The organism is Acetobacterium paludosum (assembly GCF_008086595.1).
In the GTDB taxonomy this organism is placed as follows: domain Bacteria; phylum Bacillota; class Clostridia; order Eubacteriales; family Eubacteriaceae; genus Acetobacterium; species Acetobacterium paludosum.
The window spans coordinates 173,015-230,685 of the sequence record NZ_RXYA01000003.1 but is presented as its reverse complement, the minus strand read 5'-3'; the positions used below and the strand labels follow the sequence as shown (position 1 = coordinate 230,685).

At 37.6% G+C, this 57,671-nt stretch carries 47 protein-coding genes, 2 tRNA genes and 2 pseudogenes (2 of these 51 running past the window's edge); 31 read left to right on the top strand and 20 right to left on the bottom strand.

From position 1 onward, the window contains the following. Window positions 1-74 carry the end of a 1-propanol dehydrogenase PduQ gene (locus FZC41_RS04645; RefSeq protein WP_148566223.1) on the top strand. It extends 1,066 nt beyond the left edge of the window, so 74 of the gene's 1,140 nt are visible here — the last part of the coding sequence; the start codon falls outside the window, past its left edge; the stop codon is at window positions 72-74. 112 nt (window positions 75-186) lie between these two features. Here FZC41_RS04645 and FZC41_RS04640 read toward each other — a convergent pair whose 3' ends face one another. Further along, entirely contained in the window at window positions 187-1,047 is an 861-nt protein-coding gene (locus tag FZC41_RS04640) for a LysR family transcriptional regulator (protein WP_148566222.1), read from the bottom strand. A gap of 124 nt (window positions 1,048-1,171) precedes the next feature. On the opposite strand from FZC41_RS04640, the gene FZC41_RS04635 reads away from it, so the two are divergent. The 3 genes from FZC41_RS04635 (at window position 1,172) to FZC41_RS04625 (ending at window position 3,076) form a co-directional block, all read left to right on the top strand. After that, window positions 1,172-1,942 (top strand): methyltransferase domain-containing protein, encoded by a 771-nt coding sequence (locus FZC41_RS04635; RefSeq protein ID WP_148566221.1) that lies wholly within the window; start codon window positions 1,172-1,174, stop codon window positions 1,940-1,942. A 106-nt stretch (window positions 1,943-2,048) separates the two neighbouring features. Further along, the gene (locus tag FZC41_RS04630; protein ID WP_205737058.1) at window positions 2,049-2,528 is read left to right on the top strand and encodes a permease; all 480 of its coding nucleotides are present in this window, start codon (window positions 2,049-2,051) and stop codon (window positions 2,526-2,528) included. Continuing rightward, window positions 2,528-3,076: a permease gene (locus tag FZC41_RS04625; protein ID WP_148566220.1), complete on the top strand. Its 549-nt coding sequence runs from the start codon at window positions 2,528-2,530 to the stop codon at window positions 3,074-3,076. The genes FZC41_RS04630 and FZC41_RS04625 overlap by 1 nt, the downstream gene beginning before the upstream one ends. Window positions 3,077-3,168: 92 nt before the next feature. On the opposite strand, the gene FZC41_RS04620 is transcribed toward FZC41_RS04625, so the two are convergent. From FZC41_RS04620 to FZC41_RS17225, 4 genes are all read right to left on the bottom strand, one after another. Beyond that, window positions 3,169-3,492, bottom strand: coding sequence for a hypothetical protein (locus FZC41_RS04620; protein WP_148566219.1), 324 nt, complete (start codon window positions 3,490-3,492; stop codon window positions 3,169-3,171). A gap of 106 nt (window positions 3,493-3,598) precedes the next feature. After that, entirely contained in the window at window positions 3,599-5,668 is a 2,070-nt protein-coding gene (locus FZC41_RS04615; RefSeq protein WP_148566218.1) for a YhgE/Pip family protein, read from the bottom strand. 102 nt (window positions 5,669-5,770) lie between these two features. After that, a complete protein-coding gene (locus FZC41_RS04610; protein WP_148566217.1) occupies window positions 5,771-6,346 on the bottom strand; it encodes a hypothetical protein in 576 nt (191 codons plus the stop codon). Beyond that, the gene (locus FZC41_RS17225; protein ID WP_170253847.1) at window positions 6,343-6,483 is read right to left on the bottom strand and encodes a hypothetical protein; all 141 of its coding nucleotides are present in this window, start codon (window positions 6,481-6,483) and stop codon (window positions 6,343-6,345) included. The genes FZC41_RS04610 and FZC41_RS17225 overlap by 4 nt, the downstream gene beginning before the upstream one ends. 154 nt (window positions 6,484-6,637) lie before the next feature. Between FZC41_RS17225 and FZC41_RS04605 the strand changes: the two genes are divergently transcribed. The 6 genes from FZC41_RS04605 to amrA all read left to right on the top strand — a co-directional run bounded on the left by FZC41_RS04605 (window position 6,638) and on the right by amrA (window position 14,312). Beyond that, a complete protein-coding gene (locus FZC41_RS04605; protein ID WP_148566216.1) occupies window positions 6,638-7,189 on the top strand; it encodes a DUF1836 domain-containing protein in 552 nt (183 codons plus the stop codon). A 125-nt stretch (window positions 7,190-7,314) separates the two neighbouring features. After that, on the top strand, window positions 7,315-9,471 hold the full coding sequence (locus tag FZC41_RS04600; protein WP_148566215.1) for an ATP-dependent helicase: 2,157 nt from the start codon (window positions 7,315-7,317) through the stop codon (window positions 9,469-9,471). 352 nt (window positions 9,472-9,823) lie between these two features. Beyond that, entirely contained in the window at window positions 9,824-11,062 is a 1,239-nt protein-coding gene (locus FZC41_RS04595; protein WP_148566214.1) for a phenylacetate--CoA ligase family protein, read from the top strand. A 123-nt stretch (window positions 11,063-11,185) separates the two neighbouring features. Continuing rightward, window positions 11,186-11,380, top strand: coding sequence for a DUF6440 family protein (locus FZC41_RS04590; RefSeq protein WP_148566213.1), 195 nt, complete (start codon window positions 11,186-11,188; stop codon window positions 11,378-11,380). 188 nt (window positions 11,381-11,568) lie between these two features. Beyond that, window positions 11,569-12,858 carry a phosphopyruvate hydratase gene (eno, locus tag FZC41_RS04585; protein WP_148566212.1) on the top strand — a complete coding sequence of 430 codons (1,290 nt, stop codon included), beginning with the start codon at window positions 11,569-11,571 and terminating at the stop codon, window positions 12,856-12,858. 17 nt (window positions 12,859-12,875) lie between these two features. Continuing rightward, complete coding sequence (amrA, locus tag FZC41_RS04580) at window positions 12,876-14,312, top strand: AmmeMemoRadiSam system protein A (RefSeq protein WP_243136651.1); 1,437 nt, start codon at window positions 12,876-12,878, stop codon at window positions 14,310-14,312. A gap of 2 nt (window positions 14,313-14,314) precedes the next feature. On the opposite strand, the gene mutY is transcribed toward amrA, so the two are convergent. After that, the gene (gene mutY / locus FZC41_RS04575) at window positions 14,315-15,433 is read right to left on the bottom strand and encodes an A/G-specific adenine glycosylase (RefSeq protein WP_148566211.1); all 1,119 of its coding nucleotides are present in this window, start codon (window positions 15,431-15,433) and stop codon (window positions 14,315-14,317) included. 309 nt (window positions 15,434-15,742) lie between these two features. Here mutY and FZC41_RS04570 point away from each other — a divergent pair, with 309 nt between their 5' ends. The 6 genes from FZC41_RS04570 (at window position 15,743) to FZC41_RS04545 (ending at window position 23,513) form a co-directional block, all read left to right on the top strand. Next, window positions 15,743-16,825 (top strand): 3D domain-containing protein, encoded by a 1,083-nt coding sequence (locus FZC41_RS04570; protein WP_148566210.1) that lies wholly within the window; start codon window positions 15,743-15,745, stop codon window positions 16,823-16,825. Between the two features lie 205 nt (window positions 16,826-17,030). Next, window positions 17,031-18,092: a branched-chain amino acid aminotransferase gene (locus FZC41_RS04565; RefSeq protein WP_148566209.1), complete on the top strand. Its 1,062-nt coding sequence runs from the start codon at window positions 17,031-17,033 to the stop codon at window positions 18,090-18,092. Window positions 18,093-18,186: 94 nt separating this feature from the next. Continuing rightward, window positions 18,187-18,275: transfer RNA gene (locus FZC41_RS04560), tRNA-Ser, on the top strand. A gap of 45 nt (window positions 18,276-18,320) precedes the next feature. Further along, window positions 18,321-18,412: transfer RNA gene (locus tag FZC41_RS04555), tRNA-Ser, on the top strand. 246 nt (window positions 18,413-18,658) lie between these two features. After that, window positions 18,659-20,545 carry a site-specific DNA-methyltransferase gene (locus tag FZC41_RS04550; protein ID WP_148566208.1) on the top strand — a complete coding sequence of 629 codons (1,887 nt, stop codon included), beginning with the start codon at window positions 18,659-18,661 and terminating at the stop codon, window positions 20,543-20,545. A gap of 1 nt (window position 20,546) precedes the next feature. After that, window positions 20,547-23,513, top strand: a complete 2,967-nt coding sequence (locus FZC41_RS04545; RefSeq protein ID WP_148566207.1) for a type III restriction-modification system endonuclease — start codon at window positions 20,547-20,549, stop codon at window positions 23,511-23,513. A gap of 348 nt (window positions 23,514-23,861) precedes the next feature. On the opposite strand, the gene FZC41_RS04540 is transcribed toward FZC41_RS04545, so the two are convergent. The 3 genes from FZC41_RS04540 to FZC41_RS04530 all read right to left on the bottom strand — a co-directional run bounded on the left by FZC41_RS04540 (window position 23,862) and on the right by FZC41_RS04530 (window position 27,759). After that, window positions 23,862-24,464: a DUF4365 domain-containing protein gene (locus FZC41_RS04540; protein WP_170253846.1), complete on the bottom strand. Its 603-nt coding sequence runs from the start codon at window positions 24,462-24,464 to the stop codon at window positions 23,862-23,864. A 309-nt stretch (window positions 24,465-24,773) separates the two neighbouring features. Further along, window positions 24,774-26,624 (bottom strand): ATP-binding protein, encoded by a 1,851-nt coding sequence (locus FZC41_RS04535; RefSeq protein ID WP_148566205.1) that lies wholly within the window; start codon window positions 26,622-26,624, stop codon window positions 24,774-24,776. After that, on the bottom strand, window positions 26,617-27,759 hold the full coding sequence (locus tag FZC41_RS04530; protein ID WP_205737057.1) for an SIR2 family protein: 1,143 nt from the start codon (window positions 27,757-27,759) through the stop codon (window positions 26,617-26,619). Before FZC41_RS04530 ends, FZC41_RS04535 begins: the two co-directional genes overlap by 8 nt. A gap of 850 nt (window positions 27,760-28,609) precedes the next feature. Between FZC41_RS04530 and FZC41_RS04525 the strand changes: the two genes are divergently transcribed. Further along, window positions 28,610-29,077, top strand: coding sequence for a hypothetical protein (locus FZC41_RS04525; protein WP_148566203.1), 468 nt, complete (start codon window positions 28,610-28,612; stop codon window positions 29,075-29,077). Window positions 29,078-29,173: 96 nt separating this feature from the next. Here the strand turns inward: FZC41_RS04525 and FZC41_RS04520 are convergent, their stop codons facing one another. Beyond that, window positions 29,174-29,422 carry a hypothetical protein gene (locus FZC41_RS04520; protein WP_148566202.1) on the bottom strand — a complete coding sequence of 83 codons (249 nt, stop codon included), beginning with the start codon at window positions 29,420-29,422 and terminating at the stop codon, window positions 29,174-29,176. 57 nt (window positions 29,423-29,479) lie between these two features. Then, a pseudogene (locus FZC41_RS04515) lies at window positions 29,480-30,909 on the bottom strand (IS3 family transposase). A gap of 451 nt (window positions 30,910-31,360) precedes the next feature. Between FZC41_RS04515 and FZC41_RS04510 the strand changes: the two are divergent. Both FZC41_RS04510 and FZC41_RS04505 read left to right on the top strand, forming a co-directional pair. Beyond that, window positions 31,361-31,525, top strand: coding sequence for a YjzC family protein (locus tag FZC41_RS04510; protein ID WP_148566201.1), 165 nt, complete (start codon window positions 31,361-31,363; stop codon window positions 31,523-31,525). Between the two features lie 443 nt (window positions 31,526-31,968). Beyond that, the gene (locus FZC41_RS04505) at window positions 31,969-33,159 is read left to right on the top strand and encodes a DUF4365 domain-containing protein (RefSeq protein ID WP_148566200.1); all 1,191 of its coding nucleotides are present in this window, start codon (window positions 31,969-31,971) and stop codon (window positions 33,157-33,159) included. Here FZC41_RS04505 and istB read toward each other — a convergent pair. Both istB and istA read right to left on the bottom strand, forming a co-directional pair. After that, window positions 33,156-33,890, bottom strand: a complete 735-nt coding sequence (gene istB / locus FZC41_RS04500; RefSeq protein WP_148566199.1) for an IS21-like element helper ATPase IstB — start codon at window positions 33,888-33,890, stop codon at window positions 33,156-33,158. The genes FZC41_RS04505 and istB overlap by 4 nt on opposite strands. Further along, window positions 33,887-35,383 carry an IS21 family transposase gene (istA, locus tag FZC41_RS04495; RefSeq protein ID WP_148566198.1) on the bottom strand — a complete coding sequence of 499 codons (1,497 nt, stop codon included), beginning with the start codon at window positions 35,381-35,383 and terminating at the stop codon, window positions 33,887-33,889. The genes istB and istA overlap by 4 nt, the downstream gene beginning before the upstream one ends. 670 nt (window positions 35,384-36,053) lie before the next feature. On the opposite strand from istA, the gene FZC41_RS04490 reads away from it, so the two are divergent. Further along, window positions 36,054-38,573, top strand: a complete 2,520-nt coding sequence (locus FZC41_RS04490; protein ID WP_148566197.1) for a tetratricopeptide repeat protein — start codon at window positions 36,054-36,056, stop codon at window positions 38,571-38,573. A 327-nt stretch (window positions 38,574-38,900) separates the two neighbouring features. On the opposite strand, the gene FZC41_RS04485 is transcribed toward FZC41_RS04490, so the two are convergent. Together FZC41_RS04485 and FZC41_RS04480 are read right to left on the bottom strand one after the other, a co-directional pair. Then, window positions 38,901-39,914: a KamA family radical SAM protein gene (locus FZC41_RS04485; protein ID WP_148566196.1), complete on the bottom strand. Its 1,014-nt coding sequence runs from the start codon at window positions 39,912-39,914 to the stop codon at window positions 38,901-38,903. A gap of 89 nt (window positions 39,915-40,003) precedes the next feature. Further along, window positions 40,004-40,927, bottom strand: a complete 924-nt coding sequence (locus FZC41_RS04480) for a tyrosine-type recombinase/integrase (protein WP_148566195.1) — start codon at window positions 40,925-40,927, stop codon at window positions 40,004-40,006. 394 nt (window positions 40,928-41,321) lie between these two features. On the opposite strand from FZC41_RS04480, the gene FZC41_RS04475 reads away from it, so the two are divergent. Both FZC41_RS04475 and FZC41_RS04470 read left to right on the top strand, forming a co-directional pair. Beyond that, entirely contained in the window at window positions 41,322-41,783 is a 462-nt protein-coding gene (locus FZC41_RS04475; RefSeq protein ID WP_148566194.1) for an RNA polymerase sigma factor sigma-70 region 4 domain-containing protein, read from the top strand. Between the two features lie 209 nt (window positions 41,784-41,992). Next, window positions 41,993-44,137: a glycoside hydrolase domain-containing protein gene (locus tag FZC41_RS04470; RefSeq protein WP_148566193.1), complete on the top strand. Its 2,145-nt coding sequence runs from the start codon at window positions 41,993-41,995 to the stop codon at window positions 44,135-44,137. 87 nt (window positions 44,138-44,224) lie between these two features. Here FZC41_RS04470 and FZC41_RS04465 read toward each other — a convergent pair whose 3' ends face one another. Then, on the bottom strand, window positions 44,225-44,851 hold the full coding sequence (locus tag FZC41_RS04465; protein WP_148566192.1) for a hypothetical protein: 627 nt from the start codon (window positions 44,849-44,851) through the stop codon (window positions 44,225-44,227). A 501-nt stretch (window positions 44,852-45,352) separates the two neighbouring features. Here FZC41_RS04465 and FZC41_RS04460 point away from each other — a divergent pair. Continuing rightward, window positions 45,353-46,249 (top strand): DUF5655 domain-containing protein, encoded by an 897-nt coding sequence (locus tag FZC41_RS04460; protein ID WP_148566191.1) that lies wholly within the window; start codon window positions 45,353-45,355, stop codon window positions 46,247-46,249. 211 nt (window positions 46,250-46,460) lie between these two features. Here the strand turns inward: FZC41_RS04460 and FZC41_RS17865 are convergent. After that, window positions 46,461-46,725 (bottom strand): annotated as a pseudogene (locus FZC41_RS17865) (hypothetical protein); the annotation flags it as partial. Between the two features lie 527 nt (window positions 46,726-47,252). Here FZC41_RS17865 and FZC41_RS04455 point away from each other — a divergent pair. Next, on the top strand, window positions 47,253-48,104 hold the full coding sequence (locus tag FZC41_RS04455) for an alpha/beta hydrolase family protein (protein WP_148566190.1): 852 nt from the start codon (window positions 47,253-47,255) through the stop codon (window positions 48,102-48,104). Window positions 48,105-48,259: 155 nt separating this feature from the next. On the opposite strand, the gene FZC41_RS04450 is transcribed toward FZC41_RS04455, so the two are convergent. Further along, window positions 48,260-48,886, bottom strand: a complete 627-nt coding sequence (locus FZC41_RS04450) for a hypothetical protein (protein ID WP_148566189.1) — start codon at window positions 48,884-48,886, stop codon at window positions 48,260-48,262. 668 nt (window positions 48,887-49,554) lie between these two features. Here FZC41_RS04450 and FZC41_RS04440 point away from each other — a divergent pair. From FZC41_RS04440 to FZC41_RS04430, 3 genes are read left to right on the top strand one after another with little or no spacing between them, the layout of a single operon-like run. After that, entirely contained in the window at window positions 49,555-50,004 is a 450-nt protein-coding gene (locus tag FZC41_RS04440) for a MarR family winged helix-turn-helix transcriptional regulator (RefSeq protein WP_148566188.1), read from the top strand. A gap of 44 nt (window positions 50,005-50,048) precedes the next feature. Further along, window positions 50,049-50,582, top strand: coding sequence for a flavodoxin family protein (locus tag FZC41_RS04435; RefSeq protein ID WP_148566187.1), 534 nt, complete (start codon window positions 50,049-50,051; stop codon window positions 50,580-50,582). Next, window positions 50,579-51,232 (top strand): hypothetical protein, encoded by a 654-nt coding sequence (locus tag FZC41_RS04430; protein WP_148566186.1) that lies wholly within the window; start codon window positions 50,579-50,581, stop codon window positions 51,230-51,232. Before FZC41_RS04435 ends, FZC41_RS04430 begins: the two co-directional genes overlap by 4 nt. On the opposite strand, the gene FZC41_RS04425 is transcribed toward FZC41_RS04430, so the two are convergent. Together FZC41_RS04425 and FZC41_RS04420 are read right to left on the bottom strand one after the other, a co-directional pair. After that, a complete protein-coding gene (locus FZC41_RS04425; protein ID WP_148566185.1) occupies window positions 51,222-51,902 on the bottom strand; it encodes a TetR/AcrR family transcriptional regulator in 681 nt (226 codons plus the stop codon). The genes FZC41_RS04430 and FZC41_RS04425 overlap by 11 nt on opposite strands. Window positions 51,903-52,227: 325 nt before the next feature. Then, window positions 52,228-53,667, bottom strand: a complete 1,440-nt coding sequence (locus FZC41_RS04420) for a trimethylamine methyltransferase family protein (RefSeq protein ID WP_148566184.1) — start codon at window positions 53,665-53,667, stop codon at window positions 52,228-52,230. A 228-nt stretch (window positions 53,668-53,895) separates the two neighbouring features. On the opposite strand from FZC41_RS04420, the gene FZC41_RS04415 reads away from it, so the two are divergent. The 4 genes from FZC41_RS04415 to FZC41_RS04400 form a co-directional block, all read left to right on the top strand. Further along, window positions 53,896-55,332, top strand: coding sequence for a trimethylamine methyltransferase family protein (locus FZC41_RS04415; protein WP_148566183.1), 1,437 nt, complete (start codon window positions 53,896-53,898; stop codon window positions 55,330-55,332). A gap of 21 nt (window positions 55,333-55,353) precedes the next feature. Next, window positions 55,354-56,613 carry an MFS transporter gene (locus FZC41_RS04410; RefSeq protein WP_148566182.1) on the top strand — a complete coding sequence of 420 codons (1,260 nt, stop codon included), beginning with the start codon at window positions 55,354-55,356 and terminating at the stop codon, window positions 56,611-56,613. Between the two features lie 200 nt (window positions 56,614-56,813). Continuing rightward, a complete protein-coding gene (locus FZC41_RS04405; RefSeq protein ID WP_148566181.1) occupies window positions 56,814-57,443 on the top strand; it encodes a cobalamin B12-binding domain-containing protein in 630 nt (209 codons plus the stop codon). 135 nt (window positions 57,444-57,578) lie between these two features. Next, window positions 57,579-57,671 carry the 5' end (the start) of a methyltetrahydrofolate cobalamin methyltransferase gene (locus tag FZC41_RS04400; RefSeq protein ID WP_148566180.1) on the top strand. 711 nt of this gene lie beyond the right edge of the window, so only the first 93 of its 804 coding nucleotides appear in the window; it begins with the start codon at window positions 57,579-57,581; its stop codon lies off the right edge, out of view.

The following is a 57,671-nucleotide window of genomic DNA, read 5'->3' as shown; positions in this document are numbered from 1 at the left end:
CGTCAACGAATCCCGTGGAAGTGACCCGAGCAAGTCTACAGATGGTTATGGATCAGACCTATTACGGATTTTAAATAGAACCTTTAAGGCAGCATTAAATTTTAATAGTAAATGTTTTGTCCTTAAGCTCAGCCTCAGTGTGTCTTGCACTGAGGCTGAATTTGGTTAACGAAAGAGGAAGACAATTTATGATGCCACTAAAGGAATGATATGCTGCAAGACAAAATCATCTTCATTTTTATAAGTGTAGTAGCTTTTTATCGTTGGTGTTTCAAAATCCCGTAGGGGAATCGAGATCAGGGAGCCATCCTCAAGGTATGATGAAATTAAACTCCTTGGCAGGAAGCTGTATCCGAGCCCATCCAGTAAATAAGGAATTAATTTGCTGCTGTTATCAATTTCAAAAGCAAATTGATAATGGGGCGGAAACAATTCACGGATGAATTGCCCCACTTTTTGAAGCGCAAAATTACAGAATAAGTAGTCCAGAGAAGGTAAATCATCCTGATAAATACCGCTTGCAAATTCACTGTTATTTTTGGCGGTAACCAGAAGCAATTCATCTTCTTTGAATGGTATGCAAACATAGCCTTCCTTATTAAAAGGAATATAAGTAAAAGCGATGTCGATTAAGCTATCCTGAAGAAAGGCGAGCAGATCAAAAGAATGATTAATCACAACTTTTATTAAAACATTTAGATCATTGGCTTGGACCGACCGAATGATTGGGAATAAGCAGCTTTCATAAATGGAATTAGTCGCTCCGAAGCGAACAAGCCGCCGCGTAAAATCCGGTGAATTGATCTGCTGAATGGCCGTTTCTTCAAGCTCGACGAGTCGCTTAGCGTAACTTAGAAACAATTCTCCTTCCAAAGTTAGGGTAACCTTTTTTTTGTTTCTTGATAACAGCTGTTTTCCGACCGTTTTCTCCAGCTCATTGATGCGATTTGTGACCGTAGACTGGGCGACAAAAAGAAGCTTTGCGGTTTGGGTGAAATTTTTAGTTGACGATAATTGGATAAAAGTTTTTAATAGTTGTGAATCCATAAGCAACTCCTATAATCATAAAATCGAATTATTTGGATCGATATAATTCATTTCACAAATTATATATTATCTTGTATAATAAATCAACGCATGAAAAAAGAAAAATTATCAGGAGGGTGATATAATGGAAGACTGGAATGTGAAACTGTATAGTCAATTTGAAAAAGAACGGGCACAACCTTCAATTGATTTGGTAAACAGAATCGGGGAAGGCTCTTTTAAGAGAATAATCGATATTGGCTGCGGATCGGGAATGAGCACAATCCCATTAAGAAATCGCTTTATAAAAGCCGAAATAGTCGGAGCTGATGCCTCAACATCGATGTTAAATAAAGCCAGAGAAACGATGAATGATGTGACCTGGATACAAAGAGATTGCAGCAGACCGTTAACGGATTTAGGAAAATTCGATTTAGTTTTTTCAAATGCGGCCCTTCAGTGGTTTGAAAACCAGGGAAACGTGATTAAAAATTTAAGCGATATTCTTTTGTCGGAGGGTTTGCTGGCGATCCAAATACCCTATTTTTCGGCAATGACCATAAAAAACTGCATTGCAGAAACAGTCAAGACTTATGACGCTGACATTTTTATCGGAATTGAAAAAGAGCTGTTTAAATCTTATCCACCGGAATTTTATTATGATGAACTGACAAAACATTTTTCAAAGATTGAATTATGGCAGACAAATTATTTTCATATTATGAATAAGCATGAAGAAATTTTAGAATTTTGTAAAAGCACGGGGTTAAGACCTTATGCAGAAAGATTTGAAGGACCCGAAAAGATTATGTTTTTTCAACGGGTACTTAACGAAATTAAGAAGCAATATCCGGCGCAGGAAAACGGTAAAGTTTTATTTGAGTTTAAGCGCATCTTTTTTATGGCTAAAAAGTAATTAGATAAATTCAACTAAGCGTGTTCATTAAGATCGCTTGCAATTTCAGCGGCTGATTTAGTACCGGGCTTTCATCAAGCAGAGGGAAAGAAGTGGGGGTAAAAGGATGACAATGACGATTGTTTTTTATGGGGTGGCAGCGGCTGGCTTAATTCTTTCTTTGGCAAAAAGCAAAGAAAAAACAAAGCTGGCATTAAAGAAAGCCTGGAAAGCTTTCGAAAATATAATGCCCCAATTTTTAGGGATTATTCTTTTAATCGGGCTGTTGTTGAGTGTCCTCTCAGCGGAGCAGATTTCTAGTTTGATTGGGAAAGACTCTGGTTGGATTGGCGTTATCATTGCTTCCATTATCGGCTCCATTACCTTAATACCCGGTTTTGTGGCATTTCCATTGGCGGCGGCATTGTTGGAAAATGGCGCCGGCTATATGCAAATCGGCGCTTTTGTATCGACATTGATGATGGTGGGAATTGTAACCATGCCGATGGAAATTCTTTATTTTGGTAAAAAAGCAACATTCTTAAGAAATGGGATGGGCTTTGTCTTTTCAATTCTCGTTGCGATTGTCATGGGGGTGTTACTATAATGAATAAGAAAAAAATGGAAATGCTGAAGCGATATCGGTTCTTGCTCGTTATGCTGGTGGGCACCCTGATGATTTTAGTCGTTAATCCGACGTTGGGGAGGCACGTTTACGGGCTGGCCTGGGACAATATTTTAGGAATGTTAGGCGTGCTGCCCCCAATATTTATTTTAATCGGATTATTGGATGTTTGGGTGAAAAAAGAAACCATGGTGAAATATATGGGCAAAGATTCCGGAATAGTGGGGATATTATTGGGCTTTTTTCTTGGATCGGCGGCAGCCGGACCGCTCTATGGCGCTTTTCCCGTAGCAGGAGTCTTTCTCAACAAAGGCAGTCGACTTTCCAATGTATTGATTATTGTCGGCGCCTGGGCTTCTATGAAAATACCATTGCTATTATTTGAAGTATCGGCGATGGGATTCAAATTCACGCTGATTCGTTTCGTGATGGATATTTTTGGGGTGTTAATTATTGCTTACAGCATTGAAAAAATACTTACCGATGAGGATGAACGTCAAATTTACGAGTTGGCTAAGAAGATGAACTAAAATAATTGTAAAATAAAAGCTCCCATTCATTTGTGAAGGGAGCTTTTTTGAATAGTTGTTTTTTAAGTTATGCTTATTTCGCATGAATAAAGTTACAACATTGAAGCAAATAAAGTAACGCCGACAATAATAGCAATCAATATTAAAACAAAAGCGACAATATTTAAAATTATTAGAACTAAGCCAATTGTTTTTCCCGTTTTTGCTTTTTTGTTGCTGGGATCTGCTTCAAGTTCCTTTTTCCCATTGATAAAAGCTAAAATGGCAAATACTAAACCAGCAATACCGACAATTGAAGATAACCAGCTGAGATTGATAAAATTAGAACTGATTATAGAAATTAAAATGTTGGCAGCAATGCAAATCAGCGAAATCATTCCAAAAGAATAACCCTTCATTCCAAATTCAAAATTCATGATACCCCCCTTTCCATACCCACCGATTAAAATTAAATAGGTACGATTTCTTTTCCTTTGTTATAGTTTTTTACCCGTTGTTATTATAAATAAACAGATAATTTTTTTAAAATAATTGATCCGATTCCAACTTATTTTTAACCATAATCGTTTTTTTAGCAGCTTTTCTTTTTTTGAAAACTGACAATAGAATCGTGCTCGTAAAGAATACCACGAAAAAGATGATCAAAATAATGAAGCTGTTCCAGAATTCATTGGTAATGACCCCGCTGATTGAATCTTTAAACACTTTAACAGAGTAGGTCATCGGCATAAAAGGATACAGCACGTTGAAAAATTTTGGCAATGTTTCCATCGGGAAGGTTCCGCCGCAGGAGGTTAACTGCAGAATCAGCAGCAGCAGGGCCGCCAGCTTGCCGAGATCACCCATATGGACAATGCAGAACTGAACAATTGCGAAGAAGGTCATGGATACCAGGCAGGCTGAGATGAAGTACAGTCCCTGATGACCGATTTCCAGTCCCAATGCATATTTTATGATGATCTCCAGCAGGACGGCCTGGGTAAGCGCAATCAGTAAATAAAGAAAGCTTCGAACTACTTTTCGGGAACTGTCCCGGGATAAGATGTTGAATTTCTTGTCGGCATCAAAATAGATGCCGAAGAAGATGATTAAGGCGCCAACCCAGAGGGACAGCGACATAAAATAGGGCGTGAAGTAAGCGCCGTAATTGGGGATCGGATTGATCACATCACTTTCAACCGTCACCGGGGCACTGACGAACGTCCCCAGGCCATTTAATTTTGATGCATCGGCATTGGCCGTATCAATGGAGGTGATCACACCATTCTGGGCGGTAGTGATGCCGCTGTTAAGGGTGGTCTGGCCATTTGCCAAAGTGGCGGCACCGTTGGCCAGAGTGGTGGTTCCATCGGCCAGGGTGGTCGCGCCGTCGGCCAGGGCGGTGGCGCCATTGGCCACGGTGCTCACGCCATTGGCCAGGGTGGCGGCACCGGATGAAATGCTGTCAGCCGCCGTATTCAGCTGACCGGAAGCGGCACTGACGGTTGCAATTCCGCTGTCGATCTGGCTGGTACCGGCGGATAAACCGGTCGCACCCTGAGCAATTGATTCGGCAGCCCCGTTTAACTGAACCCCGGCACTCTGTAATTCCTGAATCTGCTCGGCATTATCGCTGGAAGACATTTTCTGTATGAACGCCGCAAATTGTGGGTCCTGCATCAGCTCAGGATGCTCCTGAACAAAGTAAGAAATAAAAGCGGAGGTCTGACTCACACTGCCAATCAGCGAGTCGACACCAGCCGTATAGGCCTGAATTCCGTCGTCCAGCTGGTTCGTTCCCGCTGCCAGTGTCTGGGCTCCGGTATTCAACTGGGCCGAACCGCTTTTAAGGGTGCTGAGGCCGGTATTGAAATCAGAGAATTTCGAAGCAAACTGCGCGGTTCCGGACTGCAGGGTCTGGGATCCGTCGGCCAGGGTCTGGGTTCCATCCGCCAGCGTCTGGGTGCCGTCCGCCAGGGTCTGAGAGCCGGACGCCACGGTCTGAGTTCCGGATGCCAAGGTCTGGGACCCGTCCACCAACTGGGACGATCCATCCGCCAGCTGCGTCAGCCCATCATTCAGAGTGCCCAATTGTCCGGGAACTTCGGCCACCTGATCCGTTAAATGATTGACAATTTCCGCAGCGATATTTTCTCTGAGACCGGTTTCCATTTGCAGGACGGCCCGGCTTAAAATCTGGCTGGCCAGATAGTTTCTCTTTTCATTGGCCGAGAACGTAATGGTTGCCGTCTGTTTGGTTTTATCGGCAGCCGAAGCGATATCGCTGGAAAAATTACTGGGAATACTGATCATCGCATAGTATTTTGTTCCCGCCGTATTGATGGTGGCATCTGTTTCATTGGTGACAATAAAATCAAATGAACCGTCGTCCTTTAATTTGTCAACAAATTCATTCCCCAGATTTCGTTGTTCATTATTGATGAGGGCCCCTGAATCATTGTTGACAACCGCAATGGGTAAACCTTCAAGTTTTGAATAAGGATCCCAAAAGGCACTGAGATAAAAATAACTATACATAAGAGGTATAATAATAACCCCGATAATGACAGCGATCCGTTGAATATTTCGTTTAGTCATATTTTTTTTGTTCATAAATGACTCCTTTTATTTTGCTTTATGCAGCATCATTTTCATTTTATTGTGGCAGACTATTAATTTTAAAATAGTGAATTGTTTTTCTGGATTAAGCGGCGTTTAAAGAATAATGATAATCGCTAAAAGGGTGCAAAGAAGAGAAACCGCAGCTCCTAATAAAAGCTCTTTCAATGTATGGCGGCCAATTTTCATTCTGGCCCAAAATACGATTGGTAATAACAGCAGAAAAAGCCAGCTGAAATTTCCCAAGAAATAAATGCAAACAACAACTGGTCCCATCACACCACAGGCATGACCGCTCGCTTTTATTTTCAAAATTTTATTGACAAAGGTCAAAATCAATCCGGAAAGAAAATAACTGATATAGATCATCAAATACTGGATTGGTGCTTTAGCAATGAAAGCACTTATCAGACCCAGCGTGTAGCCTAAAATGACAAAGATAAAGGCGAGCTTTCGTTGCCCGTCGCGGCCCTTATCCTTAAATTTCGGCAGGAACTTTTGTAAAGGATAAGCTAGAATCGGGATGAAGGCAAAGCAAATAACGGCAAGTAAATAATTAGTCAGATTCTGAAAATGACCACTATCGGCGACATACAAAAAGCTGAACATACAAAAAGACATTATTGGAGCAATGGTGATAATACTTATAATTTTTGCGGCTTTCGCTTTCATCTTAATTCCTCTCGTGCTAAGGTTAATCCGATTTCGTCTCGGCTCATTTGGGGCGGAAATATTTGCTCGCTGCTGGTTTGAGCTCGCTTAAAATCTTTCGCATTTATAGAATCCATTTCAATTTCAAAACACATCATATTCACTCCTTTATTTAAGGTGCTGTTCCATTGCATCTAGTAATTGATACTAGTTTAGCACTATGCGAATAACATGTCAACGATATAATAATATTATTGAATAGTATTGAAAACCATGGTATGATTAAAAAAAATCAAAGAAAGGCGTTAGAAAATGAAATCTATAGCATCGGATATATTAAACTTTCATTGTCCGCGATGGAATGAGCTTCCGGAAATTGATTTATATATGGATCAAGTGGTGAGTATATTAGAAAAGAATTGTTCCCTTTTTACAGAAAATGAGGGCGAAAAGATTATCACAGCGACGATGATCAATAATTATGTGAAACATAAGATCATCGCGCCACCGGTAAAAAGACGCTATAATCAAACCCATCTGGCCTATTTATTTGTCGTTTGTATAATGAAACGAATTTTAAGCATTTCAGAAATCGGTGACCTGATCTTCTATTTGATCAATGTCTATTCGATCGAAGATGCTTACGATTTGTTTTGCGAAGAATTAGAATTTGCAATTAAGACCGTTTTTGCTCCAAATCAAAAAGCAAATCCCATAAAAGCTGAGACAACACATCAACTGATGCTTTTAGAAGCAGTCGTATTGGCCTTTGCCAATAAATTATATTTTCAGAATGAAATAAAAAAACTGGCGATTGATCGAGAAGAAGCAAAGAAAATAACAGTTGTTAAAACAGAAAACTAAATCAAAACAGTTAAGGCGAGATAACCCCGACTTATAAAAATGAACGGAGGTTTTGTCGATGGCCCAAGCAAGATCATGCGTTTATAAAGTGGATTATCGGATTGGTTTCATATATAATATAAATCATGAAGAATTATGAAGAATTTAAAAAATCATATCAGTTCCAATTAAATGAACAACAGGAAAAAGCCGTCATTCGCACCAAAGGGCAAAGCTTACTACTGGCTGTGCCCGGGAGTGGAAAAACAACCGTTATTATCTGTCGGATTGCTTATCTGTTAATGGTTGAAAAAATTGACCCCGGGGAGATTCTGACGCTGACCTTTAGTCGCATGGGAGCCCGGGATTTAAAACAACGCTATCAAAACATGTTTAGCAAAAACCAGGCCGAAAGCCTTCAGTTCAGTACGATCCACAGCTTTGCCCTTTCGGTCATCAGGCAATACGAACGGTCCTATCGACGTCAGGCTTACACGGTGCTGGGAAATACCAGCCCGGTGATTAAAGACCTTTATCGGGAATTGTTTCAGGCTTTTCCCGGAGAAATAGAGCTGGGAGAAATCAGTCAGCGAATCGGATTTTGCAAAAACATGCTGTTAACCACAAAGGAAATCAAGCTGCTGCCGCCAATGGAGATTGATTTTATTAAAATATATGAAGCCTACGAAGCTTATAAGCTGACTGCGCATTTAATGGATTTTGATGATATCCTAAAATACGCATGGGGACTATTAAAAAAATATCCGGAGCTGCTGAACTTTTTTCAAAAGAAGTACAATTACATCCATTTGGACGAAGCCCAGGATACCTCGAAGATTCAATTTAAGATCATTGAGCTTTTGGCAGGTAAAAACGGCAACCTTTTCATGGTCGGGGATGAGGATCAAAGCATCTACGGATTTCGGGGCGCTTTTCCGGAGTCTTTGTTATCTTTTAAAGAGACATGGCCCCAGGGAGAGGTTCTTTTAATGGAAACAAATTATCGGAGCACCCGGCAGATTGTTGAAAAAGCCAATGCCTTTATTAAGCTCAATCATGAGCGCTATAAAAAAGAAATGGACACGCCAAATGGCGTGGGAATTCCGATCATTCGCGAATGGGTAAAATCCAGTGAAGATCAATACAAGCTTATTATCGAATCCATTAAACACGAAGGAAAAGAAACCGCCGTGCTTTATCGGAACAACGAGTCAGCGATTCCGCTGGTGGATCTCCTGGATGGGGAAAAGATACCCTATCAAATAAAAGAACACAGTCCCCAGTTTTTCACCCATTTTATGATCAAAGACATTCAGCTGTTTTATCAATTTGCCTGTTATCCAACCGATCCAGACTTGTTTGCGCAAATGTATTACAAGATGGATGCGGCAATTTCCAAGGAAACCGTGGCGCAGCTGAAAAACCATCTGGGGCTAAATCAGAATGTTTTTGATGCCTTGATCAACCTGAGCAGAAAACGGCCATGGCAGATCGAACGTTTCAAGGAATTAAAGGACGGTTTTCAGCGGCTTAAGACAGCAAATCCGCAAAATGGAATCCAGATGATTTTAGATGATCTGGGTTATCGCTCCTATTTAAATTTTAGAATCAGTTCAGGTCAATCCGAAGAAAATATTGAGCAGAAACTTTCGGTATTAAAAATACTGGGAGGCCGTGTCGCTAATTTTAAGGATTTTTTTACCAAACTTGATCTTTTGGAAGAAAAATTGAAAGAACCACAAACGCAAAACGACAAAAAGCCAAGAGTCACTCTGTCCACCCTGCATTCAAGTAAAGGTCTGGAGTTTGAAAAGGTTTTTATTATCGATGCAACCGAAGGTCAGCTGCCCAGTGTGTCATCAGCCCCGGAAGATGAGAAGCAATATGCAGAGGAAGTTCGCCTTTTTTATGTTGGGGCAACCCGGGCAAAGAAAGAGCTGATTTTTCTTTGCGTCAAATCAAAACAAAATGGCATTAAACCATCCCCCTTTATTGCTTACATAATTGATGGGTTGCCAAAGAAAAAACCGCATTCCGGTAAACCTGTGGCCGGATCAAAAAATCAGTCGCCTCAAAGTGTTTTTAATCCGAGCATCAAATGGCAGGATTATACCGGAACTCAAGAAGAAAATGCGGACATGGATCTTTCCGCTTATCAAAAGGACACGATCGTGACCCATCAACGATTTGGAAAAGGAACGATCGTGGAAAAAAACGGCGCTTTTGCAACGATTCAATTTGAAAAAGCCGGAGAAAAGAAAATGAATCTAGTTATTTGTATCACCAACGGGGTTATTAAATAAATGATTCGCTTGACAAAAATAAAAATAAACGCTATACTCAGAAAAAAAGTAAACCTGTGAAGGTGGAGTAAAATCTTTAGCGCACTCAAAGAGAGTCAGGAACGGTGAAAGCCTGACAGAAAGCGGATTGATATAATGGGCACCGGAGGGTGTGAGGAAAGGGCCTGGCCTGAGTATTTCACGACGTTTCATCAACGTTAATCGATGACAAATGTGGCAGCATTTGGATAGACTTGAGAGCGCAGATTGCGAATAAAGGTGGTACCGTGGGTTAATATGACTCATCCTTTTATTGTTTTATACAATAGCAGGATGAGTCTTTTTTGATATCGTGAGAAAGAGGCAAAGACGGATGGAAACAACAGAAACACTGAGAAATTTACAGGAATTAATAAAACGGTTAGAGTATAAAAGTTCGTTTTATCAACAAAAATTCAAAGAAGCAGGGATTGTTGCGGATGATATAAAAACCATGGAGGATTTTGAGAAACTGCCATTTACGGACAAGGGCGATTTGAGAAAAGCCTATCCATTAGGGCTTCAAGCCGTACCGGACAGCGAAGTTGTTCGCATTCATTCATCCTCGGGAACCACCGGGATGCCGGTTATTATCCCCTATACGGCCAAGGATGTCGAAGATTGGGCCATCATGTTCAGCCGCTGCTATGCCTATGCCGGAATGACCACGGAAGATCGCATTCAAATAACCCCGGGATACGGTCTCTGGACCGCCGGAATCGGCTTTCAGGCCGGAGCCGAAAAAATGGGCGCCATGGCCATTCCCATGGGCCCGGGGAACACCCAAAAGCAACTGCAGATGATGGTAGATCTGAAGTCCACGGTGTTGGCTTCAACTTCTTCCTATGCCTTGCTGTTAGCAGAAGAAGTCGCCAAACAAAACCTGGCAGACAAACTGCATTTAAAGAAGGGCATCATCGGTTCTGAGCGCTGGGGCGAAAAAATGCGCAACCGCATCGCCGATGAATTGGGAATCGAGATTTTTGACATTTACGGATTGACCGAAATCTATGGCCCGGGAATTTCCATTGATTGCAGTGAGCATCACGGCATGCACTACTGGACCGATTATCTTTATTTTGAAATTATCGACCCGGAAACCCTTAAACCGGTGCCAATGGGAAGCTATGGAGAACTGGTTATTTCCACGCTGAAAAAGGAAGGGGCACCGCTATTGCGCTATCGGACCCATGACATTACCCGCTTTATTCCCGGTCCCTGTCCCTGCGGCTCGCCCTATCCCCGGCATGACCGCATTGTTGGCCGAACCGATGATATGGTTAAGGTCAAGGGCGTGAATATTTATCCGGGACAGATCGATGAGCTGTTGAAAAAAGTGGATGGCGTCAGCAGCGAGTATTTAGCTACCGTTGATCACAAAGACGGCAAGGATTGGGTGTTTTTGAATTTCGAAATCAAGGACGGATATAACAAGCAGAACACGGAAAATGAAGTGAAACGGCAATTTAAATCACAGGTTGGCTTAAGTATCATCCCGGTGGCAAGTCCGATGGGATTCTTGCCTCGATCCGAGAAGAAAAGTGTCCGAATCATCGACAATCGTTTTGCCTGATCGATGGTTTGGTAGAAGCTGATTAAGATAGTTTCGATATTTTGTATTCATAAATTGATTTTTTATTCTGAATTGTATATAATAGAAAAAGCCTACTTGATTTAAGAGGAGAAAAGGATAGAAATGAAAGAAAAAAAGCAAAAGAAAAATCGATTTAAAATTGTGGTTAATGAAGCCACAGGAGAAACATCCGGGTGTAAGATCATCGAAGATACAGAAACCGGAATTAATTATTTATACCATTACGACAATTTCGGCGGCGGACTCACGGTACTGATCGATGAGGATGGGGAACCCGTAGTTGCCCCTGAAAAATAAATAGAAAAAACTCTGAAGAAGGTTTTCTTTTTCAGAGTTTTTTTATTGCTTGGTGGGTTGCCACTTACCTGGTGAGACGCGGTGAACGGCCGCGACTGGGGTGGCGTGGCTTTTTCAGCTGAAAAAGTTTAAGTCATTAAATTAGGTGTATATAGTAGAATAGAAAGAAAAAAACAGGAGGAAAAAAGATGGCTACGTATATTAAAGATATTATTGCAAGAGAAATATTAGATTCCCGGGGAAATCCCACTATCGAAGTGGATGTCTATTGTGAAGATGGAACCATGGGCAGAAGTATTGTTCCATCAGGAGCCTCGACCGGTGCGTTTGAAGCGGTGGAACTTCGCGATGGCGATATTAGCCGGTATCAGGGAAAGGGCGTTCAAAAAGCAGTGGCCAATGTCGCCTATACGGTGGAATACCTGGTCGGGATGGACATTACCGATCAGGTGGCCATTGATGCGGTACTGATCGCCTTGGATGGAACGGATAATAAAGGAAAACTCGGCGCAAATGCTATTCTGGGGATTTCTATGGCGGCAGCTCATGCCGCTGCAAAATACTTGGGTATGCCGTTATTCCGGTATCTGGGCGGCATTAACGCGAAAATATTGCCAACCCCGATGATGAATATCATCAACGGCGGCGAACATGCCGATAACAATGTCGATATTCAGGAATTTCTGATCATGCCGGTGGGCGCCAGTGATTTCAAGGAAGCGGTTCGCATGGGGGCGGAAATATTCCATCAATTAAAAAAGGTATTAAGCAGTAAAGGCTTAGCGACTTCCGTTGGGGATGAAGGCGGCTTCGCACCGAATTTAAGTTCCAATGAAGAAGCGCTGCAGGTGATTGTTCAGGCGATTGAAGAGGCCGGTTACGTTCCTGGGGAAGATGTACAGCTGGCCATGGATGTAGCGGCATCAGAAATTTATAACGCCGAAACAAAAAAATATACCTTAGCAGGAGAAGGCGTGGAAAAAACGGCCGCGGAAATGGTCGATTTTTATGAAGCACTGTTGGGAAAATACCCAATCATTTCGATCGAAGACGGTTTAGACGAAGAAGATTGGGACGGCTGGAAAGCCATGACCGAACGGCTGGGCAAAAAAGTCCAACTGGTCGGAGACGATATTTTTGTTACCAACACGCAGCGGCTGCAACGGGGGATTGACGAAGGTATCGGCAATTCGATTTTAATTAAAGTAAATCAAATAGGCACCCTGACCGAAACCCTGGATGCCATTGAAATGGCTAAACGGGCCGGATATACAGCCATTGTATCGCATCGGTCAGGAGAAACCGAAGACGTGACCATCGCGGATCTGGTGGTTGCCGTTAATGCCGGTCAGATAAAAACAGGCGCGCCATCAAGAACGGATCGGGTGGCCAAATACAATCAGCTGATGCGGATTGAAGAACAGCTGGGTCAGCTGGGCGTTTATGCCGGCAAAGATGCCTTTTATAATTTAAAATAACAAGAAGGAAGTGAAAAATGATGTACTTAAAAGGTATTGCAATTTCTTGTCATCCGCCGGTCTTGATACCCGAAGTTGGCGGCGGCAGAGAGCATGAAGCAGAAAAAACGATTCGAGGACTGCGTGATTTATCACTAAAAGTTGCCGAGATAAAACCAGAAGTCATCGTCTGCATTACCCCACATGGAAATGTTTTCCGAGATGGTGTTGCCGTAGTTTATGAACAACAGATGAAAGGTGATTTAAAACAATTTGGAAACGACAGTTATTCATTAGAAAAAGACTGCGATATGGGGCTTTTAGATGAATTGAATATGAGTTTCGCAAAAAATCAATGTCACACCATCTTTTTAAATCAGACGACAGCCGACGAATACAAAATTGAACTCAACATCGATCATGGCGTTCTGGTGCCACTTTATTTTATTGAAAAATATTATAAAAATTATAAAATTGTTCATATTACAATTGGGGAATTAAGCCTGATTGAGTTATATGAAATGGGTACCGTGATTCGTGAAGCCATTGAAGCCCGGGGAAAAGAAGCGATGATCCTGGTGTCCGCGGATCTTTCCCATTGCCTAAAAGATGAAGGCCCCTATGCGTTTAATCCCATGGGTGCACTTTTTGATGAAAATATCATCACAGGAATTGAACAGAAGAATTATTATTCCATTTTGACTATTCCGCCCCAGGTTTACCAGCCGGCCGGTCAATGCGGATTACGACCGATTATTATGGGATTGGGTGCCATTGACGGCTACGATACCGAAGCTGAGGTATTTTCCTATGAAGGGCCATTTGGCGTGGGTTATATGGCGGCCTATATTGAACTCAAAGAGGAGCCGATTCCCAGCTTAATTGACCGTTACGATGAGGAGCGGATGCTTTCCTATAAAGAACGACGCACCAATGAGGGTCCGTTTGTAGCCCTCGCCCGGGCAACCATCAATACATGGGCGCAACGCGGAAGAAAACTAAATTTCGCGCATTATAAAAAACAAAATAAAATTGATCCAAAAGCACTGGAAGAACTTGAAAATCAGCAGGCTGGGGTTTTTGTATCGATTCATAAACATGGCGAGCTCAGAGGGTGTATTGGAACAACCGGACCGGTTACCGAAAATATCGCCCAGGAAATTATCCGCAATGCCATCGAGGCGTCGGCTTACGATCCCCGTTTTTTACCAATTGAAGAACCGGAACTCAGAGATTTGGAAATCAGTGTGGATGTTTTGGGAGCGCCGGAGCGGGTAACCAGTCTAGCAGAATTAGATGCGAAAAAATACGGGGTTATTGTCGAAAAAGGACTAAACAGGGGATTACTGCTGCCGGATCTGGAAGGCGTCAATACCCCGGAAGAGCAGATCGCCATTGCTAAAAAGAAAGCCGGTCTATTAGAAAGCGATACCGATATTATCATGCACCGCTTTCAGGTAGAACGTCATTTGTAAATTCAAAAATCGGTTAAAAGGACTAAAAGTTTGGAAAAGGCGATCGGCAGGGTTAAGTCATCAATATCGGATAAAGCCTTGAATTGAGTGCTGCGGGTTTGGCTTTCAGATGATTCAGAAGGATTCGGATGATATGGGATAGCGGCAGTTTCACAAACCATGTTACCTAAATCAAAGCCGTAAACGGACATTTCCCAGATAATATGGGAGAAAACATGACGGCTCTGCCCGATCAGAACCGGATCAGAAAGCTCAGGAAAATACGACCTGAGCTTTTTTTTAATGTCCGTTCCCGAGCCCTCTGTGACTTCAATAATAGGAAAGGACCACATCCCGGATAAAAGACCGGATTCCAGCCGTCTGACAAAAAAGAACGCGCCATTTTGTTTGACGATACCCACTTCCATTTTTTTTGTGAGTTGTTTTTGCTTTTTCTTTTTTACCGGGATTTGATCAGTGGTGCCAAAAGCGAAACTTTGACAACCCAACCGAATCGGACAGATCAAACACTTGGGACTTTGAGGGCTGCAGATAACCGCACCCAGATCCATCAGGGCTTCATTGAAATCGCCGGCAGCATCGGGCAAGATGGTTTCGACCCATTGGGTCACCTTTTTTTTTGTTTTGGCTTCACCAATGTCATCAAAGCTATTGCAGTAGCGGCTAATGACCCGCAGAACATTGCCATCCACGGCACTGACTTTTTCATTAAAAGCAATACTGGCAATCGCTCCGCCGGTATAAGGACCAATCCCCGGTAGTTTGATGAGCTGAGCAAATTGCTTCGGGAAAATTCCGCCGTATTCAGATACAATCCGTTTTGCTGCCTGGTGCAGATTTCGAGCGCGGGAATAATACCCCAAACCTTCCCAGGCTTTAATGACTTCATCCTCCGAGGCCTCAGCGAGAGCAGCGACATTGGGAAAGAGACTGATAAAGTGATTGTAATAGGGAATAAGCGTGTCAATTTGGGTTTGTTGAGCCATGATTTCGGAAATCCAAATGGAATAGGGGTCTTTCGTCTGGCGAAAAGGCAGATTTCTTTTCGCGTTTTCAAACCAGCTGAGCAATTCAAGCTGTAATATTTTAATCGGTTGATTATTATTTGTTGTATTGAGCATATGTTCTCCATTCGTATAAATTAAATGATTAAGCAGGCACAACATATAGTATAGAACATTTTTCTAAAAACTAGCTTATTATGGAAAATATCGCAAATTTATAAAAAAATACGCGCAAACAAAAATTTACCCCATTCCCCATTATGGCATGGGAATGGGCGAAAACATGGTTTATAATTGGGATGAAGTCTCCCTTTGGACCGCCAACAGGCACAAAAAACTTGACATGGGCTGGGTAGGATGATAGACTTGCTGTAACAAACGTGTAACTTTTATTTAACTATTGTTGACAAGTGAAAGGTATAATTTATGAATACGAAGAGAGAAACAGGGGAATTTTTCAAGAAATATCCCGGCGTAAGAATTGGCTTTATTGCCTTAATTCTTCTTGTCGTTGTGGGTGTCTCCAGTGCTTTTACCGTTGAAAAAGAAGTTCAGGTTACTTTCAAAGGTGAAGAATACACGGTCAAAGGAAAATTGCTTGAGTCCCTAGGGGAAGTGCTGGTAAAAAATGATCTTCCGGCAAGTGATGAATATAAATATAGCAGCCCATTAACAACGCTTTTCAAGGATGTTATTAATGTCAGAATTGAGAAAAAGATTTCCGGAAACATTATCATGGGTACAAAAACGATTGCTTATCTTTCCGGAGCAGAAAACGTCGGTGATTTGCTTAAGGAAAATGGGATCGCAATTGATGCGGACGATCGAGTTGAACCTGGGGTAAAAACGCCTCTGACAATCAGCACCGGTGATATTAAGGTAACCCAAGTGAAAGTAGTCGAATCAGCAGAGATTAAAGATATCCCCATGACCGCAAGCATCATTGTAAATGATGCCCTGGATACCGGAACACGAGTTGTGGTTCAGGTTGGTCAAAATGGAAAAAGCAATGTTAAAGAGCGAATCCGATTTGAAAATGATGTTGAAGTCAGCCGGGAAGTCCTTGAGAGTCAAGAAATCACCCCGATTGTTGAAGAAATTATCGAAGTGGGACCAGCCACGACAATTGTTATGCCGGATGAGGTTCAGGTTAAATCAGTGACCGGCGATGTCAATGTGGAATCCAGCACGGTGAGTACCAGCAGCAGTGCGAAAGTTGATCAGGATAACAGCCTTAAAGGCACGATGATGACAGTCAGTGCGACTGCTTATACCGCAACAGGAAGCAATACTGCTTCAGGTTTGGCACCACAGGAAGGTCGAACGATTGCTGCCTGGGATGGCGTTCCATTTGGAACCCAGGTATATATTCCAGCCCTTGGCGGAGTTTATACAGTAGAAGACCGCGGCGGTGCAGTAGGGTATGGCATCATTGATATTTATAAGAACAGCCAGGATGAATGCAACACCTGGGGAAGACAAAACATTGAAATATATTTTCTAGACTAAGCAAGGTAGGAAAACGATGGGTTCAGCCATCGTTTTCTTTATTTTTTGCGGCGGTAAAAGATGCGCGAAAGCAATCGATTGAATCATGTATTTAGAAAGAACACAATTCTATGATTTTCCACTTGTATTTTGTATACAGAAGTGGGTATACTATTCTCATGATTTAAAACAGTGGTTTTTCCACTTGCGAATATTGGAGGAAAACATGGAAATTAAAATTGTTAAAACAACGAACCTGAAAGAAAAGACGAAGGAAGATGCGCTGGCTTTTGGGGTGCACTTTACTGATCATATGTTTATGATGGATTATACCGAGGGAATCGGATGGCATGATGCAACGATAATGCCCTACGGCCCGATTGAACTGATGCCATCATCAATGGTGCTCCATTATGCCCAGGAGGTATTTGAAGGATTAAAAGCCTATAAAACCCCTAATGGCGAGACCCAATTGTTTAGACCGCAGGAAAACCTAAAACGGATGAACCGCTCCAATGAACGGATGTGTATTCCGCAAATTGATGAAGACTTTGTCTTAGAGGCCTTAAAAACACTCGTGAAACTTGATGAAAACTGGATTCCAAATTCTCCCGGGACTTCGCTTTATATCCGGCCCTTTGTTTTTGCGACCGATCCATTTATTGGTGTTCGCGTTTCCAAACAATATAAATTTATGATTATTATGTCGCCGGTAGGTTCCTATTACAAAGGCGGAATGGCTCCGGAACGGATTTATGTAGAAGACGAATATGCCCGAACAGTACGCGGCGGCACCGGCGAAGCCAAATGCGGCGGTAATTATGCCGGCGGATTAGCGGCACAACAAAAAGTCAGCACCAAGGGATTTGAACAGATTCTCTGGCTGGACGGGGTCGAACGGAAATACATTGAAGAAGTCGGAACCAGTAATGTATTCTTCCTGATTGACGATGTCTTTGTGACACCATCTTTATCAGGGACTATTTTACCCGGGATTACCCGTAAGAGTGTGATCGAATTATTAAAACATTGGGGAAAAACAGTTGCTGAACGACGCATCACGATTGACGAATTATATGAAGCCTATCAGCAAGGCAGAATCCAGGAAGCCTTTGCAACGGGCACAGCGGCAGTTATTTCGCCGATTGGAACATTAGGCTGGAAAGACATCGAAATGACATTTAACAACGGTGAAATAGGCGAATATGCGCAAAAAATATATGATACATTATATGGCATGCAAACTGGCAATGTCGCTGATCAACTCAATTGGATTGTAAAAATATAAAAACAAAAAAAATAATAGCCACTTGAAAAATTTCTTTAAAAACACTTGACAATATTAGAAATCATTGGTAATATTAATCTTGCATTTTGAATTGCGAGAGGTACCGAAGCGGTCATAACGGGGCGGTCTTGAAAACCGTTAGGGTGCAAGCCCACGTGGGTTCGAATCCCACCCTCTCGGCCATCAAATGCTTGAAATTGAATAGTAATAACATTTATTATTACCTTTGGAGAAGTACTCAAGTGGCTATAAGAGGTGCCCCTGCTAAGGGTATAGACCGTTTACGCGGTGCGTGGGTTCAAATCCCACCTTCTCCGCCACCAAGAACTACGCATCAACATTGATGTTAGATAGAACCTGTTACGTAAAGTAGCAGGTTTTTTTATAGATTTTTATAATTGGTAGGAGCACATATGTATAGTAGGTTCGCCAAAAGTTTAAAGACTTTAGACAAAGGAATAATATTAGAATTTGAAATGATGATAAATATACACAAAGTATTAAATTCATGATAGCATATGATAAATGTAAGTCGAATTAGCTCATGTTATGAGTGAGGGGGAAAAATGATTAGAGAACAACTATTGAATAACCTAAAGGCAAAATCAAATACACGAGAAGTTAACAAACTTAGAGCTGATTTTCCTCAGTTTTTTGACAATAATGGAAAATTTCTCATCAACCGCTTTAGTGAAATGTTGCAGTCAGAATATGTCGATGTTGAAAAAGAAGGGTATGAGCTAAAGTTTTTAGGTAAAAGCTATGCGAAATACCTTACTTCGACAGATACAGAGACAGTCATTACACCTGATGAGGGACACAATTCAAAAGAAATAAACAAGAATAGTGAAAATGTCTATATTGTAGGTGATAACTTAGATGCTATTAAACATTTACTTCAGTCATATTCAGGCCAGGTGAAATGTATTTATATTGATCCTCCTTATAATACGGGCTCAGATGGTTTCATATATCCAGATAATTTTCAATTTACAAAAGAGAATTTAGCAGAAACCATTGGTATCGAACTCGATGAAGCGGAACGTATTATCGAAATTGCAGGAAAAAGCACGCATTCAGCTTGGTTAATGTTCATGTATCCACGTTTGATGTTAGCAAGGGATTTATTAAAAGAGGATGGTGTCATTTTTATTAGTATTGATGATAATGAACAATCAAATCTTAAGTTATTGTGCGACGAAATATTTGGGGAAATTAATTTTCTAGCAAATCTTATTTGGGAAAAGAAATATACAATTGCTAATGATGCACAATTTTTTTCGGATAATCATGATCATATCTTATGCTACTCTAAAAATATAGATGTATTTAAGATTGGACGGCTTCCGAGGACAGAAAAGATGGATAAGGCATATTCAAATCCTGATAATCATCCAAACGGTCCTTGGAAAGCAACACCTCTACATGCAAAAAGTGGGTCAGAAAATTCTGCTGATTTTACATATACTTTTAACAATGGAGTAACATTTAAACCACCGCAGGGAACTTATGCAAGGTTTTCATCAGAAACACTTGCTAAATTTGATGAAAATAAAGAAATATGGTTTGGAAAAAATGGAGACGCAATACCATCTCGAAAAACATTTTTATCTCAACTAAAATCTGAAGGAATAGTACCAAGAACAATAATAGGTTATAAAGAGGGCGGTCATAATCATGAAGCCGTTGAAGAGCTTAAAGATTTATTTGGATTTTCTCCATTTAATGATCCAAAACCAACGAAATTAATATTACATTTAATGAAAATTGCGAATCTTAATAGAGATTCTATAATAATGGATTTTTTCTCTGGATCTGCAACGACAGCTCATTCGGTGATGAAGCTAAATGCTGAAGATAATGGCGATAGAAAGTATATTTTAATTCAGTTACCAGAGAAAATAAAGGAATCAAAATCTTTAAATAAAGCGATTTATCGTACAATAGATGAAATTGGAAGATTTAGGATTGAAAAAGCAGCAATTAAAATCAAAAGTGAGACTGGTTCTGATATTGATTATGGATTTAAGCTCTATCGGCTAAATGAGCCGGATAAAAATAGGCTTGATAAGATCGTTGAATTTGATCCCCATTCTACTTATATTATGGAAGATATGACAGAAGGATTTTCTTTTGATGAAGCATCGGGAAGAGCTACAATTTTAACAACATGGATAAACCAAGATGGCTATGGATTAATATGCCAGACAGAAAAAGTTAAGCTAAACACTTATACGGTAGATCTATGTCAGGATAGTCTTTATATTATTGATCCGGGGATTACCTCTGAAGATGTTATGGATTTGATTAAGATGGTAGAGGATAATACGCTAAATATTTCTAGAATTGTTATATATCCATATTCTCTTACATTCAATGTGCTTCATGAATTAAAGAAAAATTTTCTTAATTTGCGAAATAGTAAAAATGTAAATGTGATCGAGAGATATTAGGATGGAGATTCAGCTAAAAATATTACCGCATCAAACAAATTGCCTAGGTGCTATCTGCAAAGTTTTTGAAGGTGTACAGATATCAACAAATAATCCCATCTATCAAAACCCAATCATAAATTTGGATGACAAACAGATCATAGAAAATATAGATGAATTATGGGTTGGTGATATTGATGGATTAAATCCGATTCCTATGAATATGCAACGTAGAATTGACGATGGAATTCTGGGAATTGATGCAAAACTTGAGACAGGTACAGGTAAGACATACATTTATACGAGACTTATGTATGAGCTTCACAAGAGATATGGGTTTAACAAATTTATCTTGCTTGTTCCTTCCACGCCGATAAAAGAAGGTACACGAAACTTTATAGAAGCGAAGTATTCAAAAAAGCATTTTGCGGATCTGTATTCAAATTCGACATTAAAATTGGCAGTGCTAAATGCACAAAAGCAGCAAAAATCAGGAAGAAAGATGTTTCCATCAAGCATAGCAGAGTTTGCTCGTGGTAGCCGTTTGGAGAGAAATCGTCTCAACGTTTTATTGATGTCAGATAGCATGCTGTTATCCAAAAAGACAATGGAGAAAGATGATTATGATCAAACTCTGTATGGCTCTTTTACGCAACCCTATAATGCTTTGAAAGAGACCAGACCTATTGTAATCATCGATGAGCCGCATCGATTTAGGAGAGAAAATAAAGCATATCAATGTATCCTAGAAAAACTAAATCCCCAGTGTATTATCCGTTTTGGGGCAACATTTCCAAATGTTTGTAAAACAAACGAAAAGGACTACAACAATCCTGTTTACAATCTCGGAGCTTGTGAGGCTTTTAATGAATCCTTGGTAAAGGGAGTTGCAGTTCAGACCTTGGAAAACACAAATGAAGATGATGTGAAAATCAAGCTTATGAAAATTATTAGTAAACCTAAATCTTGTGTATTTCGAAATGAAAAGACCAAAAAGAGTCAAACGTTTGTGGTTGGAGACTATTTAAGTAATATTGATGAGAATTTTTCAGGTATCACAGTGGAAGCTATCGGAAAGACTGATGATCCGGATATTAAAAATGGTGTGACGCTTTCAAATGGTCATGTGCTTTCGGGCGGAGACATTATCTTCGCGTCTATCTATGGAGCTACTTATCAGGAATTGATGCTAAAGCAAGCCATACAAAACCACTTTAAGCAAGAAAAGGCAAATTTCATTCGTGGTCATAAGATTAAGACCCTTTCTTTATTCTTCATCGATAGTATTTATTCTTATCGCGGAGATGAGAACGATGGGACACTACGTATAAAATTAGAGGAGTTATTAAGTGAAAAGCTAAGAGAGGAGATAGGGGAAATTGATTCATCTGCGACAAAAAATCCTAATTTGCAACAGTATAGAGAATTTTTGGATGCGTCTCTGTGTGATATTAAAAAAACGAATGGTGGGTACTTTGCAGAGGATAATTCCAAAGCGGATGCTGATATTCAGGATGAAGTGGAAGAAATCCTAAGAGATAAAGAATCATTAATTTCTTTCAAGGATGAATATGGTAATTGGAACACGAGAAGATTTATCTTTTCAAAGTGGACTTTACGTGAAGGATGGGATAATCCGAATGTATTCCAAATTACAAAGCTCCGTTCTAGTGGAAGTGAAATTAGTAAACTTCAGGAAGTAGGACGTGGCTTGCGACTTCCTGTTGATGAATATGGAAATAGAATATCAACGGAACAGTTTTATCTTACCTATCTCGTGGATTTTTCTGAAAAGTCTTTTGCAGATTATTTAGTAAATGAAATAAATGCTGATGTCCATACAACAAGTATCAAAGAAATGCTTAGTAAAGTTGCGAAAGAACGTAATATTTCTGAAAATATTTTGTTTGCTCAATTGCTAACGAACGAATTCGTTGACAGGGATTTGAATATCGTCCCAGGAAAACGTGACGAAATGATGAATCAGTTCCCTGAGTTCAATACTGGGTTGCAGCAAGGCAAAGTCATTGATACAACAAAAGGAAAGAATAGTACTGTGAAAATTCGTACTAAGCGCTTTAGCGAACTTAAGGAACTTTGGAGTAAGATTAACCAGAAATACTATTTGAAGCTTGATATAGTTCCAGAGGAAGAGCTTTTGAATTGCGTGAATGACATTTTAGATAAAGATATCTATGAGAAGCAGATGGTTTATGCGAAGGAGAGTCGAACTGAAAAAGGGGATAATAAAATTGAAATAAAAGAGGCGATTGCTGGTTATCATACGCTTAATGATACAATGCCTTACAATGAGTTTTTGAAACGAATTCACAAAGCTACGGGACTACCTTTACAAATGATTCATCAGGGTTTAGTAGTTAAAAACAAGCAAAAAACTTTACCCAAAGATTTTTTCAATATAGCAACTTTGTATAAATTTATTGAAATGTTCCAGGAATGGTTGGAAACGGCTTTCATGAAACGGTTTAGTTATCAAAAACTCGGGGTTAATTCTAAAGAGACTGCATTAACTGATTTAGATGGCAATGTGAAGGATTGTATTGTTCAAGGCGCAATTGGTATTATGAAAGATGATAGCCTTACAGTTCCTTCTAAATTTCTGTTCGATAGTTTTGTATATGATTCACCTAAAGAACGTGAAACTATTGAGAAAAGCAATATCGATGAAGTGGTTGTGTTTGGGAAAATTCCACGAAAAAGCATTCAAGTTCCTTTATATTTTGGAGGAACAACAAGCCCAGACTTCATGTACATCCTGAAAAAAAGAAGTGGAGACTATGTGGTCAATTTTATTGTTGAGACCAAGGATGTTAAAAAACAAAGCAACTTGAGGGGTGAAGAAAAGATGCGAATTGAGTCTGCAAAAGTTTTCTTTAAAGCAATGCGGGATGATGGGTTAAACATATCATTTGAAAAACAGCTTAAAAGTGATGATATAGTTAGAATGATAAAAAAATTAGTTGGTTAATCTAATTTCGGAATTTACAGCAAAATTGATTTTTTATAAGTAATTCTATTTAAGTAAGTTCCCAGTACCCAAACGAACGGTGGGTTTTACATTATTACTGTGATTACTTAACCACCTGCTCTGATTCTATATAGATAAGTGGTTGTCTATGTCGGCAAAGTTCAGCACATCAAAATCGGTCAGGGCGGTATTGTCCTCACAGTGTGTTTTGGTTTCAGGATTTTGAAGTATAGAACGCTTTGCCTCTCAATACCGCGATAATCAAAGCAACAAGCAGCATAACGCCTGCGCTATCCGGTTCCGGGGGAAACAACCACAAGGAAGTGTCGGTGGCCAGATACAATTATTTTATTGTGTCCAGCCGCTCCAATTACAGGTGCTGCACTTTATAACGTAATATATTTCATCATGTTCATAATCGGTAAATGCTTGATTATCCAAAGTATCTTTTCCACAAGACGGGCAGGCCTTCAATGGAAATATATCGACTGATTCATCGTCAAAGATAGCTTGGTTGTAGTTATTAACAATATCTTCAACGGAAAATTTGTCAGCATCTTCTTTTAGGTATACCTTTGCGGTTGTGTCAAAATCTTTGTCAAATGGGATAACGATTTTACATCTGTTGTTTGAAGTAAAGTCGATTTCGCATTGTTGCAAATTCTCCCAAATACATTTTTGAGTTTCCGGATTAAAAAGAACGATTATAACTGGCAAAGAATGATTTAGCCAATAATCTGCGTGTTTACTATCAAATCTGAAAACAACACCTTCATGGTTTTGCTCTTCGAAATAGCTTTTGCCGGACTTGATTTGTACAGCAATCAATATACCTTTTGGGGATGTATCATCCGCTATCTCGATGTGAGCATCTATGCCATAATCATCTGTTGTTTGTTCACGAAAAACCCACCCGAGATCTCTATCAACAATAGTTTGTACATGTCCCACTCCTATTCAATCAGTACGTTTCATAATTAGCACCTCATGCTTATAATACCACAGCCTATCTACCAAAAACAGATCGAAAACTGTAAGTAACGTCGTCAATCGTAGTTTTTCTATTGTGTATTCGCTTCTACCAGATTCGTTGTCGGTCTTACCACCATACAGTTATGTAGTGGCGGAGAAATTTTTGAAAAAGTGCAGTAGCTATTGCCAAAAGGTAGTAAAAAGAGACCACACCAGAGCAATCGAAAGGATCAGATAAATTAGCGATTTTTTAGAATGAAAAATGTCACACATATGGCAGGATAATATTTATATGTACCATTTTTCAGAAATACGTGCATTATGACTATCTGTAGGTGGTGAAGCTAATTCGAATTTTGTTAGGGTCGGGATATTAATTGCTGATCCAAAAACAAGTGCATGACCAGTTTGTAAATATGTTAATCGATCAATAATACCTTCACTAATATATGGTACCATTCTGGAAATATAGGTTAAATCATCGGGATTTTGAACACGATGGATGATGAAGTTACTACATTGTGATACAACAGTTTTTGAAAGTTCATTAGGTCGTTGAGATGAAATTCCCAAGAGTAAACCAAACTTTCGACCTTCTTTAGCAATTCGTTCAAAAATATTATAACCAAGGGCACCATATATATTCTGGTTTTTAATAAATCGATGTGCTTCCTCAATAATTAAATTGATTGGCATATCAGCTTTTTTAGCGCGATTTCTTAAATAGTCGAATATAATTTTTGATAAAACTTTGGCAACGACTTCGCATGCGGAGTCGTCTAGACTACTGATGTTAATGTTTAATATTTGGTGATCACCAATTAAATTGCTGACATATGAATCAATATCAGTAAACAATGTTTTGGTTAAAATACGCCCTTGGTCACTATCTCTTAGTGATTCTAAACGAGTTACAAGAGTAGATGTATATTCTTGGATTCTTTGAGAACTGATACTGCCTTCGTATAAAACCGCAAATGAAACAGCTTCAGCAAATTGATTTAAATCATATACAACTAAATGTTGATCTTGTAATTCATTTTTAATATCAACGTATTCATATATTTGGCAATGGTCATATAGAGTTTCTATTAGAGGAATTTGTCCATAGGATGTGGCTAGACTTTCTCTAATTGTTTTTCCATTGGTTAAGCGAGTATCCAAATTAAATTCTTCTGTTCCAAATGTTGCTAGAATGACTTTTAGTTTATCGCTTTTTGAAGGGGATGAATCAGAACTGTTCAATACGCCCAAAATGGTACAACTTAGGATATGGTTTTTTAATTTATTGTCGGGGTTAGTTTTATCAAAAAAAATTCGGGCAATGTCAATGGCACGCTTAATAATTGGTATTTGTGTTTTTTCAGAAGCATGTAAGAGAATGGCCCAATCATCGGCAGATAATGCCCATACTGGAATTTCGAGGCGTTCATCAGTAGAATAATAATCAGTTGAGAGCATCTTTGCATTAATCTGATTATTACTTTGATTGATATCCTTAAATGCAGATTCATATTCTCCATTTGAATCTAAAATAATAAACTTTGCCCCTCGTGCAGAATAATCTGTTTTTTTAAATATGCTTTGGAGTATTTGTGCCATTGTATTTGATTTTCCCGATCCGGTGTTTCCAAAAATTGCAAAGTGAAATCCAAAAAAATTATCAATGTTTATCTTAACATCATAGTCAGGGAAAATAACTGACTGTCCGATTGGTAAAGAAATAGCACGGGTTTTTCCATAGATAAAGTCAGCTATCTGGTCATCGCATTCGATCTCCAACATAATTCTTAAATCATGATCCGTAATTATACTAATCGTTGAGAAAATTAACGGCATTTTTGAAACTCCAAAGAAAAACTTACCGTTAATTATTTCGCCTATCAAACTCAAAAAAATAAATTTGGCGCTTTTAGGCTTGCTCATTTTATCGTACGTAGAACTTGTTTTTTCATCAACACCTATAACTTCAGCAATAATTTTCCTTCCAATGTCGTCAATCGTTACATATGAACTGATTTCTCCCACAAAACGTATACCATCCGATGTGTTTATGTAGTTACCTAGGTTGTCATACATTTCTGCAATTATTGATCGGTTGCTCACAGTCACTAATTTACCAATATTTCGACTACTCATTGGAAATCACATTATTCTCGAATATTTTGATAGCTTCATTCCCATCAATCATTTCAAATTTTTCTTGTACCTCATCCTGAATGTCAGGCATAAGATCAATTACAAAACGATTGAAATAGTGTATTTTATCTTCAGAATTGATAATTGTGATTCGGTTATCCCCAATTTTTTTTAATTTTTCGATATTTTCACCTTCACCAAAAACAACCAATCTAAAAGTTGGGACAGCGAGAGCATTTAAAATTAAGCGGTTGATGTGATCATCAGCAAAACTGTACCCTAATGTTATTAATAAACTATTGTTATTCATCAGAGCGCCTTGCATACTCCTGAATAAGTCGGAATAAGGTGTCATTAATGTAGTTCTATCTTTTAAAGGGATAGGATAGATGAGAATAGAATCTTCAGGCTTAATGTGATTATAATCCTTTTCATATATTTGCCCATCAATATTTACCCATGTGATAGAACCGTGAATTTTATACAAGTTGTAAAAGTTAGATATTCTTTGCCAAATATCTTTATTAAGATTCATGTTTTCAACATAAGCGTAATTATAACAAAGAGGGTTGAATTTCCGGTTATAAGTTCCAGTGAATCCATTATTATAAAAAAATCCCAGTTCATCCAAAGCCTTTTCATTGTAAAGATCGTAATTAGTAGTGAAAACATTGATCGGTGCTTTTCTAGTCTTCTTTATAGTTTTTAAATAGAAAGACTTATACAAGGCTAATACATCGTTGTTCCCTAATCCAGCAATAATGCTATTTCTGATAAATTCTTTTACTTTTTGGATCTTTTCACTTATTTCAATTTCAATAGGAATATGAGCATCTACCATTTTTGTTGCCATCATAAAATCTAACATTCTTTCTAAATTATGTTCAAATGTTTGCTCAGCGTTGATTCCACCAATTGAAAAATATGAATTCTCACTAAAAAAATTTTCATATAGAGAGTACATGGTTGGTATCGCATGTTCTTGTTCATTTTCAATATAACTGGAACAACCTGAACCGATTAAAAAGTTTAAGTTTTCTATTTGCAAATATTGGGATAATTCTTTTTTAACAAAATCAATGTCAACCCGTTGCTCTTGAGAACCTTTAATGAAACAAATGGTTTTCTCTTCCAAAATATGTAACCCCTTTTCATAGTTATCACTTTATCCTAATTTTATTATAAAGCTATATAGTAAAAATAGCAAACAAAGCATATTTATTGACCTAGCTATGTGAGTTTTATAAAAAATTGGTATGCAATAATCTAACGCGACATTATTGAATTACCTTGATTTCTTGATTTGGCATCATCCAAGCCCGGAAAACAACCATTATGACCAGCAAAAACATTGTTGGGAGCAAAAAACGTTTGCATAAAGAAACTCCTGATGTTGTGAATCAGTTTTATTTGTAAAGGTAGTTTCCTTGTATCCCGAAGAGTAATGAATTTTCAAACAAAGCATTGTGACAAAAGATGAAATATAGCAATTATACAATGTTTCCATTAAACAGTAACCAAAAAAAATTCCAAAGGAAAATGAAGCAAAGTCCTTGGGGGATGCAATCGCTCTTTCAGAAATGAAGGTAGCAATTAGCCCGGAAAGAGGAGCTAAGAAAAGCATGAGCTTCTTAATGTTGGTCAGTTGATTCACATAATTGCAGACAATGAGAAAAATGGGTGCCAAAACCATGACCAGGCCAAAGAAACTACCGGAAACAAAGGTGCCATCAGTGAATTCCGATCCCAGAAGGACATTGAGCCCATTTAAAACAAGGTCATTTTCATAGCCGTACTCGCTGGAATTCACTACACAAAAAGTTGTGAAAAGAGGCAGTATCAGAGCAAACGAAAGGATCAGGCTTATATTCAGCCATGAATAATCAAATCCAACAAAAAATATATCACAAAATTGAGACAAATTTAGTAAGTATATTCGTCTCTAAGCATAGAAAAGTAAAAAAATATTTTTTAAGGAGAAAAAAATGAATTATTGGCAGATATCAGATGGTAATGGGGAAACAAATTTGAGAGATGTTTTTATTGATTTAAATGTTGCTCTGATGGGACCAGGGGAGTTAGGTGATTATTTTGACCATAAGAATGAGTATGAAAATATGGGACATGGTAATAAGATTGGTACATTTGCCGAAAAAGTGCAGATTGGGGATATATTTGTACTTAAACATATGAAGTCAAAGATGAAGACGTGGCAAATATTAGCTGTTGGAGAAGTCGTTGGGGAATATCAATATGAACCCATATTTGGAAATGTAGGTGCATATGGATGGGACGTTCAGCATTGCAGAAGAGTGAATTGGAAGGTTCCAGATGAAGAAATTATTGTAACTGGAGGAGCCAAACCTAAAATTCAGATTTTAAAAGATAGCAATGCGATGAAGGGGAAAGCTATGGAGCTTTGGGATAAGCTTTTATTCAATTATAAGAAATAATATGATTTCTGAATTGGAGTCTGGATTTTTATCAAAGTGAATGCATTTTAGTGATCCCTAAAGACTCAACAGTCTTTAGGGATTTTGCTATTCTTTCTATTTTCTCTCCGTCTTTTTATTGATATATTTTAAAACCCCATCTTTACTCATAGGAATGTTTTGATACTGCAGGAACCCAACAGCGATCATGGCAATTGAAATAATCAGGTACAGGTAATAGCCCATACTGGCAGATGCAGAAACATTGAGTCCGTATGCAATCACTCTTTCAGCAATGAAGGTGGCTATTAATCCGGCAAGAGGAGCAAGGAAAAGCACGGTGTGTGTCAAGATAGTTGTCATCATTTTACAACTTTTTCACTATACATATTGCAAACTTATGTGGTCGAAATATCCATTAACTTATGCTCTTCTGTTTTTAACCGGATTGAGAAAAACTGTGACATCAAGTTCCCATTTCCGACACTGTCGCGCCCAACGATTCGGATTTTTTTCTTTTGCCTGTTCATAAACACGTTGCCGGTTTTCAAAAATAACGGCATCCATGCCGGTATGTCGCTGATTGGGCGTAAGGAAATTAAGACCACTGTGATGATGTTCATGATTGTACCAATGGACGAATTTCAATACCCATTGTCTAGCTTCGCTGATGTCAAAGAAACCTTTGTAGGGGTAATCCGGCCGATATTTGCATGTTCTGAAAATCGATTCGGCATAGGCATTATCATTACTGACACGGGGTCGGCTTCTGGAGCCGGTAATTCCCAATTGATACAATGTTTCCAAAAGGGTTGCGCCTTTCATGGGGCTGCCATTGTCTGAATGAAGCACCAATGGTGCCTGTCCGGTATATTTTTCGGATAAGCAGGTTTTTCGCATCAGGGTACTGGCATGCTCGGCGGATTCCACCGGCCAGATTTCCCAGCCAACAATTTTGCGGCTGTAAAGATCTAAAATCAGATAAAGATAGAAAAATTGCCCGGAAATGGGGCCTTTCAGCCAGGTAATATCCCACATCCACACTTGATTCGGTCCAGTTGCACAATGGGTGGTTGCGGTACGTTTGACGGGCTGGTCGCTGCGACCGCGATGGTTTTGTTGTTTGACTTCTTTTAAAATGCGATAGATGGTTGACTCGGAGGCCAGGTAAATCCCTTCATCAGCCAGTTGCGGCACCATTTGGCGGGGTGGCTGGCTTTTAAAACGATCACTGTTCATATGATCCAGTATCACTTGCTTTTCTTCGAGAGTCAACTTGTTTTGGGGTTCAGGATGTTTGGCATGGGGTCGCTGGTCTTCAGGGCATTTTTTCCAGCGGAATAAGGTGCGTTGACTAATCCCCATAATCCAACAGGCTTTTTTCTCCCTGGCTCCAGCGGTAACGGCTTCCAGGATCAGTGCGATGGCAATGGCGCGATCGGCAGGGAGGATCATTCGTCCTCGGGTTCCCCCCATATCGCTCGGCACTTTTTTTGAAGAACCAAAAGTGCGGCTGTTTCTGCCAAAGCTCTTTCTTTACGGTTGAGTTCTTTTTGCAGCTGTTTGTAAACTTTGTCTTTATCTCTTAAATTGCGTTGCAGTGTTGCGGTTTCCTGTGCAACCCCGCCATTTGCCTGCATACAGGCATCCCGCCAGGCAATGACCTGTTCAACGTAAAGACCTTTACTTCGACAGTATTCGGCAAGTTCGATTTCGGTTAAAGTGGCGGTTTCGAGAACAACATAAAATTTATCTTTAGGATCCCAGTTCTCTGAGCTGGTATTCGTTTTAGGAATTACCACTCCTTTTTCTTTGGCCTGCCGTTTCCATTTATAAAGAGTTTGCTCTGACAGACCATACGAATCCTACTTGAAAAAACAAAGGAATTGGTACGAACTCAGAAAATACCCGAAATCCGACGGTTTATTAATAAATTCATACACAGAGTTGTTGTACATACAGATAGCATAGAGGTCACCTTTAAGGTGGCTTTTTTTATTGGAGAAAAATGGACATCGACCTATTCTTTTACCAAATGGCTTAACAGAGAAGCGATTAAGTTTGGGGAGTATTTATGTAAAATAAATATTGCATGAGAGAGGCTTTAAATAAAGAAATCAAAATGATTTGTATATACAATATCGATAAGCTAAGAATTTCTTCAGAGAAGCTCTTGTTTCAAGTTTGAATAATAGTATTAAATATAATTGCGTTCCTGATAATTATATTGCATAATACAAAATATAGTGTTAAAATATATATCAACAACCATATCTTGTGATTAATGTGGGAAAGGAGAAAACTATGTCAGAACTAATAAAACCTGGTACAGATAACAAAACACCCGGTAAATATACTGAAGTTGGCCCCCAAGGTGGGAAAATTAATAAGCCAAGAGTCGTGAATATTGGTACAGGTGATCGGTTACCTCCAACTCAGAAGCCAGGTCATAAATGGGTGAAAAAATAATTCATTGGCCACTGTTCATAACAGTGGCCATAAACTTCAAAATTTAAAACATCGTTGGTTAATGGAGAAAGCCATTCAATGGTTTTAAGTGAAGTTTCAATCGCAGTTATTTTTTTTATTAAGTCAAGGCCGTTGTCTAAATTCACTAAAGTATGAAGTCTGAATCCGAAATTTGATGCCTTTTTCACCTGGACCATAAGAAGTATTACTTTTTGTTGAAGCTGTTATATTGAACACTCTTATATCATTTGTATTATAGCATAACGAAACATGAGTGAAAAAATAATATTTGGAGCAGAGAGGGCATAAGTTTATAAAATGTTTTTGGATTAAAAATTCTGAAAAAATATTCTGAAAGATTAATTCAGGTAATCTTTTGCAAATGATTGAAAGTAATAGCATCGATATTGCAACTAAATTCTAAAAAAAGGAAGCTGATACTATTGGAGATGAACAAAACACAAATTGAAATGCGGGCAATCATGTTACTGGAAGATAGTTTAACCAGAAGCCAGTACATTATTCCAGAAATTCCCAAAAATGATAAAACGCCTTCATGGGATGGAAACATTTTTATTTATAACCAACCGGGGACAAAGAAAAAAGACCTGATTGGAAAAATTGATGTTCAAGTAAAAGGTCATTACAATAAAAAATCATTTAAAGATAGGATAACCTATCCTGTAAATGTGTTCGATTTGAGAAATTATTTAAACGATTCTGGAGTGATCTATTTTGTTATTTATATGAAAAATTTTGATGATTACAAAATCTATTACAATACGTTATTACCATTCGATCTAACCTGTTTACTAAAAGAAGCAAAGGATCAAAAAAGTAAAACGATTGAGTTAATAGCGTTTCCTACAGATGAACTGGAAATAAGAGATGTTTTTACAAACTTTATTAGAAATAGAGATCTTCAAGGTGCAATTGACCATAGATATCTTTCATTAGAAGATGTTGAAAATTCCAATTTACCCATCATGAGTTTTCATTTTGGTTTTAGTGGTCCGGGTCTTGAAAAATCCTCGCCAATAGAATATACGCTTAATCATCCTACATATATTTACTTTAAACCATCCGAATATGAAGTGTTTTTCCCCATTGAAAAAGTCACTTTTGATTCGGTCATGGAAACACTAATTAAAGACATCAAAGTTAATGAGGATGTCATGTATACTGAATATAATGTGTTCCATACAAAAAAGGGCAAAACATTAAGGATAGGAAAAGGTATAGAAATAGATTTTAAATCAAAAAAAATAACTTTGAAAATTCGTGGAAGTTTACCCGAGAGAATTAGAGATATTGAATTTTATTTAGCAATGATAGAAAAGAAAAGAATTACAATCGGAGAGATGTGGCTTCCAATTAACGAAGCGAACGTAGATGATGAGGCAATCAAAAAAATTTACTCGACCCAAAATAGCTTATTAAAAATAAAAGAATTATTTGAGCTGCTTGAAATTAAAGAAGAATTAAATTTTAGTTTCATTAGCGATGAAGGAAATGAAAATCTAAAGACACTTATAAAAACATTTATTGATAATGAACCAGTTTCATTGGATTCTCGTAAGCAGTCAAGTAAAACCAGCAACTTTCCGCCACAAACCATACAACATATGAGTTAGATAATTGATTTTCTATGTTGCAGTCGGTAGCTGTTACCTGTCATGTTTAAAATCTCGCAATGGTGGATGAGCCGATCCAGAATGGCAGTCGTAATGGTTGGATCACCCATGAAGTCTGACCATTCATCAAAACCTTTATTCGAAGTAATGATGATCGATGTTTTTTCAGACATTGACGATACAAAGCCAAAGAAAAGATTGGCTTCGACTGTCGAGAGCGGCATAAATCCCACTTCATCAATGAGTACAAGTGCAGCCGCGTTGAGTATTTTGAGCCGCCTTTTACTGGCTGTTGAAATCTGCGACGTTTTTAGGATAATCATGAGTTCATCCAATGTTGTGAACGCGACGGCATAACCCAAGTCCAATGCCTTGACCGCAAGTGATAGGGCCAGGTGCGTTTTTCCGATCCCAGGCGGGCCCAGAAAACAGATATTGTAGGCCTGCTCGACCCAGGTCATATCGGACAACCGCAGCATTTGTTCCCTCGTAATACTGCGCTGAAACCCGAAATCAAAGGATTCCAGGTTTTTTTCTGCCGGCAGATTGGCACGTCGGCGCCGGATGATGTTCTGCTTTTCGGTTCTGAGTCGTTGCTGCTCTGACAGGAATACCTCAACGCTTTCAAGCGGCGTCAGATCATTCTGATTGGCATAAAGAAGATCAAAATCCACAGCGGTTAACCGCAGACTTGACACTAACGCATTGACGTGGTGAATCCGTGCATTCACGGTTTACCACCTGCTTTCACATAAAGGTCAAGCGAACGTTTTTCAGTCGTGACATGATATTTACTGTTGCTGAGGGGAATGGTATTGAGCACGATTTCCTGTTTCGGTTTCGCATTATACTTTAAAAAATCCCTGATATAGCTGGCTCCAAAGAGTTTGCTCACCTGACAGTAGTCAATGCCGTTAAGAACAGCGTCAACCGAATAGTTATCACAGAGTGCCTGTAACAGTTTAAACTGGTCACGGGCATAACGGGATTTTTCGGTGCGGATGACCTGCAGAAAATCCGTTGCTTTATACAAAAGCCGTTTGTCAATCGCCAGCTGCGCTTTGTTGACCGAGTTCGTCACATCACGGGTATGATCAGAGCATTTAATTAATTGGCCCCGACCGGTTGATAGCTGGTGTTCACAGATCAATTCATCAAACATCGTCATAATTCTGAGCGTTCCATCGTTGGGTTTAATTTCGACTTCTTTATGGTTGTTGTAGGTATCAAGCGGTAAAGAATAGCGATTGTTGTCATAAAGGATGGTATTATCCTTGCGGACCGTTCGCGGGATTTTCGCGGTGTTATGTGATGGGATCGCCAGCATTGGCCTTAATGTTTCGCGTTCTTCCTCAAAAATCAGTGCGGGAATCTTTTTAGTGGTGCCATGGATTTTGGCATTGCCGGTTCGCTGCAGCCATTCCAGAAATGACCCATTCAGAATTTCTTCATCGGAAAAAAGGCGGTTTTCTAAAAAGTTATATTTGATGAACTTAACCACATTTTCAATTTTACCTTTGCTCTCCGGATCGGCGGCCCGGCATAAGAACACCTTGAATTTGCACATCTGTCGCAGTTTTTCAAACTCGAAGGTATGAATAATATCGCCATCGTTCTCTGCGACACTAACGATACTATCCTGATCAAAAACAAGTTCCAATGGCATGCCACCGAGATAGCGAAAGCAATCATGACAACTGCGAACAAGATCGGATGTTGTGAAGGCCCGGGTTTGAAAATATCCCCATTTGTAGCGGGAGTGGGCCAGAACGAAAGCGGCGAAGTGAACCTTGACACGCTGGCCGTTGATCGACTGCAGCCACTTTTCACCGAAGTCCACCTGAAGCTGCTGGCCCATGGGCAGTTCAGCGACGGCCTCGTATTGTCTGGGCTGTTTGGACTTTTTAAGCTGATATTTCTCCCGTAATCCCTTGACATACCGACTGACGGTATCCTCCTGGTAATGCTCCTTGAGCCAATCGCAGACTTGCGCAGCGGTCATTGTCGGGTACTGATTCAACCAGGCAACAATGATTTTTTCATATTTTGAAAGTAATTCTTCGCGATTGATGCTGTATAATTGCGTTTCGAATTCGTCGGCTGTCATATCCCAATAACGTGTCGCGGTTTCACGATTAATCAGCAACTGCTTCGCTGTCTGTGATCGCGTGAATCCCAACTCTTTGAGTTGTTGTATGTGATGATACATCTTAAATCCTTTCATTTCTACCGCTCCCGTCTCTCTTTGTTTAATCTATTTTACCAAAGATAAGAGCTGGTTTGAATTTAAGTTGTATGGTTGTTGGCGAAAAGATGTATGGTTTGTGGCGAAAACCTGTATGTTCTCAATGGCGTAAATCGGTATGGTTTATATTACCATTTACATCGGCAGTATCAGATAAGGAAAGTGGTTTAATGGATGTAGGATTAGCGCTTAAATAGAGGTAATGGGGGCAGATGTTTTTAAAAAAAATTAAGAATTATTTTTTGGGAGTAAATGATTAAAAGCAAGAAAGCAATTTAAAAATTGATGGCTCTGTATGGTTAAAAAATAATATTACAGAGCCATTTTTCTAATAAAATAAGTAATTTTTTTCTGGAATCGCGTTTAATAAAAATAGTTTTAAAGGAATGGTGAAAATAATATCTAAATATAGAATGGAAATCAATCATAAAATGATCTTTTTTTGTTTGAAAATTTTGAATATGTTATTCACAATCGCAATGAATAATATAAACAGACATCATTCGTTGCGTAAATATTAAATAAAATGAAATATAATGGCTTCGTTTGATTGTTAAGAGTGCAATTGATGAATCATTATGCTATAATTTAAATTAATAAATTATTAAATGAAGGATAATTTGTAATTATCCGGTATGGGGCAAGAATTATGCTGATATCTCGTGAAACATTAAATTCTGAAATAAATGAATTTATTAACAATGATGTGTACACAAAGTCGCTACTAATTATTAAAGGTGTATATGGAGTAGGCAAAACTACTTTCTTGAATCAATTCAGAGAAAGTAACTTAAAAGAAAAGTTGTGGTTAGTTTTAGATTTTTCTGAACATTCTGAAAATAGTTACCTCTTTTTAAAAAAAACCGTAGAAAAATTTGTCGATGAAAGCGGTATTAAATTTAAAACAAAAAAATTTGAAAGTAGTGAATTTTTTAAATCACTACTTTCAAACTTTGGATTAAATGGTAGTTTAGCTTATACTGAAGCTGCTCAATTAGGAGTTAAATCAGAATTACATTTGATATCGATTCTCAAAAGTATAATCGCATCTAAATTTGAATACTATTCAGCTTCGATCAGAGAGTCTGACAAAGATCATTTTCCCATTATACTTGCTCGTATGGTAAAAGAAATCTGTCAAACGAGTAACTTTCGTCTATTTTTAATTCTGGATGAATGTGAAGAAATGAATTACAATTCTTCAATTTTCATTGAAGAATTGCTAAAATCTGATATTAAAATTTCTTTACTTTGTTCTATGAAAGAAGATATCGGTACTATGGATAACAAATACTTTTCTACAGTAGTTGTTCAATATATGTTAGAAAAATCGGGACTAACCAACTATAAGCAGCTACCGATAAATTCTTTTTCTGAAGATGAAACTGCTCTTTATATTAGTCAAAAATACAATCGTAATTTTGAAAAATCTGATGAAATGATTCAAAATATTCATAATTTAAGTGGAGGCCTACCTCTTATCCTGAATGTTATTAGTTCTAATTGCTCTTTGAACGAATTGGAGTTAAATGGCGGTTCATATAAAATAACTGAAATTGAAAGCCTTGAGTTACTTTATAATCGTGTTATAGATAGTGTCACTGAATCTCAAAATAAAATATTATGGTATGTTGCATTATCGGGCGGATTTATAGATGAAGATGTGTTAGGATCAATATTAGATGAATTGAATATTATAAATTACGCTTCTGAATTAGGGAGAATGCAAAGGAAGAATCTGCTTGTATATGATGAAGATAATAATTGTTTTAAAATTAAATACACTCTCATTTCAAATTATATGTGTTCAAGTAGCCTTAAATCTAACTATGAAAAGAAAGCATATTATAAACGAATTTTGAAGGGATATTTGGATTTAGTTAGAAACAAAAAAAACGAATACATAATTATGAATTTATATTGGAATCTGAAACGATATCAAGATTTTTATCAAAGTGCAATAAATTATACTCGATCCCTTGTGAAAAATGGTAATCCGGATAACGCTATCCAGATTATCGATAGCATATTAAAAAAGCAAATTAGTGACGAATATCAAGCGAATATCATTATTTTAAAATCAATTTTAATTGAAGCCAATTATTCTGTAAAGGAGTTTAAAAATTGTACAGAAATTTACAAATCATTCACTTCTGAAGAATTTTCAATGCTTAAAATTGAAAAATTTTACTATGAGATGGTGTATACAGTCGCAAAAGCTTATTATTATCAGAATAGTTACATAAATTCAATTGAATGTATGCAAATGTTACTCAAAGAAGTAAATCAAATTGATAGAAATATATACCATAATTGTATGCTACTGTTATCATCAGCTTATGACTTGTGCGGAGACTTCAATAATTCAATTAGAGTCTATAATGAAGGGGCTGAAAAAGCCGCTAAAGAAACGGATTATTATGCACAAGGACTTTATCATCTTTCGTGCCAAATGGTAGCTATGAGATATGATGAATGCATAGACAAATTGGAAAAAGCTGTATCTACTTTCAGAAATTCTAAAATTCATGTTCATAAATTAGCATATAGTTTAAATAATCTGGGAATTGAACAACTGATGGGAGGAGAATCTAAATTAGCATTTGACAATTTAGAAGAATCATTAAATATCTTTGAAAAAACAGCAATCATTGAGCAACACTTTGTACAAAACAACTTAGGTTTATACTATTATTTTATTGAGTCGCCAGATTTAGCAAGAATCCATTTACTGCAAGCGCTAAAAGGCGCTATGTCACCATTACAATACGCCTATGTAAATAACAATTTAGGGGTGTGTTTTATGAAATATGATGTGATTACAGCTTTGAAGTATTTTCAAGATGCTGAGAAATCTGCGCAAAATTGTCCTGATCCTGTTGTCTATAGTAATATTTATTATAACTTAGCTCGTTACTATTTCATAAATAAAAATATGACAAAAGTTTCGGATTATTTAAAAAAAGGAAGGATAGAAAGAATTAGCAAGCATCCTCAATATATGCAACTGAAATACAAGTATTTATATTTAATGAAAAGATCGAAAGAAGGCAATAAAAGCATCACTAATAATAATTTCAAACTATCATTAGCGCCAAATGACTGTGATAGACGATTGGCCTTTTACAATTCAGAATGGCAACTTGGTGAATTAATGTTCTATAATTAGTGCTACAGTAATTCAAAATTTAGAATGTGCTTGTATTGAATTTCCGAATAGTAGCCTACCCTTTTAACAATTTCCACCAAAATCATATGATGAGAAAAATCAATTTTAAAATACTTGGTGAGTATGCAAACAAAAAAAATCATTTGCAAAGTAACTTTACTTCGTAAAATGCATAATAGTTTTAAATATGGAAACCTTTGTTCTTCTAAATTGTGAAGTTAATTCCGCTTAATACTAGTTTGAGAAAATCACATCTGCGATTTTGCGGACAACTACAATTTTTTCTATATCATCTTAGAGCGTCATACAATTTTCATAACGATCTTATTAAATATATTCAATTATCCTGCCAGTGTAATCTTTTACAAGAAAGTTTGTTTCAGATTCTACAAATCCATTTGAACACATTGGTATTTTTAACCCTGTTGAACTAGGTATCAAAGTATAGCGAGGAATTAACCAACCTCCAATATTTCCTACTAGAGAATTTGTTATGTCAATTCCTCTATTAACATTTGTTCGAAAATGTTGCACGCCTTTAATATTAAAACAATGGAATAAATAATAAGGAATTACCCGATTTTCAGCACAAGTTTCTAACAGTTCAATCATTAAGGATAACTCGTCATTTATACCTTTTAGTAATACTGACTGGTTTAAAACTGGCAAACCAGCTTTTTGAATCATTTGCAGAGCTTTTTTTGTATCTGATCCAAATTCATCAGCGGAATTAAATTGTGTTACTATAATTACTTTGTTATATCGATCTAGAATTTCGCATAGTTTTGAAGATATACGCAAGGGATTACTCGTAAATGCTCTAGTTGCTAATCGAATTGTTTTTATATGTTTAATTTGACTTAGTTTTCGTAACATATATTCTATTTGCTCATCGCTGTTAGTAAGTACATCACCTCCAGTTAGCAAAACCTCATGAAAATAATTGTTTTTGCATATTTCAGAATATGCTTCGTCAAACAAATAATATGAGAATGAGTTATAATCATTCCATTTTTCTTTTCGACTGCAAAAACGACAATTGGCAAAGCAAATACTTGTAGTATAAATCATACATCTATTTGGATATTTCTGTACTAATAATTTCGTATTATGGATTTCATCAGGAAAAAAAGCGCCAATTCCAGTTAAATCCTGTATTTCATTGAGATTAGGCAGAAATTGTGATGCAATTGCTTTTGAAGATGTTATCTTTATCATTTCTTTTAGATGTTGCGATATTTTAATAGGATAAACTGAATCAATTTTCTCTAATTCCTGATTAGTTAACAACTGGCAGTCTGTTAACTTTGCAAATTGTTCTAATTCTATAAGTTTTTCCATTTGATAAACCTCTGATAATTACAAATTATCCTTCATTCAGAGAGGGGGATAGATAACGACTGATTAAATGCTTATATTCGCATACTTGTTTATTTTATTGAAACTCTATTTCGTGGATGTTTTAAAGTTAAAATATCATTTTGCTTTTTTGTAGAAACGTGTGTGTATATTTGAGTTGTTGTTATTGAACTATGCCCTAGTATTTGTTGTATATAGCGGATGTCCACATCTTCTTCAAGCAAAAGTGTCGCGAATGAGTGACGAAACATATGTGGCGTGATATGTGTAGCGATGTTTGCTTTTTTTGTATATTGATTAATCATAAACCGAACAGATTGTTCTGACAAACGGCAGTTTTTTCTGTTGATAAAAAGATATCCTGAACTGTCGATGCTTTTAGTAAAGGCAGTCATATATTTTTTTATTGCAGACAGCACGTCGGCGTTGCTAATTGGTATTATTCGTTCTTTTGAACCCTTTCCATAAATACGTACAAATCCATTTATAAGATTTATATCATCTGATTTTAACGAGCACAGTTCTGATACTCTTACGCCAGTCGCAAACAAGAGCTCTAAGACCGCTATATTGCGGAGACATGTTAGCTTTTGATAAGCTGTATTAGAGTCGTAATTTATTTCTTGATAGGCCGTTTGTAAAAGTGTTTCAATTACGTCAAGTGGAATTGTTCGAGGTAGAATGAATGGTTCTTGAAATTTTAAATTTAGTTTAGAAAAAGGATTTTCTATTATTACATCTTCATATACCAACCAACCACAGAAAGCTTTAATACTTGCTATTTTTCGCTTAATTGTTTTTGGTTTGTAAGTCTTGTGCAGAACTATGGCGTAATTGGATAAATTAATCTTTGTTAATTGTCCATTGGTATCGCCCATAAATAACAAGAATTGGGAGATGTCAATCCCATAAGCTTTCAAGGTTTTAGCATTAAGATTTTTTTGATATTGACAGTAGTTTAAATAAAGTTCAGACATGGTTTTAAGATTGATCATTTGTATATTTCTCCTTAATTTTGTTTCTATGAACATTATGAATGGATTATCTTACTTTGTCGAATATGCGATGAAACAATCGAAAGGGTAAGCCAGGAAATGACATTATGCAAAACCTAATCTGAGAGATCAGCTGTATCAGATTAATAAGGTGATTTAATATAGAACGTCAGAGTTATGCTTAAACTCAGGCGATTAGTGAAAGAAAGGCGAATCTTTTAAAATTTATAAAAATGATTCAGTAAAACATTTTTTTACTGAATCATTTTTTTTGTGTGACCGAATGAAAATTAGCCTTGCTCTATTTTAAGATGATTGACAGAGAGAAATATAAGGCGTATGATAATAAAAAAAAGAACATATGTTCTATACAAAAAATGAAAGGTGGGAAAAAATGAATTTACAGAGCAATCCCAAAGTTGCCGATAATCGACGGAGAGCCAAAAAAGAAAAGGGGAATAAAAGCGCGATTGATCAACACGTTAATGTGATGGATTTGAATCAAGAACTAATCATTGAGCAAGAAGAAAAAAAGCGATACGAAGGTCGTCTGGGCAAATTAGAAGCAAAATTAAGCGAAGCAAGCACCAGAGAATTTGAGAAAAAAATGGATTTGTTCAAAGAGATTCAAGGGTTGAAAGAAGTTATTGTAGAAAAAAACAGAAGCTTGTTCTTATTAAACAAAAGCAAGCGAATCATTGAAGAGTCAATATTACAGATGAATCAACTCGAGAAAAAAGTTTTCTATGCTCATCGATATTTGGGGAAAAGTCTTGTCGAAATTGCCGATGAGCTTAATCATGATTATGGTTATATCCGAACGGTTTCCGCAAGAGCCGATAAAAAGATGAAATAATCGAGATTGTTACTAGAGGTTAAAAATAAAACGGACACTTTGTATACAGCCAAATGAGAAATGTTTTGATAAACTGATAACATAGCAAAGAAAAATTGCCCGAAGTTGCATAGGGCGTAAAACTAAAGCAGAAAAAAGGACTGGTCCTTCTGAATTGATACGTGCACACTATTAATTCCATAAAATAATTTATGAAAGAAGGTATAAAAATGGATCAAAAAGTATTAATGACACAGGTATGGTTAAACAATACCTATTTGGGACGAAATGGTTATATCGATTGTGATGAAGATGGAGCAACCGGTAATGGAACAATCGCTTCTTTGATTTCAGCACTACAGATTGAAATTGGAATTGCAGGTCCAACGGGAGAGTTTGGTCCCGCAACCGTCGTAGCCTGCCCCACACTTCAAAGTGGAGCAACGGGAAATGGAGTAAAGATTCTCCAGGGAGCATTATGGTGCAAAGGTTTCTCATCAGCCGATTTAACTGGAACTTTTGACAGTGATACAATCTCAGGTGTGAATCAATTCCAGTCAGAAGCTGGATTTGTAGCGAACAGTGTGGTTACACCGAAAATTTTCAAAGGAATATTAAGCACCGATGCGGTCGTCCTGATTTCGAACGGAGATCCTCGAATTCGGGAAATTCAGAAGAATTTAAACAAAAAATATAGCGACTACTTTTGGAAAGACTTGAACATTGTTCCCTGCGATGGTATTTATGGACGAAACACCTGTAATGCCCTTTTATATGCATTCCAGGCAGCCGAGGGAATTACCGAACCCAACGGTGTTTTCGGTCTAATGACTGAAAATTCAGCACCGCTGATATCCATATGGAGTGACGAAACGGAGTTTGTTCTTTTATTACAACATCTATTGTATGTCAATGGCTTTGATCCCGGAGATTTTGATGGTGGCTTTGGCTATGGGGTAGAAAACAAAGTGATTGCATTCCAGGAAATGATGGCCCTGGATGCTGACGGAATCGTGGGTCTGTCCACATGGGCAGCATTGCTTGTCAGCAAAGGAAATGTGAACCGGAGTGCAAATGCAGTCGATACAACCTATCGGATTTCGCCGGCACGAGCAAGTTATTTAAAAGATACGGGTATTAACTATGTGGGACGTTATCTGAGCGGATACTGGCCAGTGACATTGACAGAGATTGATAGTATATTGGCAACCGGACTTCATTTTATTCCAATCTTTGAACGATCCGGAAGTGATGAAAATGCGGATCGTGTTACTGAAATCGGATATTTCACCAGCGCTCAAGGAACAAAAGATGCTTTGTATGCCATTGAAAAAGCGGATCGGCTGGGATTGCCGCGAACAACAATCATTTATTTTGCCGTTGACTTTGACGTATATGATTATGAAGTCGAATCAAATATTATCCCATATTTCAGTGCATTAAAGACAGCACTGAGTCAAAATTCTGATTACCGGGTAGGGATTTACGCATCAAGAAGCTCATGCAAAAAGGTTGCAAATGCAGGTTATACGGTCGCCAGTTATGTATGCGATATGTCCACTGGCTTTTCAGGAAATATTGGCCAGACAATCCCATCCAATTGGGCATTTGATCAATATGCCGAAGTAACGGTTGGACAGGGATGGCTGGCTATGGACGTTGATAAAGTGATTGCATCGGGAAGAGATAATGGGGTTGACGCGGTTACCGTCGCCAATTTACCTCGGGTTCTCTGCGAATATACACTGGAATCCCTTAACTTGACACCGACTCTCGGCTGGGCAAATGATGTAACCTATAGCTTCACGACTCCTATCGCTGATATACAATATAAAATGGGTATCAGTGGAGAGTTTACACCCATTATTGATAAAGAGAGTGTGCCGTCCAACAATAAAACCACACTTTCAATTAATAATGGTCAATTTGATGAGGTTGAGTTTTCCAGTGCACAATCGATTTTTAATAGCATGGATGCAGGCAATAAAGTGATTTTTGGAGATTCCGGAACCTTGCAACCAGTGGTTTCGATTGCAAATACGGTTGAACATGGTTCGATGACTGTTGCTTTTAAAATCGATGACACCGGAAATCTGCAAATTGACCTTCAGGTTGAGCAGGATATTCATGAAAGTAGCACTGATACTGAAACAATTTATGTTGAAGTGTGTTATACAATCAAGAAGAATTCTGATAATTCGAATGAACTGAATCAAATTGAAGAGGGCATAATAGCATTGACGGGAGTAGTTGCACTTGTTGTTTTAGCAATGATTTTGCTTGCAGAAGCACCAATTGCTGCCGGTGGAACAGCGATTGCCGGATTATTGGTACTGGTAGGTTTAGTATCAGAAGAGAATAGTAATTTAAAATAACGAAGCAATAACAATAAGGAACTATTGCAAAATGATTCAAATGGAATCATCTAGTGTAATAGTTCCATTTAAATAATTGATGAATATCTATTGAGAAGTATTATCTCTTTGACCTGGACGTGAAGCCTGGTGTTTTTCATCCAAAAATGTTCGGAATTCTTCTGGAGTTCCTTTCAGGAAAAGGCTTTTCTTAATGAGAAAAACCATTTTATACTTATGGGCAACGATGATAAAATGATCATTTTTTTCGTATACAAAGTGAACGAGATAGGTATTGTTCAGCAGGTCAGAGTACTCAAAGTGGTCGGAATAAAAAATCAGAGTGCCTGTAATATGCCCCTTTTTTATAGCTCTTAACTGTTCCAAATCTTCAGCGGCAGCATTTTTTTTTAACATCAATAGTTTTTTTAGATTAATATTATATTGCGTTGCAATGGTGCTATATTGCCAAAGTCGTGGAACGTTGAAATAGTAAAGAGCTGTAATCAGAAAGTATGCAGGTGCCATAATACGAATAAAGATATTAACTTTATTCAGAAAAATAGGTGATGGAATAATTAGCAAAAAAAGAGTTGAAAAAAAACCGATAACAAAACAGAAAATAAAAACTTTGCTCGCAGTTGGATAAGAAGAAGACTCATACCGATAATCATAGCAAGCTTTAAATAATTCTTCTTTTGTACAATCAATTTCAACGATAAATTCAGGTTCCATAGTTTATCTCCTGTAACGTTATTTTCCAATGAAATAAAAGACCGTGTCAAAAGCACTGAAAATTTTTCGAATATTTGAATTAAGAGGTCAATATTATAATTTTATCATTCATCATTGCAAAATACAAATCGGATACGATAAAATTGAGCTGCTTTTTAGCGGAACAATTTTTTTGAAATAAACGTTACAGACTTGAAAGTAGCTAAAACGCAATGATTTGTTTAATCTAGTGAAATATATGGGATTAAAAAAGAAAAATAATTTCGAAAAGTTGAGTTAAGTATAACCTTCTCCGCCACCAAGAAATACGCATCAACATTGATGTTTGATAGAACCTGTTACGTAAAGTAGCGGTTTTTTTTGTCGTTTAAAAAACATAAAGTGAGAAGAATATCTTTAATTATTTTATATTTCTGATACAATTAGTCGTAACGTTAATAAAATTGATTATATCGCATCAAGATGGTAATTAAAAATTGAAATACATCAAGGAGTGGTTAAATGGCTGAAATTAAATTATTCTCTGTACAAAATGGTGTTTCTGAGATTCCTTCCACCTCTGTTACTTTGGAGAAGGAGCTTCAAATACTTATTGAAAAGAATATGCCAGCTTTCTTTGGAGTAACCTTTCTCAAAAGTGAGTTTCAAATAACTAATGGACGGATTGACAGCTTAGGAATTGACGAGAATAACTGTCCTGTTATTTTTGAGTACAAGCGCAGTGTTAATGAAAATGTTATTAATCAAGGACTATTTTATCTTGACTGGCTGTTAGATCATATGGCAGATTTTAAATTATTGGTCATGGAGATTCTGGGCATAAAAAAAGCAAATGAAATTGACTGGAGTATTCCTTGTGTTATTTGTATTGCTAGCGACTTTACAAAGTTTGATGAACATGCTGTCAATCAAATGCAGAGAAATATAAAACTTGTGCGATATAAAAAATTTGGGAATGATTTAATACTATTTGAGCATCTTAATGCACCGACTGTTAAACCTATGATAGAGAACTTAAGTATTACTTTGCCGAAAAAAAGTGGAACTGATAAAACATTTTTACAACAATATGAGGGTGCCCCCCAAAAACTACAAGATATTTATGGAACCATTAAAGACTATATTTTGTCATTGGGAGACGATATAACAGAAAATCAACTAAAGTTGTATGTTGCTTTCAAAAAAATAAAAAATTTTATCTGTGCTGAAATATATCAAAGCAAGATTCTGTTGCACATGAGGTTAAACCCGGATGAAATAAACCTTGTAGATGGTTTCACAAGGGATATGACAGGAATTGGTCATTTTGGTACTGGTGATTTACAGATTCTTATTAAAACAGAAGAGGATTTTGAAAAAGCAAAGATAATTATTGATAAGGCATATAATAACAATTGAAATGCAATATAAAAAGCTTTTTAATTTAGAGGAATAACCAGATGGTGAAAGTGAGATGTTGGTGTTTTAAATAATTGTGATATCAGCAGAAAGGGATAAATGAATAATAAGCAGGATCATCTAGAGTTGATTGAAAAAACAGAATACATTCCTTCAGTTATTCCACGTAGTAGGTGGTAAGGTCTTTCTACTTAACTTATTGGTTTCTTGTAATATCACCAAAGCTGGAATAGACCGTTTTTTCTGGAGTATCCGTTTCGGCGGTTGTTTGTTTCCTTATTTCGATAATCATACTTCGTGTAGCCCAATTCGTCATCCGATTTGTCTTCCAGACTGTTCATAACTACCGGGGCAATCAATTTTTTTGACGAGCTCATTAATATCATTTTACTAACTTTGATCGCTGTTTCCTTTAAGAATTCTCCAATCAAAACCCTTTTTATTCTGCATCCACACCAGAATGCTATGACTATCATTGAATTTAAAGATAGCGGAGGCAATAGCACTTAAGATATTCGAAGCCGTCATCAGGTCAGTACGAGGTCGGATTGTCCTGATGACGGGTAGTGAAACACGTAGCTCTGCACCCATTCCCAAATGATGGGCTATAATGAATTCAATAACAAATAATTGTTATGAGCAACCACTATTATTCCTTTGCGCCTAGTTATTAAAAAATACACAGATAAGTCAAATAAAGTATCAAATTAATGCGTTTTATTTGACTTATCCGTCTATAATCTGGTAAATTTAAAGAAAAAAGTATGATTTGAAAAAGTTAATCAAATTCATATTTATCCAATGGATTTTGAAGAATTCTTGTGGGTGATGTTGGACTATGTCACACCAGGTTGGAGTAAATGAACCAGTCAAAGGTACAATAATAAGAAATGGGAAATTATTAAGTCGGACAATCGTGATAGCTTGTTTTAAGTTTTCGCTTTTTTAGAAATTATTTCCACAAATATTGTAATGTTTAGATAAGTGTTCAAAAGGAGATGTTATGTATAAAAAAACACAAGCATTAAATGAAACAGAAACTCCCGAATTTACGGAATCAACTGTTTTTATCCAAAATGGTAATTATCAAATTCCGGCTGCTATTTGTTTGCCAAATGGCCAAGGAACATTTCCTGCCGTCGTGATGCTTCATGGGACAGGATCAGATAAAAATGAAGTAGCTGATGGATATAAAATTGCCGCACATGCTCTTGACGATGCCGGAATTGCGAGTATTCGTATTGACTTTATTGGAAGTGGCGAAAGTAGCGAAGATTATATCAATTATAATTTTAAAACCGCCATTTCCGATACCGATGCTGCCCAAAATTACATTGGCGGTCTCGAAGCTGTTGATCCCAATCGAATCGGAGTTATGGGATGGTGTCAAGGTGGGACGATTGCTTTACTGGCAGCCGGTTCCAATCAGTTATATAAATCGGTTCTTTGTTGGGCTGGATCCATTGACCTCACTTTAATGGTATCGGAAGAAAATTATGCTATTGCAAAAAGGGATGGTTTCTATAATTTAACGTTTCCCTGGCGCGGTTCACTTCAACTAGGTCTCAGTTGGTTTGATGATGTACATACTACCGATGTTCTGGAAGTGTTTTCAAATTCGAACGCCCCAGTAATGACAATAAATGGTTCCGCTGATGTGACAGTTAACCCAATAACCGGAGAGGAAATTATCTTATCTTCACAGAATGAACAATCTAGAACAGAAATCATTGCTGGTGCTGATCATGTTTTCAATCTCTTTTCTGGTGATATGAGAGTTTTTAATCAACTTATGTCTACAACCATTGATTGGTTTATTCAAACGCTTACTGGGCAGCATAGGCCTGACTGCTAATTGATATTAAAAGGCAAGGCAACTTTTCGAAGTTGTAGGTTGGGTCATTTTTAATTGTAAATCAACAATGGGACGTCTGCAATTGCGGGACTATCCATATTAATGGTCTTAGCAACAAGGCAGAAGTAAGATTAAAAAAAGGAACTGATTTTAATCTATGATGCAGTTTGATGCTTTTCACCTGGATGAACAGCTTGATACTTTTCATCCAAAAATGTCCGGAATTCTTCAGGTGTGCCTTTAAGAAAAAGACTTTTCTTAATGAGCAAAACCATTTTTTTAGCATGACAGACGACGATAAAATGATCATCCTTTTCGTAAATATATTGAACCAAATATGTATTGTTCAATATATCTGAGTACTCAAAGTGATCGGGATAAAAATTCAGAGTACCTGAAATATGGCCCTTCTTTATTATCCGGATTCTTTCCAAATCTTCAGTGGTTCCACTTTTTTTAAGCAGGAATAGTTTTTTTAGAGTAACATTATATTGAGTTCCAATGGTACGGTATTGCCAAATACGCGGAATGTTTAAAACGTAAAGAAGCATGGCTAGAAAGCATAGAGGGATACAAAGAAGCAGAAAAATATTCGTATAATCTGGATATAAAGATGAAAAAAAGAACAAATAAAGAGATGGAAAAAAATTTACAGCAAAACAGAAAAGAGCGACGGCTATTAAATATTTATATAAAGGAGCTGCCTCATACCGATAATCATAACAAGCTTTAAGAAGTTCTTTTTTAGTACAGTCGATTTGAACGATGAATTTAGGTTCCAATTTTAAACCTCCAAAATTACTGGCATTTTGATTTCATAAAATGTGATGGAAATAAAATCAAAGAAGTTGATATCTTTATTTTAGCATTCAGATAGGGAAATAGCTCCTTTTAAAAAAAAATATTTGGGGGTGCGTAATTGCCAGTAGAAACCTACCTTTTCCGCTACCAAGAACTACGCTTCAAATATGATTACGTTTCTTATTTATGAATTGCCCAAACATTTCTGAATTACCTTGGAGGAATTGAGCTTTTCTAACAAGAAAAACCATTTTTCTAGAATGAGAGACAAGAACGAAGTGATCATCTTTTTCATAGAAGTATTCAATATCTGGATAGGTTTGGTTTATAATATCAGCGTATTCAAAGTGATCCTGATAAAAAATCAAAATACCGGTAATATGTTCTTTTTTTAGGATTTTGATCTGTTCCAAATCTTCAATAGATAAAAAATAGAAGACATGCTGACTGCTGATGTTAAAATACCCCCAACACAAGAAAATAAAAAGAGGAAAAGGCTTGTGATTTAAAAAAAGAACTTGCTTTGCATAAAAAATGTTGACATCAAATCATTTATGTAATATATTACATAAATGATTTGATACCGAAAAAGTGTATCAAATAACTGGGCATACAGCCTGTCGAAATATGAAAACGAGGAGTGTAATGGATGGAAGGAACAAGCTATGATCACGAACATTTTTTATTTGGTATGCTGTTTGCATTAGGAAACAGACTTCAAGCCATTGGCGATGGATTTTACGAGGAGCTTACCTGTAAGCAATGGTTTGTAATGGCCGGCATATCGATTTTTGAAGCTCATCCGCCAACCATGAATGAGCTTGCAGATACCATTGGGAGCTCCCATCAAAATATAAAGCAGATTGTCCTTAAATTGGAAAAAGCCGGGTTTGTGGAAATCTATCGAGATGAAAAGGATCGGCGAAAAACCCGAGTTAAGCGCAAAGAAAAAAGCTTTGAATTATCACAAAAATATCAGCAGAAAGAAATAGAATTTATGAGTGCATTATATGATGGCATTGAAGATGAAAATTTAAAGATAACAACAGCGACCATTGCGAAAATGGAGCGGAATCTCATTAAGATAAAAAACTACTGAGTGAAGAATTGTTTATAAAAATAGTTATAGAAAAGAGGGCTTAAATGATAACCATTTTATCAGATGATACCAGTCAAAATATCGGCAAAAGAGTGTATGAAGGATTATGTGAAAGAGACGCAGAGGTGGAATATATTTCTCTTGACGATGTCAACATGGGACCATGCTTCAGTTGTGGAGGGTGTACGGACAAAACCTATGGAAAATGCATTCACCGAGATGATGGCGACTGGATTTTTGGCAGCTTAGTTCGGTCGAATATTATGGTGTGGGTAACCCCTGTTACCTGGGGATCCTATTCATTTAAAACAAAAAGGGTGCTTGATAAATGCGCGCTAATTGGGGATCGCCATTATTACCTGAAAAATAGAGAACTGGTAAAAAAAATGGCGGACAATATTCAAGGGTTCTATGGGATTGGCATAAAAGATCATTGCCGTGAAGAAGAAAAACAGGCGTTTGAAAACCTGGTTGCCGAAAATATAAATATCATGAGTGTTGCTGGAAATGCCTATGTGCTGGACAATGACGCCAGTGAAAAAATCATCATGAAAATTGTGGAGGAAATAAGCAGATGAAGAAAGCAGTAGTCATTAACCTAAGCCCTAAAAAAAACGGAACAAGTGTAATGCTGGGCAATTTATGTCTGGGCTTTTTAAATGAACGCGAGCATCAGGGAGCAATTGTCCATTTATACCCTCATCTAAAAGATTTGCAGCAGGTACTCAGTGCCATCGAGGGAGCCGATACTGTTATCATGGTTGGTCCCTGTTATATCAACACGTACCCAGCGGATACGGTTTATCTATTGGAAGAAATCATCAAACATAAAACAATTCTTCATGGTCAAAATCTCTATGGGATCATTCAAGGGGGAATGCCCTATGTCCATACCCATGAATCCGGATTGAAAATGCTGAAACTGTTTGCCAAAGAGGGTAATGTAAATTATAAAGGTGGCTTTGTCATCGGTTTAGGGGCAATGTTAAATGGACAGCCATTAGATAAATTACCCAATGGAAAAAAAGCAAACCGGTTTTTTAACGAATTTTTAAATCATGTTGCAAATGGAGAAAATTCGACCGCGGCATTATATCGTAATGCCCAATTAAAATTGCCGGGGATAGTTTATTGGGGGATGGCCAATCGGATGAATAAGATGATTGATAAAGGATTAAAGGAAAAAGGCATTGATGTGACACAGCCCAGTCCATATTTTAAAAATTAGGGTAGTCAAGTGAAGGTCTTTCTGCTTCAGGCGATAAAAGGAGGATATTCACCATTGGAAGGGTTTCCAAAATGGTATCGGCTTTTTCAATTTTTTCAATGATAAAATCGTTTGTAAATCCCAAGTATGCCCAACGCATAATATCGATAGCATCCATAATATCCTTATGGGAAAAATGATCTTCATAAGGAACTTCCTTATTCGTATATAATTGCCCCCAAGATGTTGATGTTGCGATAGCTGCGATCTCTATTTTTTTAGGGTCAAAGTTCATATCATAGTATTCTCCTATTTTTTTGCAGTCCCTCACAAAATCTTGATCATAATAGGATTCTTGATAAACACTGACATAAAAATCAAAATCTCTTTTATTCTCATACATTTCTCTTAAATCAAATCGATATAGAACAAGTAACTTCAATAATGGATCCAAGTTTTCTTTTACCATTTCATTGAAGAGCAGCTCCATCTTTTGATGATATTCATCAATTATCTGATGAGCGATATCGTATTTTCCATTAAAATGATAATAAGCCAGGGCGTGGTTCATCCCAGCTTTTCCAGTGATATTCCGAACTGTTGTTTTTTCAAAGCCAAGTTCATAGAATGATTTTTTGGCAAATTCTAAAATTTTTTCACGGGTCTCTTTGCTTTTTTTATAAGTTGTCATGCGGTTCTCCGGTTTCTCTTTTTTATCTCCTGTAGCCCTTTGTTTAGTTTATTTTAACACACTTTTTCTTTTATCTTCAAGTTTTGTTTATGTCGTTGAATCTATTTGAGCGAGTCAGTTTTTTCGATGCCAGGAACAGCATAAAACATATGAAAGAGAGGGCCGCTATTGCTTTCTAAAAAAACACGTAATTTTCAGTATCATACTCAGCGTTTTATCATGGTACTAAAAAAGATGATCTCTATTTGTTATAGAGATCATCGTAATGTTTAATACTGTCCGTTGCAGTTATTTGTTTGTTTTTAGAAAAACCGCACTGATTAGATTAAATTCGTTCTTTATACTGGTCTGGCAAGTAGAGTGCTAATATTTTTTGCTGCTCTTTAGTGATTTCTGGGGCCACATAAGAATCAATTCTTTCTTTAACTGCTTTTTGTGCCACCGCTAAAATTGAGATTGAACCTTCGTTTTGCCAAACATTGGAATCTTGTTTATTAAAATATTTGGGCAGATAAAATTCTTCCCGATACATTTTAGGTGTTCTTCCCGTAAGAAATGAGCCGCGAGGACCGACTTTTTTAATTTCTTCAAAACACACTTTCTCATCAGAATCATCAATGCCCTTAACCATTCTTCGGGCAAAAGCGATGCATTCTTCATCCAAAATAAATTTTTCATAGCTATATAAATTCATACTCCCCATCATGCCACTAGCATGAAAAATGAGGTCAGTTCCGCACTCCATTGAAGTTTGCATCATAAACATCGATTCAGCTCCAGCCTGGTAATCGGTATCTTTGGCATCCGACTGAGCACCACCGGTGCGACAGGGCACATTATAGTAATCGGCCATGGCCGCTGTCGCATAACACATCAACATCGTTTCAGGGGCGCCAAAACTAATCAGAATGGTTCTTAGGTTTGTGGCAGCTGAAGTATTGCCGTAAATAACCGGGACACCTGGCCGTATCATTTGGGCTAAGGCATTAATTGCTAAAATTTCGGCATTCGTCATCACCAGGGTGGACATCACCGAAGGCGGTGCTGTTAATGCCGGCATCGCGCAGGGAGAAAGCCATAGCGGCTGATTTTCTTCACAAAAGGCGAACATTTTTTCTAGCGGTGCAAAATCATAGCACAAAGGCGAAATTGAATTGACACAGAATGAATTTACATGTTTATCATTGTTTTCGAAGCCCTCAAACTCCCGTATGATTTCAATGCTTTTTTTTGTTGCGTCATATATTAACGTGCTTTCCATTAAAAAAGTATTCGGATCGATGCAAGCTGGTTGCTTACTGTATTTTAATAATAGTGCTTGAGAAGAATAAATTTTCTGTTCTTTCGTAAAATGCTCATCATTTGGTAAAAAATCGATGTATTGATAACCGATTTCAGTACTGGTTGAGTTTAATTTCAAAATATTGATAATGTCGTTGTTTACAGTTTTCCTTATTTTACTATTTTCAGTGATATAGACTGGTCCGCCACTTGGCATTGTAATACGACTTTCGTTTCCAATCACGAGGTTTCCCTTGGTGTTCGAAGATAATTCAAAAGATGAAGGCGCCAGTTTCATGGCATTGACAACCGTCATCTCGTCTAAATATACAACGGAACCCTCGACTTTGACGCCATTATTTTTGAATAAATCAAGAGCACGCTGGTTTTCAAAGCGAACTCCGACTTCTTTCAAAACTCTCAATGATTGCTCGTGAATTTTTTCCATCATTGCCTGAGATACATAATTACGATAATTTTTCATTTCTTCCTCCAGTTAGTTTTGATTTTTGCAAAATTTAACCCGGTTAAATTATTTCCAATTCTACTCCAAGGTTTTAGATAAGTCAATATATTTTTAAAAGTACTATTTTTTACGAATTTAACCCGGTTAATATTTGTTGACATTATCGTAAAGATATGTTATATTACAATCATCAAAATTAACCGGTTTAAAATTGAAATTAAAATTCTCAGAAAGAAGATTCTAATTATGAAAAAGTATTCTCATTATGTGTCAAAGACAGACGTCGAAGCAATCCATCAAAAATCCCTGGAAATTCTAAAAACAGTGGGAGTTCGCTTTGAACACCCAAAAGCACTTGAACTTTTCAAACGCCACGGTTGTCTTGTTGAAGATGAAATCGTCTACTTTGATGAACAGCTCATTATGGATTCGATAAAACAATGCCCCGAAGTTTTTGATATGTACTCAACCAAAGGCTCCATCACGATTGGAAACGGCAGCCGTCTTAATATGCCGGCCTGTGGTTGTGTGTATGTCCAGGATGATGGAGAAATTCGCCGGTTTCGCAACGATGACACCATCAACGTTTTTAAACTATCGGCAACTAGTCCGGAAATGAACTATCAGTATATGGACTTTTTCCCAAATACTAGTGGATTTACACAAGATCAAAAAACTTTTTCCAATGTTGGAATGCTTTTAAAATACAGTCCTCAAATCGCGTGCTATGATCCGGATACATTTACCATTCCCCATGAAAAATTATTTAAAACAACTGTTAAAAGCATTGAAATGATCAAGCAATTTGAGGGTGTTGTTGATGATAATCGTTATGTTAATTCTTTCTGTGTCAATTCACTCTCGCCTTTGTGTTATGATTTTGCGCCGCTGGAAAAAATGTTTGCCTTTTGTGAAGAAAATCAACCACTATGGTTCACACCCTGTGCCATGCCGGCTTTAACTGGACCCCCTTCTGTTTTTGGCACACTTTGCATGACCAATGCGGAAATTTTAGCTGGAATAACATTGGCCCAATTGGCCCAACCTGGTATCCCGGTGATTTATGGCAATACCTCATCTTCAACGAACTTAAGAAGTATCCTACTTAGCATCGGTGCTCCTGAAACAGCCCTGATGGTTTATGCGACGGTGGCGATGTCTGATTATTATCATATTCCAAGCCGTACCGGCGGCAGCCTCAGTGATGCCAAAGATGTCGATTTCCAGTCTGGCTCTGAATCAATGATGATGATCAACGCTACCCTTGAAGCGGGTACTGACCTAATCCTGCATGCCTGTGGGATCATGGGTTCCTTTAATATTTTCAGCTATGAAAAGTTCCTGTTAGATGAAGAAAACATTAGCTTTTCACGACGACTTCAACAGGGTATCGATATTTCTGATGAAAAAAGCTGCCTGACGCTTATTGAAAAAACTGGTCCACGAGGGAGCTTTTTGAAAGGTCGAACCCCTAAAATGTATCGCGAAGAATTTGTGATGCCAAAATACTTTAATAAACAAGATCCAAATGTATGGCAAAATGAAGGTAGTATTTCTCTAAAAGAATTGACAAAAAAAGCGGCCTTTGATCGTATTGCTACCTATCAGGCACCTGTGATCACCAAAGAACAGGCAAAAATAGTGGCTCCGTATTTACCTGATGCTTATAAAGAAAAAATCTAATTTAATAAATGGAGGTTTATTATGACCAACAAACAATCTAAAATCAAAAAATATGTTGCTCTTTTTGCTATTGTTTTAGCCGCAAGTACCATCTATGAACTCCCTTATCTCAGCTACACTTACTATGATTTGATGCTTCAAGCCCTGAATATTACAAACACACAGATGGGTTTATTGATGAGTGTTTTTGGGTTTGTTTCCATGATCGGTTATTTTCCTGGCGGCTACCTTGCGGATAAAATATCGGCAAGAAGACTTATTGCCTTTTCGCTCATTGGTGTGGGTGCTCTTGGCTTTTTCTTATCCACTTTTCCCGCTTTTCCATTTGTAGTAATCATTTATGTCCTTTATGGTATTCTCTCTTCTGTCACATTTTGGGCTGCCATGCTTAAAGCTACCCGACAACTTGGTGATAGCAGTGAACAAGGCCGTCTCTTTGGAATGCGCGAAAGCGGCACTGGTTTAATGCCCGTTCTATATGGCATGATTATTTTATTTGTTTTTAACACCACTGGCGCCACTTACCTTTCTCTCAGATGGGTTATTATTGGCTATGCTCTTTTAGCAATCCTCGGCGGCGTATTTGCCTGGTTCGGTCTTGAAGATAATAAACAGACAGATAACCCCGAAGAAAAAACCGGCGCCTCTGTCAGAGCCCTTAGCAAAGTTATTAAAATGCCAAATCTTTGGTTACTTGGCCTCGTTGTCTTTTCAGCCGCTTCCATTTATGCTTCCTATTCTTATATAACCCCTTACTTAACAGAGTTTTTTGGACTTTCAGCCTCTACGGTTGTTTTTCTTGGGCTGATTCGAATCTATGGGATGGCAGTTCTGGGAGGCTTACTGAGTGGTTTTATTGCAGATAAGATCGGTTCGAATATCAAGGTTATCTTTTTCATAGCTATTGTGCCGATAATCTGCTTCAGCAGTTTTATGCTTATTCCGGCTGATCCAGCCTACCTGACAATATTTATTGTCTTCATGCTTGCTGCCGGCCTGTCATTATTTATGATCCGTGGTATTTATTTTGCTGTGATTGATGAATTAAATATTCCCCTGGCTATTAGTGGCACTGCGATGGGTTTCGTTTCACTGATTGGATTTTTACCAGAATCTTATGTTTATACCCTTTTTGGCGGTTGGATGGATGCATACCCCGGTATTGGTGGCTATCAGCATATCTTTATTTATATGAGCATTGTCACCACTATCGGTTTTATATCTGCTGGGTTACTATTGCGAAACCTTGTAAAGAACAAAGCAGCGCGGGAAATAAATTAAGTAAAAGTGTTAGCTGCATACGATATTTTGGATGAAATCACTGTACATAAAAAAAGTTTGCCTTTCAAAGATTATTCTGAAAAAGTTTTGTTAACAAAAATTTGATAAGATTAATAAGACGAATGCATACATATACATATATGTTACATATTTGTGTTTATTATAGAAAAACGAAAATTTATAAAAAGGATGGTAAAAAAATGTTGGATTTAAAAGTATTAACTCAAGCTGTTGGAGATTTAGAAGAAGAAGATGTAATGGATCTGCTCAACGGATTTGTAGAAACTAAACCTTCAGAAGCAGAAGCTCAAGTAGCGGTAGTAGCATGTCAGGATGGCATGGCAATCGTGGGGGATCTATTTGAAAAAGGTGAATATTTTGTTGGTGATCTAATTTTTGCCGGCGAATTGTTAACCGAAGCAATCAATGTTTTGAAACCGGTATTAGGAAATCAGGAAAATGTGGTGGCAGGAACCATTTTGCTGGGCACTGTTCATGGCGATTTACATGATATTGGGAAAAATATTTTCAAAAGCATGTCAGAAGCAGCTGGTTTCGAAGTGATCGATTTAGGGATTGATGTTGCCCCTGAAACGTTTATTAAAAAAGCGCAAGAATGTAATCCGAAGATCGTTGGAATGAGTGGCGTGTTAACACTTGCGATTGACTCCATGAAAGAAACGGTAGCTGCGATTAAAGCTGCGGGTATTGATGCCAAAATTATTATTGGCGGAAATCCTGTCACCACAGAAGCCTGTCAATATGTTGGCGCCGATCGATTTACAACCAACGCTGCCGAAGGTGTAAAAATCTGTCAGGAATGGGTATAACCAGTTATTTAAATTAATAATAGACTCGGCAAAAAGAGATACGGTTAAGAACATTTTTTTAAATGAGAGCAGCATAAATTTGAGTTGAGATATTTTGATAAGTGATGAATTAAAAATATATAACAAGGAGTAATTATGATTATAATTGGAGAGAAGATCAATGGCAGCATACCAGCGGTGAAAGAAGCCATTGAAAAAAGAGACGCTGCGTTTATTGCCGATCGCGCA

Coding starts and splice junctions, on each gene's coding strand:
- FZC41_RS04535 (WP_148566205.1), bottom strand. CDS start 26,624: ATGAGTAGTCGAAATATTGGTAAATTAGTGACTGTGAGCAACCGATCA.
- FZC41_RS04620 (WP_148566219.1), bottom strand. CDS start 3,492: ATGAATTTTGAATTTGGAATGAAGGGTTATTCTTTTGGAATGATTTCG.
- FZC41_RS04600 (WP_148566215.1), top strand. CDS start 7,315: ATGAAGAATTATGAAGAATTTAAAAAATCATATCAGTTCCAATTAAAT.
- FZC41_RS04590 (WP_148566213.1), top strand. CDS start 11,186: ATGAAAGAAAAAAAGCAAAAGAAAAATCGATTTAAAATTGTGGTTAAT.
- FZC41_RS04455 (WP_148566190.1), top strand. CDS start 47,253: ATGTATAAAAAAACACAAGCATTAAATGAAACAGAAACTCCCGAATTT.
- mutY (WP_148566211.1), bottom strand. CDS start 15,433: ATGCTCAATACAACAAATAATAATCAACCGATTAAAATATTACAGCTT.
- FZC41_RS04425 (WP_148566185.1), bottom strand. CDS start 51,902: ATGACAACTTATAAAAAAAGCAAAGAGACCCGTGAAAAAATTTTAGAA.
- FZC41_RS04640 (WP_148566222.1), bottom strand. CDS start 1,047: ATGGATTCACAACTATTAAAAACTTTTATCCAATTATCGTCAACTAAA.
- FZC41_RS04630 (WP_205737058.1), top strand. CDS start 2,049: ATGACAATGACGATTGTTTTTTATGGGGTGGCAGCGGCTGGCTTAATT.
- amrA (WP_243136651.1), top strand. CDS start 12,876: ATGATGTACTTAAAAGGTATTGCAATTTCTTGTCATCCGCCGGTCTTG.
- FZC41_RS04635 (WP_148566221.1), top strand. CDS start 1,172: ATGGAAGACTGGAATGTGAAACTGTATAGTCAATTTGAAAAAGAACGG.
- FZC41_RS04565 (WP_148566209.1), top strand. CDS start 17,031: ATGGAAATTAAAATTGTTAAAACAACGAACCTGAAAGAAAAGACGAAG.
- FZC41_RS04510 (WP_148566201.1), top strand. CDS start 31,361: ATGTCAGAACTAATAAAACCTGGTACAGATAACAAAACACCCGGTAAA.
- FZC41_RS04520 (WP_148566202.1), bottom strand. CDS start 29,422: ATGATGACAACTATCTTGACACACACCGTGCTTTTCCTTGCTCCTCTT.
- FZC41_RS04610 (WP_148566217.1), bottom strand. CDS start 6,346: ATGAAAGCGAAAGCCGCAAAAATTATAAGTATTATCACCATTGCTCCA.
- FZC41_RS04545 (WP_148566207.1), top strand. CDS start 20,547: ATGGAGATTCAGCTAAAAATATTACCGCATCAAACAAATTGCCTAGGT.
- FZC41_RS04475 (WP_148566194.1), top strand. CDS start 41,322: ATGAATTTACAGAGCAATCCCAAAGTTGCCGATAATCGACGGAGAGCC.
- FZC41_RS04435 (WP_148566187.1), top strand. CDS start 50,049: ATGATAACCATTTTATCAGATGATACCAGTCAAAATATCGGCAAAAGA.
- FZC41_RS04420 (WP_148566184.1), bottom strand. CDS start 53,667: ATGAAAAATTATCGTAATTATGTATCTCAGGCAATGATGGAAAAAATT.
- eno (WP_148566212.1), top strand. CDS start 11,569: ATGGCTACGTATATTAAAGATATTATTGCAAGAGAAATATTAGATTCC.
- FZC41_RS04490 (WP_148566197.1), top strand. CDS start 36,054: ATGCTGATATCTCGTGAAACATTAAATTCTGAAATAAATGAATTTATT.
- FZC41_RS04605 (WP_148566216.1), top strand. CDS start 6,638: ATGAAATCTATAGCATCGGATATATTAAACTTTCATTGTCCGCGATGG.
- FZC41_RS04485 (WP_148566196.1), bottom strand. CDS start 39,914: ATGGAAAAACTTATAGAATTAGAACAATTTGCAAAGTTAACAGACTGC.
- istA (WP_148566198.1), bottom strand. CDS start 35,383: ATGAAAGGATTTAAGATGTATCATCACATACAACAACTCAAAGAGTTG.
- FZC41_RS04595 (WP_148566214.1), top strand. CDS start 9,824: ATGGAAACAACAGAAACACTGAGAAATTTACAGGAATTAATAAAACGG.
- FZC41_RS04570 (WP_148566210.1), top strand. CDS start 15,743: ATGAATACGAAGAGAGAAACAGGGGAATTTTTCAAGAAATATCCCGGC.
- FZC41_RS04625 (WP_148566220.1), top strand. CDS start 2,528: ATGAATAAGAAAAAAATGGAAATGCTGAAGCGATATCGGTTCTTGCTC.
- FZC41_RS04460 (WP_148566191.1), top strand. CDS start 45,353: ATGGCTGAAATTAAATTATTCTCTGTACAAAATGGTGTTTCTGAGATT.
- FZC41_RS04410 (WP_148566182.1), top strand. CDS start 55,354: ATGACCAACAAACAATCTAAAATCAAAAAATATGTTGCTCTTTTTGCT.
- FZC41_RS04480 (WP_148566195.1), bottom strand. CDS start 40,927: ATGATCAATCTTAAAACCATGTCTGAACTTTATTTAAACTACTGTCAA.
- FZC41_RS04405 (WP_148566181.1), top strand. CDS start 56,814: ATGTTGGATTTAAAAGTATTAACTCAAGCTGTTGGAGATTTAGAAGAA.
- FZC41_RS04550 (WP_148566208.1), top strand. CDS start 18,659: ATGATTAGAGAACAACTATTGAATAACCTAAAGGCAAAATCAAATACA.
- FZC41_RS04440 (WP_148566188.1), top strand. CDS start 49,555: ATGGAAGGAACAAGCTATGATCACGAACATTTTTTATTTGGTATGCTG.
- FZC41_RS04470 (WP_148566193.1), top strand. CDS start 41,993: ATGGATCAAAAAGTATTAATGACACAGGTATGGTTAAACAATACCTAT.
- FZC41_RS17225 (WP_170253847.1), bottom strand. CDS start 6,483: ATGATGTGTTTTGAAATTGAAATGGATTCTATAAATGCGAAAGATTTT.
- FZC41_RS04525 (WP_148566203.1), top strand. CDS start 28,610: ATGAATTATTGGCAGATATCAGATGGTAATGGGGAAACAAATTTGAGA.
- FZC41_RS04615 (WP_148566218.1), bottom strand. CDS start 5,668: ATGAACAAAAAAAATATGACTAAACGAAATATTCAACGGATCGCTGTC.
- FZC41_RS04415 (WP_148566183.1), top strand. CDS start 53,896: ATGAAAAAGTATTCTCATTATGTGTCAAAGACAGACGTCGAAGCAATC.
- FZC41_RS04430 (WP_148566186.1), top strand. CDS start 50,579: ATGAAGAAAGCAGTAGTCATTAACCTAAGCCCTAAAAAAAACGGAACA.
- FZC41_RS04465 (WP_148566192.1), bottom strand. CDS start 44,851: ATGGAACCTGAATTTATCGTTGAAATTGATTGTACAAAAGAAGAATTA.